This is a genomic window from Streptomyces dysideae, from assembly GCF_001514305.1.
In the GTDB taxonomy this organism is placed as follows: domain Bacteria; phylum Actinomycetota; class Actinomycetes; order Streptomycetales; family Streptomycetaceae; genus Streptomyces; species Streptomyces dysideae.
Map to the genome: position 1 here is coordinate 116,469 of NZ_KQ949096.1, position 51,868 is coordinate 168,336.

The 51,868-nt window shown below is 71.1% G+C and carries 49 protein-coding genes, 1 pseudogene and 1 riboswitch (1 of these 51 running past the window's edge); of the genes and pseudogenes, 29 read left to right on the forward strand and 21 right to left on the reverse strand.

From position 1 onward, the window contains the following. The 3 genes from AQJ91_RS29905 to AQJ91_RS29915 all read right to left on the reverse strand — a co-directional run. On the reverse strand, nucleotides 1–508 hold the start of the coding sequence (locus tag AQJ91_RS29905; RefSeq protein WP_079085268.1) for an ATP-binding protein. 1,169 nt of this gene lie to the left of the window's left edge; the window shows 508 of its 1,677 coding nt (coding positions 1–508); it begins with the start codon at nucleotides 506–508; its stop codon lies beyond the left edge, outside the window. 160 nt (nucleotides 509–668) lie between these two features. Next, nucleotides 669–1,613 (reverse strand): sucrase ferredoxin, encoded by a 945-nt coding sequence (locus AQJ91_RS29910; RefSeq protein WP_067027717.1) that lies wholly within the window; start codon nucleotides 1,611–1,613, stop codon nucleotides 669–671. 53 nt (nucleotides 1,614–1,666) lie between these two features. Continuing rightward, the gene (locus tag AQJ91_RS29915; protein WP_067027719.1) at nucleotides 1,667–2,923 is read right to left on the reverse strand and encodes a citrate synthase; all 1,257 of its coding nucleotides are present in this window, start codon (nucleotides 2,921–2,923) and stop codon (nucleotides 1,667–1,669) included. Between the two features lie 98 nt (nucleotides 2,924–3,021). Here AQJ91_RS29915 and AQJ91_RS29920 point away from each other — a divergent pair, with 98 nt between their 5' ends. Next, nucleotides 3,022–4,182, forward strand: coding sequence for a citrate synthase/methylcitrate synthase (locus tag AQJ91_RS29920; protein WP_067027721.1), 1,161 nt, complete (start codon nucleotides 3,022–3,024; stop codon nucleotides 4,180–4,182). 69 nt (nucleotides 4,183–4,251) lie between these two features. Here AQJ91_RS29920 and AQJ91_RS29925 read toward each other — a convergent pair whose 3' ends face one another. From AQJ91_RS29925 to AQJ91_RS29935, 3 genes are all read right to left on the reverse strand, one after another. Next, a complete protein-coding gene (locus AQJ91_RS29925; protein WP_067027810.1) occupies nucleotides 4,252–4,488 on the reverse strand; it encodes a hypothetical protein in 237 nt (78 codons plus the stop codon). Nucleotides 4,489–4,643: 155 nt separating this feature from the next. Next, complete coding sequence (locus AQJ91_RS29930; RefSeq protein ID WP_067027723.1) at nucleotides 4,644–4,883, reverse strand: hypothetical protein; 240 nt, start codon at nucleotides 4,881–4,883, stop codon at nucleotides 4,644–4,646. A gap of 275 nt (nucleotides 4,884–5,158) precedes the next feature. Further along, on the reverse strand, nucleotides 5,159–5,686 hold the full coding sequence (locus tag AQJ91_RS29935) for a DUF6082 family protein (RefSeq protein ID WP_324618033.1): 528 nt from the start codon (nucleotides 5,684–5,686) through the stop codon (nucleotides 5,159–5,161). 368 nt (nucleotides 5,687–6,054) lie between these two features. Between AQJ91_RS29935 and AQJ91_RS29940 the strand changes: the two genes are divergently transcribed. Further along, on the forward strand, nucleotides 6,055–7,152 hold the full coding sequence (locus tag AQJ91_RS29940) for a CobW family GTP-binding protein (RefSeq protein WP_067027812.1): 1,098 nt from the start codon (nucleotides 6,055–6,057) through the stop codon (nucleotides 7,150–7,152). On the opposite strand, the gene AQJ91_RS29945 is transcribed toward AQJ91_RS29940, so the two are convergent. Next, complete coding sequence (locus tag AQJ91_RS29945) at nucleotides 7,149–9,605, reverse strand: DNA gyrase/topoisomerase IV subunit A (protein WP_067027727.1); 2,457 nt, start codon at nucleotides 9,603–9,605, stop codon at nucleotides 7,149–7,151. The two genes, AQJ91_RS29940 and AQJ91_RS29945, sit on opposite strands and share 4 nt — an antisense overlap. A gap of 268 nt (nucleotides 9,606–9,873) precedes the next feature. Between AQJ91_RS29945 and AQJ91_RS29950 the strand changes: the two genes are divergently transcribed. The 4 genes from AQJ91_RS29950 to AQJ91_RS29965 all read left to right on the forward strand — a co-directional run bounded on the left by AQJ91_RS29950 (nucleotide 9,874) and on the right by AQJ91_RS29965 (nucleotide 14,666). After that, nucleotides 9,874–11,277, forward strand: a complete 1,404-nt coding sequence (locus AQJ91_RS29950; RefSeq protein WP_067027732.1) for a M16 family metallopeptidase — start codon at nucleotides 9,874–9,876, stop codon at nucleotides 11,275–11,277. Next, nucleotides 11,274–12,662 (forward strand): M16 family metallopeptidase, encoded by a 1,389-nt coding sequence (locus tag AQJ91_RS29955; RefSeq protein WP_067027735.1) that lies wholly within the window; start codon nucleotides 11,274–11,276, stop codon nucleotides 12,660–12,662. The genes AQJ91_RS29950 and AQJ91_RS29955 overlap by 4 nt, the downstream gene beginning before the upstream one ends. Before the next feature lie 192 nt (nucleotides 12,663–12,854). Next, nucleotides 12,855–13,016: riboswitch (cyclic di-AMP (ydaO/yuaA leader) on the forward strand. A 13-nt stretch (nucleotides 13,017–13,029) separates the two neighbouring features. After that, on the forward strand, nucleotides 13,030–13,782 hold the full coding sequence (locus AQJ91_RS29960) for a M23 family metallopeptidase (protein WP_067027737.1): 753 nt from the start codon (nucleotides 13,030–13,032) through the stop codon (nucleotides 13,780–13,782). Nucleotides 13,783–13,970: 188 nt separating this feature from the next. After that, nucleotides 13,971–14,666, forward strand: coding sequence for a GntR family transcriptional regulator (locus tag AQJ91_RS29965; RefSeq protein WP_067027739.1), 696 nt, complete (start codon nucleotides 13,971–13,973; stop codon nucleotides 14,664–14,666). A 218-nt stretch (nucleotides 14,667–14,884) separates the two neighbouring features. On the opposite strand, the gene AQJ91_RS29970 is transcribed toward AQJ91_RS29965, so the two are convergent. Next, nucleotides 14,885–15,166, reverse strand: a complete 282-nt coding sequence (locus AQJ91_RS29970) for an HPr family phosphocarrier protein (RefSeq protein WP_067027741.1) — start codon at nucleotides 15,164–15,166, stop codon at nucleotides 14,885–14,887. Nucleotides 15,167–15,343: 177 nt separating this feature from the next. On the opposite strand from AQJ91_RS29970, the gene AQJ91_RS29975 reads away from it, so the two are divergent. The 4 genes from AQJ91_RS29975 (at nucleotide 15,344) to AQJ91_RS29990 (ending at nucleotide 20,796) form a co-directional block, all read left to right on the forward strand. Continuing rightward, nucleotides 15,344–18,241: a bifunctional acetate--CoA ligase family protein/GNAT family N-acetyltransferase gene (locus AQJ91_RS29975; protein ID WP_067027742.1), complete on the forward strand. Its 2,898-nt coding sequence runs from the start codon at nucleotides 15,344–15,346 to the stop codon at nucleotides 18,239–18,241. 71 nt (nucleotides 18,242–18,312) lie between these two features. Continuing rightward, nucleotides 18,313–18,900, forward strand: a complete 588-nt coding sequence (locus AQJ91_RS29980) for a DUF5998 family protein (protein WP_199848056.1) — start codon at nucleotides 18,313–18,315, stop codon at nucleotides 18,898–18,900. Next, entirely contained in the window at nucleotides 18,900–20,102 is a 1,203-nt protein-coding gene (locus AQJ91_RS29985) for an alkaline phosphatase family protein (RefSeq protein ID WP_067027746.1), read from the forward strand. The genes AQJ91_RS29980 and AQJ91_RS29985 overlap by 1 nt, the downstream gene beginning before the upstream one ends. A 43-nt stretch (nucleotides 20,103–20,145) precedes the next feature. Then, on the forward strand, nucleotides 20,146–20,796 hold the full coding sequence (locus AQJ91_RS29990; RefSeq protein ID WP_067027748.1) for a thymidine kinase: 651 nt from the start codon (nucleotides 20,146–20,148) through the stop codon (nucleotides 20,794–20,796). A 283-nt stretch (nucleotides 20,797–21,079) separates the two neighbouring features. Here AQJ91_RS29990 and AQJ91_RS29995 read toward each other — a convergent pair whose 3' ends face one another. After that, complete coding sequence (locus tag AQJ91_RS29995) at nucleotides 21,080–21,604, reverse strand: gamma carbonic anhydrase family protein (protein WP_067027750.1); 525 nt, start codon at nucleotides 21,602–21,604, stop codon at nucleotides 21,080–21,082. A gap of 288 nt (nucleotides 21,605–21,892) precedes the next feature. Here AQJ91_RS29995 and AQJ91_RS30000 point away from each other — a divergent pair, with 288 nt between their 5' ends. Next, complete coding sequence (locus AQJ91_RS30000; protein WP_234383062.1) at nucleotides 21,893–22,726, forward strand: PaaX family transcriptional regulator; 834 nt, start codon at nucleotides 21,893–21,895, stop codon at nucleotides 22,724–22,726. A 59-nt stretch (nucleotides 22,727–22,785) separates the two neighbouring features. Here AQJ91_RS30000 and AQJ91_RS30005 read toward each other — a convergent pair whose 3' ends face one another. From AQJ91_RS30005 to AQJ91_RS30020, 4 genes are all read right to left on the reverse strand, one after another. Next, nucleotides 22,786–23,643: an amidohydrolase family protein gene (locus tag AQJ91_RS30005; protein ID WP_067027752.1), complete on the reverse strand. Its 858-nt coding sequence runs from the start codon at nucleotides 23,641–23,643 to the stop codon at nucleotides 22,786–22,788. A gap of 27 nt (nucleotides 23,644–23,670) precedes the next feature. Beyond that, nucleotides 23,671–24,012: a ferredoxin gene (fdxA, locus tag AQJ91_RS30010; protein WP_067027754.1), complete on the reverse strand. Its 342-nt coding sequence runs from the start codon at nucleotides 24,010–24,012 to the stop codon at nucleotides 23,671–23,673. Between the two features lie 22 nt (nucleotides 24,013–24,034). Continuing rightward, nucleotides 24,035–25,066 (reverse strand): NAD(P)/FAD-dependent oxidoreductase, encoded by a 1,032-nt coding sequence (locus tag AQJ91_RS30015; RefSeq protein WP_067027756.1) that lies wholly within the window; start codon nucleotides 25,064–25,066, stop codon nucleotides 24,035–24,037. A gap of 71 nt (nucleotides 25,067–25,137) precedes the next feature. Then, nucleotides 25,138–25,551, reverse strand: a complete 414-nt coding sequence (locus tag AQJ91_RS30020; RefSeq protein WP_067027758.1) for an AMP-binding enzyme — start codon at nucleotides 25,549–25,551, stop codon at nucleotides 25,138–25,140. A 95-nt stretch (nucleotides 25,552–25,646) separates the two neighbouring features. Between AQJ91_RS30020 and AQJ91_RS30025 the strand changes: the two genes are divergently transcribed. The 4 genes and pseudogenes from AQJ91_RS30025 to AQJ91_RS30040 all read left to right on the forward strand — a co-directional run bounded on the left by AQJ91_RS30025 (nucleotide 25,647) and on the right by AQJ91_RS30040 (nucleotide 30,177). Beyond that, nucleotides 25,647–27,275 carry an AAA family ATPase gene (locus tag AQJ91_RS30025; RefSeq protein ID WP_234383064.1) on the forward strand — a complete coding sequence of 543 codons (1,629 nt, stop codon included), beginning with the start codon at nucleotides 25,647–25,649 and terminating at the stop codon, nucleotides 27,273–27,275. Next, the gene (locus AQJ91_RS30030) at nucleotides 27,275–27,748 is read left to right on the forward strand and encodes a hypothetical protein (protein WP_067027760.1); all 474 of its coding nucleotides are present in this window, start codon (nucleotides 27,275–27,277) and stop codon (nucleotides 27,746–27,748) included. Before AQJ91_RS30025 ends, AQJ91_RS30030 begins: the two co-directional genes overlap by 1 nt. A gap of 387 nt (nucleotides 27,749–28,135) precedes the next feature. Beyond that, nucleotides 28,136–28,367: pseudogene (locus tag AQJ91_RS30035) on the forward strand (thymidine kinase); the annotation flags it as partial. A gap of 124 nt (nucleotides 28,368–28,491) precedes the next feature. Continuing rightward, a complete protein-coding gene (locus AQJ91_RS30040; RefSeq protein ID WP_407696944.1) occupies nucleotides 28,492–30,177 on the forward strand; it encodes an IS200/IS605 family accessory protein TnpB-related protein in 1,686 nt (561 codons plus the stop codon). On the opposite strand, the gene AQJ91_RS30045 is transcribed toward AQJ91_RS30040, so the two are convergent. Next, nucleotides 30,174–30,977, reverse strand: coding sequence for a VOC family protein (locus AQJ91_RS30045; RefSeq protein WP_067027764.1), 804 nt, complete (start codon nucleotides 30,975–30,977; stop codon nucleotides 30,174–30,176). The two genes, AQJ91_RS30040 and AQJ91_RS30045, sit on opposite strands and share 4 nt — an antisense overlap. Before the next feature lie 298 nt (nucleotides 30,978–31,275). Here AQJ91_RS30045 and AQJ91_RS30050 point away from each other — a divergent pair, with 298 nt between their 5' ends. Continuing rightward, entirely contained in the window at nucleotides 31,276–32,127 is an 852-nt protein-coding gene (locus tag AQJ91_RS30050; protein ID WP_107122576.1) for a sulfurtransferase, read from the forward strand. A gap of 433 nt (nucleotides 32,128–32,560) precedes the next feature. Here AQJ91_RS30050 and sepH read toward each other — a convergent pair whose 3' ends face one another. The 3 genes from sepH to AQJ91_RS30065 form a co-directional block, all read right to left on the reverse strand. Further along, entirely contained in the window at nucleotides 32,561–33,595 is a 1,035-nt protein-coding gene (gene sepH / locus AQJ91_RS30055) for a septation protein SepH (protein WP_067027766.1), read from the reverse strand. 432 nt (nucleotides 33,596–34,027) lie between these two features. Beyond that, a complete protein-coding gene (locus tag AQJ91_RS30060; protein WP_067027769.1) occupies nucleotides 34,028–35,347 on the reverse strand; it encodes a D-arabinono-1,4-lactone oxidase in 1,320 nt (439 codons plus the stop codon). Then, nucleotides 35,307–36,533 (reverse strand): MFS transporter, encoded by a 1,227-nt coding sequence (locus AQJ91_RS30065; protein ID WP_067027770.1) that lies wholly within the window; start codon nucleotides 36,531–36,533, stop codon nucleotides 35,307–35,309. The genes AQJ91_RS30060 and AQJ91_RS30065 overlap by 41 nt, the downstream gene beginning before the upstream one ends. A gap of 189 nt (nucleotides 36,534–36,722) precedes the next feature. Between AQJ91_RS30065 and AQJ91_RS30070 the strand changes: the two genes are divergently transcribed. Together AQJ91_RS30070 and AQJ91_RS30075 are read left to right on the forward strand one after the other, a co-directional pair. Then, the gene (locus AQJ91_RS30070; RefSeq protein WP_067027772.1) at nucleotides 36,723–37,865 is read left to right on the forward strand and encodes a ferrochelatase; all 1,143 of its coding nucleotides are present in this window, start codon (nucleotides 36,723–36,725) and stop codon (nucleotides 37,863–37,865) included. Nucleotides 37,866–37,873: 8 nt separating this feature from the next. Further along, nucleotides 37,874–38,689 carry an inositol monophosphatase family protein gene (locus AQJ91_RS30075; protein WP_067027774.1) on the forward strand — a complete coding sequence of 272 codons (816 nt, stop codon included), beginning with the start codon at nucleotides 37,874–37,876 and terminating at the stop codon, nucleotides 38,687–38,689. A 79-nt stretch (nucleotides 38,690–38,768) separates the two neighbouring features. Here AQJ91_RS30075 and AQJ91_RS54635 read toward each other — a convergent pair whose 3' ends face one another. Further along, nucleotides 38,769–38,942, reverse strand: a complete 174-nt coding sequence (locus AQJ91_RS54635) for a hypothetical protein (RefSeq protein WP_199848057.1) — start codon at nucleotides 38,940–38,942, stop codon at nucleotides 38,769–38,771. 415 nt (nucleotides 38,943–39,357) lie between these two features. Here AQJ91_RS54635 and AQJ91_RS30080 point away from each other — a divergent pair, with 415 nt between their 5' ends. The 4 genes from AQJ91_RS30080 (at nucleotide 39,358) to AQJ91_RS30095 (ending at nucleotide 42,880) form a co-directional block, all read left to right on the forward strand. Further along, nucleotides 39,358–40,011 (forward strand): response regulator transcription factor, encoded by a 654-nt coding sequence (locus AQJ91_RS30080; RefSeq protein ID WP_007385219.1) that lies wholly within the window; start codon nucleotides 39,358–39,360, stop codon nucleotides 40,009–40,011. 6 nt (nucleotides 40,012–40,017) lie between these two features. Next, nucleotides 40,018–41,256: a sensor histidine kinase gene (locus tag AQJ91_RS30085; RefSeq protein WP_067027776.1), complete on the forward strand. Its 1,239-nt coding sequence runs from the start codon at nucleotides 40,018–40,020 to the stop codon at nucleotides 41,254–41,256. A gap of 393 nt (nucleotides 41,257–41,649) precedes the next feature. Beyond that, nucleotides 41,650–41,946, forward strand: coding sequence for a DUF4193 domain-containing protein (locus tag AQJ91_RS30090; RefSeq protein ID WP_005481602.1), 297 nt, complete (start codon nucleotides 41,650–41,652; stop codon nucleotides 41,944–41,946). A gap of 13 nt (nucleotides 41,947–41,959) precedes the next feature. Continuing rightward, nucleotides 41,960–42,880, forward strand: coding sequence for a hypothetical protein (locus tag AQJ91_RS30095; protein ID WP_079085270.1), 921 nt, complete (start codon nucleotides 41,960–41,962; stop codon nucleotides 42,878–42,880). A gap of 34 nt (nucleotides 42,881–42,914) precedes the next feature. Here AQJ91_RS30095 and AQJ91_RS30100 read toward each other — a convergent pair whose 3' ends face one another. After that, on the reverse strand, nucleotides 42,915–43,376 hold the full coding sequence (locus AQJ91_RS30100; RefSeq protein ID WP_067027779.1) for a DUF3093 domain-containing protein: 462 nt from the start codon (nucleotides 43,374–43,376) through the stop codon (nucleotides 42,915–42,917). Nucleotides 43,377–43,434: 58 nt separating this feature from the next. Here AQJ91_RS30100 and AQJ91_RS30105 point away from each other — a divergent pair, with 58 nt between their 5' ends. From AQJ91_RS30105 to AQJ91_RS30135, 7 genes are all read left to right on the forward strand, one after another. After that, nucleotides 43,435–44,019: a PaaI family thioesterase gene (locus tag AQJ91_RS30105; RefSeq protein WP_067027781.1), complete on the forward strand. Its 585-nt coding sequence runs from the start codon at nucleotides 43,435–43,437 to the stop codon at nucleotides 44,017–44,019. Then, nucleotides 44,016–44,567 (forward strand): dUTP diphosphatase, encoded by a 552-nt coding sequence (gene dut, locus AQJ91_RS30110; RefSeq protein WP_067027784.1) that lies wholly within the window; start codon nucleotides 44,016–44,018, stop codon nucleotides 44,565–44,567. Before AQJ91_RS30105 ends, dut begins: the two co-directional genes overlap by 4 nt. A gap of 1 nt (nucleotide 44,568) precedes the next feature. Further along, nucleotides 44,569–45,333, forward strand: coding sequence for a DUF3710 domain-containing protein (locus AQJ91_RS30115; RefSeq protein WP_067027786.1), 765 nt, complete (start codon nucleotides 44,569–44,571; stop codon nucleotides 45,331–45,333). Between the two features lie 191 nt (nucleotides 45,334–45,524). Further along, nucleotides 45,525–48,134: a sensor histidine kinase gene (locus AQJ91_RS30120; protein ID WP_067027788.1), complete on the forward strand. Its 2,610-nt coding sequence runs from the start codon at nucleotides 45,525–45,527 to the stop codon at nucleotides 48,132–48,134. Beyond that, entirely contained in the window at nucleotides 48,128–48,844 is a 717-nt protein-coding gene (locus AQJ91_RS30125) for a response regulator (RefSeq protein ID WP_067027790.1), read from the forward strand. Before AQJ91_RS30120 ends, AQJ91_RS30125 begins: the two co-directional genes overlap by 7 nt. Before the next feature lie 46 nt (nucleotides 48,845–48,890). Continuing rightward, complete coding sequence (locus AQJ91_RS30130) at nucleotides 48,891–49,289, forward strand: OB-fold nucleic acid binding domain-containing protein (protein WP_079085271.1); 399 nt, start codon at nucleotides 48,891–48,893, stop codon at nucleotides 49,287–49,289. A gap of 3 nt (nucleotides 49,290–49,292) precedes the next feature. After that, entirely contained in the window at nucleotides 49,293–50,006 is a 714-nt protein-coding gene (locus tag AQJ91_RS30135) for a DUF3159 domain-containing protein (RefSeq protein ID WP_067027792.1), read from the forward strand. Nucleotides 50,007–50,365: 359 nt separating this feature from the next. Here the strand turns inward: AQJ91_RS30135 and AQJ91_RS30140 are convergent, their stop codons facing one another. Then, nucleotides 50,366–51,043, reverse strand: a complete 678-nt coding sequence (locus tag AQJ91_RS30140) for a potassium channel family protein (RefSeq protein WP_067027794.1) — start codon at nucleotides 51,041–51,043, stop codon at nucleotides 50,366–50,368. Beyond that, a complete protein-coding gene (locus AQJ91_RS30145) occupies nucleotides 51,043–51,714 on the reverse strand; it encodes a potassium channel family protein (RefSeq protein ID WP_067027796.1) in 672 nt (223 codons plus the stop codon). The genes AQJ91_RS30140 and AQJ91_RS30145 overlap by 1 nt, the downstream gene beginning before the upstream one ends. Nucleotides 51,715–51,868 lie beyond the last annotated feature (154 nt).

Consider the following 51,868-nt stretch of genomic DNA (forward strand, 5'->3'; position numbering starts at 1 on the left):
CGATGCCCACGGACACCGCGCCGACGATCTTGCCGTCGTCGTCCCGCAGTGGCACCTTGCCGCGCGCGGTGCGTCCCAGGGTGCCGCTGTCGATCTGCATGACCTCATGGCCGGCGAGGGCCTGGCCGGGATCGGTGGAGACGGTTCTGCTGATCTCGCCCGGAGTGGGGTGGGACCAGCGCACGCCCCGCCAGTCCATCACCACGACGTACTCGGCCTTGGTCGCCCTGCGGATCCGCTCCGCCTCCCGCTGGACCGGCCCGTCGGCCGTCGGAGGCGTGTTCACCACGTCCTCGGCGAGCTGCGGCTGCGCCGCCGTGGTCTGCGCGATCGCCAGCGCCCGGCGCATCGCCTGGTCGTCCAGCTGGTTGCTGAGCGGCGCGAGGAACAGGCCGGTCGCGAGCACCGCGACTCCCGCGGCGATCGCCACCTGCATCAGCAGCATCTGCGAGAACATCCGCCGTGGCAGGCCGAGGCGCAGGCGGCGTGCGGGGGGAGTGGGGCTCATACCCATGACGGTACGTGGGCGCGCAAGAACTGCCGCAGGGGGTGTGGCATGGATCTCTTGATCAATGCATCGAGGCTCGCCCGGCGCGTGCTCCGCGCATGGAGAGCTGCCCGATGTCTGCTCTGCGCATGGAGAGCCGCCCGCTGTGTGCCCTGCGGCGTCAGCTCGCCAGCGCCGTGGTCGTCCCGAACTCGCGCACCGCCACCACGTCCATCCGCCCGGGCGAGCCGAGCACCGACGCCCCGCAGCTCTCCGGGCGCGGCGGCAGTGAGGTGCCCTGGGCCACGACGACCCGCCAGCGGCGTCCGTCCACGTGGGTGACGGTCACCTCCCAGCGCGGTGCCGCGCCGTCCGTCCGTACGACGCTGAGCACGTCCGCGGCGTCCTCGGCCGTGGCCTTGCGCACGGCCAGCTCGGCCGCCTGGCCGGGCCGCTCCCAGGCGGAGTTCCCGCGGCAGCCCTCGACGACGATCCGGCCTTCCTGGATGCTGTGCAGGACCTCCTTGACGGCGTGGGCCTCGGCCCGGCCGTACGCGTAGCCGTACGGCAGCACGAGCAGCGTCGGCGAGAAGCGGTGTCCACCCAGATGGGTGACCTCCCAGACGCCCTCGACGCCGGACGTGGCGAGCTCCGCCGCGAGGGGGCGACCGAGGAGCGCGCAGCAGCGGTCCCGCTTGCCGTTGGTGCAGACGAGGGCCAGCGGATCGCCCAGGTGGGGCCCTCCCCCGAGCACCGAGTCGAAGGTGCCGGGGTCGCCCTTGCCGAGGGCGGCGAAGTCGAGATCGAGCAGCTGCCGCGGGTCGCGGGTCGTGGCGCCGTGCAGCCACACGTTTCCCGGCACCGTGTGGGCCACGTAGACCTGGCGCTCGGCGGGTGTGCCGCAGTCCGCGTGCCGCCCAGGGCGGCGGATGAGCGCCACGCGTACGCCCGTGCCCTGCGCGGCCGTCTCCAGGGCGCGGCCCACTGCGGGCTCCAGGTGGCTCGAAGTGAGCGCCTTGGCACCCCAGGGACCGGGCTGTTCCAACAGCAGCCAGGTCGTCGCGGTGGCCGCGGTTCCCGAAATGGGCTCGTCGAGGTCCCGCGAGACGGTTGAGCACGTACTCACAGAGGTGAGCCTAACCTGACTTGATCCGGGGCGGCTTCCGGCCGTGCTGCGCGCTACTCCGGCAGGGGCTGCGGAGGCTTCGGACCGACGTAGTGACCGCTCGGGCGCATACGCAGCGGACGCTCCCCGTACTCCTCCAGGGCGTGCGCGATCCAGCCCGCCGTACGGGCCACGGCGAAGATCGTCTCGCCTGCCGTGGCGGGCATGCCGGAGGACGCCGTGAAGACGGCGAGGGCCAGGTCGACGTTGGCGTGCAGCGGGGTGTGACGGGCGGCGGTGGCCACGATGTCGCGGGCCGCGGCGAGGGCGGGCGCGGAGCGGGGGATCTCCTCCAGGAGGTCGAACAGGACACGCGCGCGTGGGTCCTCGCCGGGGTAGAGGCGGTGGCCGAGCCCCGGGATGCGGCGGCCGGACCGCAGCTCGTCGGCGATCACGGGCGCCGCGTCGCCCTGATCGAGAACGTCGAGGATCAGCTTGTGGGCGAGTCCGCTGGCCGCCCCGTGCAGCGGGCCCTCCAGCACGCCGAGCCCGGCGGAGACGGCCGCGTAGGCGTGCGCACGGGCCGACGCGGCGACCCGCACGGCGAGCGTCGAGGCGGCCAGGTCGTGGTCGACGAGCAGGGCGAGGGCCGTGTCGAGGACGCGCAGTGAGGCGTCGCTGGGGGGCCGCCCGCTGAGCCGCGCCCACAGGCGGCCGGCCAGCGGGCCCTCGTCACTCCCGCTGAGCCGTACCGGCGGCAGGGCGCCGACGAGGGTGGGGATGAGGATGCGCGCGGTGCCGAGCACGGCCTCCTCGGACAGGTCGAAGCGCAACGGGTCGACGGCCGCGGCCGCGACGGCAGCGACCCTCAACCGGTCGGTGGGACCGGTGTGTTCGGGCAGCGCGTCGACGGCGCGACGGGCCGCGGCCAGTGAGGCGTCGGGGGCGGTGAAGGTGATCCGGGGACGCAGCCGGCCGGTCCACAGCCACTCGGCGACCTCTTCGTAGGAGTGGCGCGTGGCCAGTTCGGCCGCGTCGACGCCCCGGAAGTAGTACCGGTCAGTGTCGATCATCGTGACGCGGGTCCGTACGGACAGCTCGGCGCCGGACGCCGAACTCCCGCCGCTCTCCCGCCTGTTGCGCCGGGCGAGCGCCTCCACCTCCTTGGCGTCGAAGGTGCTGCCCCGGCCGCCGGGCGCGCGGTGGCTGCTGAGGTGACCGCGGCTCACGTACGCGTACAGGGTCTCGGGCTTCACGCCCAGGACTTCGGCGGCCTCCTTGGTGGTCAGCCGCCGCCCCGCGGGACCGGGGTCGGGCTCTTGATCGCGCATGGGGATCACCGTATCCGCATCGCTTGATATTGATTGAATCAACATTGACAGGAAATTAGTCAAGCATGGACAGTCGAATCAAGTCCAGGGAGGAAATCATGTCCGTCAACAGGTCCGCAGCCGCACTCGTCGACGTACCGCGGGGACTCGCGGGCGTCGTCGTCACTGACACCGAGATCGGGGGCGTCCGGGGGCTCGAGGGCTTCTACCACTACCGCCAGTACTCGGCCGTCGAACTCGCGCGGACCCGCGGCTTCGAGGACGTCTGGCATCTCCTCGTCCACGGCGCACTGCCGGACGCCGAACGTGCCGTCGGCTTCGCCGCCGAGACCGCCTCGCTGCGACGACTGCCCGACGAGGTGCGCGCGGCCCTGCCCGCCATCGCCGCGGCCAGCGCACGCTCCGGCCCACTGGCCGGCCTGCGCACCGCGCTGTCCCTGCTCGGCGCGGCGCAGGGTTTCCGCCCGGTGTACGACATCGGCACGGACGAGCGCCGCCGGGACACCCTCGCCGCGGCCGCGGCCGTACCGACGCTGCTCACCGCACTGCACCGGCTGGGCAGGGGACTTGAACCCGTGGAACCGCGCGAGGATCTCTCGTACGCGGCGAACTACCTGTACATGCTGACGGGGTCGGAGCCGGACCCGCAGCGGGCCCGTGCGGTCGAGCAATATCTGATCTCAACCATTGATCACGGCTTCAACGCATCAACCTTCACGGCGCGCGTCATCACCTCGACCGGAGCGGATGTGGCCGCGTGCCTCGTCGGAGCCGTGGGAGCCCTGTCGGGTCCGCTGCACGGTGGTGCGCCCAGCCGCGCGCTCGACACGCTGGACGCGATTGGCACCGCCGACCGCATCGACTCCTGGATCCGGGAACGCGTCCTGGCCGGCGACCGCATCATGGGCTTCGGGCACGCGGTCTACCGCACGGAGGACCCCCGTTCGCGGATGCTGCGCGAGATCGCCCAGCGCTTCGGCGGGCCGTGCGTCGACTTCGCCGTCGAGGTCGAGCGGCAGGTCGAGGCGATCCTCGCCGAACTGAAACCCGGCCGCGAACTCCACACGAACGTCGAGTTCTACGCGGGTGTGGTCATGGAACTCTGCGGTCTGCCACGAGAGATGTTCACGCCGACGTTCGCGGCGGCCCGTGTGGTGGGCTGGAGCGCCAACCTCCTGGAGCAGGCGGCAGACCCGAAGATCATCCGGCCGGCGGCGCGGTATGTGGGACCGGCCGCGCCGGTGGCCGTTCCGGTGTGAACCGGCAAGGCGGGTCCGGCACCGCGAGAGGTGCCGGACCCACAGGTACGCCGAAAGGTGCCGGCGGGGTCAGCTGTCGGGAATGTCCCTGCGGGCGCGGAGCAGTGTTTCCCGGGCGATGATCACGATGCGCTCGTAGTCCGCCCGGGCGGCGTCGTCCGGCAGTTCTCTGTCGAGTTCCGCCGTGGCCTCCGTGCCGATGATGGCGAAGTTGCCGTCGCTGAGTTCGAAGATGTCGGAGCAGGTCTGCCCCGACACGCTGCCGCGCGCACGGGGAGGATCACCGATCCGGCGAACGATTGCCACCACTGTCTCGGCCTTTCCGCTGGGACCTTGAAATCATGGTGCTGCCGCCCCTCGCGTCCTGCCGTCGAAGGCGCAGGGTGCGAGGGGCTGTCGAAGGGCAGACGAACACAGGCTGACTGAACGATCGGGCGTGCGGAGCGCGGGATCTCCGCCGGCTATGCGTCGGGAATATCCGACTTGGCGTGGATCAGGGTCTCGCGCGAGATCACGACGATGCGTTCGTAGTCGGCTCTGGAGGCGTCAGTAGGGAGTTCGGCGTCGAGTTCGGCCGTGATGTCCGTGCCGATCACAGCGAACCTTCCGTCGGACAGCTCGAAAATATCGGGGCAATTGGCACCAGTTGCGCTTCCTCGCGCGCTCGGCGGCGTACCAATCCGACGGATGATCTGGCTCACTGTTCTGGTGTTCCTTTGGGTCTCGAGGAGGGATGCGCACTGGTGCTGCGCGGTGCGATGCGGCCCTGTGGGGCTGCGGCCTCGACAACCGGGCGGCGGGGATCGGCGGTTCGGCGGGGGTCGGCCCGTTACGCAAGATGCGCAGTAGTCAACCTTGTTGGCACCTGGGGAAACGCGACTGTTTACAGGTTCGTTATCGCCCAACCGTGTGATCCGCTCGGTGACTGGCGCACAGGGGCGGCGCGCTGCGGCCGGAGTGCGCGGGCGGGCCGGTGCTACTCGCTCGGCGGCTCTCCGACCACCCACCACTCGTCGATGTCCGCCTCCTCCAACTGGACCAGGAGATCGTCAACCATCCGTCCCAGTTTGGCCTCTTCGGAGGTGTCGATCAGCGTGGCACGGTGCGGACGGGTCGCGTACCAGTACTCACGGAAGATCGGGTTCTGCAGCATGCTCCGGGCGAAGCCGAAGAATTCCTCGCGGGTCATGTTGCCCATGCGGTAGTAGCAGAGCGCGTTCGTATAGAGGGCGTTGGCGAAGAGGAACTGCCGCTGCGTCCGGGGCGAGACGGTGCCGTCGTAGGCGTCCAGCACCTCGGCCAGGTCCGGATCGTCCATGGCCTTGCTCAGCAACTCCCAGTGCAGGCGCTGCTGATGGGCGAAGTTGGTCTGGTGCTGCGCCTGTGAGGCGTGTTCCAGATGCTCGATCCGTGCGCGCAGGGACTTGAGTGCGGGCCGCTGCGCGGCCAGAGTGACGGCGGCGCCCGCCGCCAGGCCGACCCCTGCCGAGGCGACGGCCCTCAACCCTCGAAGCCCAATGTTCCGTGTGGCCATGTCAACCCCCGAATCAGGCGGCCGTCCGCCGGTCGTCGGGGTGCGGGTGACGGTAGGGGACCGGCGAGCGGTGGGCGGCGCTTGCCGTCTCCCAGAGTGCCGAGCGGCTCTGATCGGCGGGGGAGGCGGAGAGGAGGCGCACGGAGGGAAGCGAGGGTCGCACACTCCGGCGCCATGCCCAACGTCTGCCCCGCAAGTGCTGCTAACAATCGTTCACTTCGCGGTGATTCTTCCGGCTCGTATCCTGGGCCGGCATTCATTCCTCGTACGTGTGCCAGGCCGTGAGCCGGTGCACGCGTCGGTGTGAGAGAGGTCGCACAGTGAGCCAACCGAGCCCGATTCCGAGCGCAGGTCCGACACCGGGCCCGGGGCCGCGGCAGATCCCGGTCGTCGTGCTCGCCGGTTTCCTCGGCTCCGGCAAGACAACGCTCCTCAACCACCTCCTCCACCGCAGCGGAGGCAGCCGTATCGGGGCCGTCGTCAACGACTTCGGCGCCATCGAGATCGACGCGATGGCCGTGGCGGGCGCGCTGGGCGACTCCACCGTCTCCCTCGGCAACGGCTGTCTGTGCTGTGCCGTCGACGTCAGTGAGCTGGATCTCTATCTCGAGCGGCTCGCCCGGCCCGCCGCCGGCATCGACGTCATCGTCATCGAGGCCAGCGGGCTCGCCGAGCCCCAGGAGCTGGTGCGCATGGTGCTCGCGAGTGAGCAGCCGGGGATCGTGTACGGCGGGCTCGTCGAGGTCGTCGACGCCGCCGAGTTCGACGGCACGCGCGCGAAGCACCCCGAGATCGACCGGCACCTCGCCCTCGCCGACCTCGTCGTGGTCAACAAGCTGGACCGGGCGGCCGACGCCGGGCGCGTGCTCTCCGTCGTCCGCGACCTCACCGACCGCGCCGCCGTCCTCCCCGCCACCTACGGCCGTATCGACCCCGAGTTCCTCTTCGACTGCAGGCCCAGCGAGGAGCGCATCGGGCAGCTGTCCTTCGACGACCTCCATGAGCACACCGCCGACGACGGCGACCACGCCGGTCATCTGCACACCGCCTACGACAGCCTGTCCTTCGTCGCCGAAGTCCCCCTCGACCCGCGCCGGCTGATGACGTTCCTCGACAGCCGGCCCGAGGGGCTGTACCGGATCAAGGGGTACGTCGGCTTCGGGCCGTACGACGTCCGCAACCGTTACGCCGTACACGCCGTCGGGCGGTTCCTCCGCTTCTGCCCGGAGCCCTGGGCGCCCGCCGAGGCCCGACTCACCCAGCTCGTCCTCATCGGCTCCGGCATCGACGCGCCCGCCCTCGCCAAGGAACTCGAGGCGTGCCAGAACGACGCCCCACACGCCGACGAGCACGGCATGTGGGGCGTCCTCCGCTACGTACAGGCCCCCGAAGGGCAGGACTCAGGGGAGCAGGATCCCGAGGATCCTCCGGCCTAGACCGGCCCCGCCACCACCGACACCGTCTTCGCCAGCGACACGCCCGAACCGTCGCGGCGCGGGTCCATCTCGGGCAGCTCGGCCGGTGTGCCGTTCTTCTGCGCGGCGCGGGCCGGGACGGCGCCCGCCCAGGCCAGGGACAGACAGTCCTCGCCCTTCAGGAACCGCTGGCAGCGCACACCGCCGGTGGCCCGGCCCTTGCGCGGGTACTGGTCGAGCGGGGTCAGCTTGGCCGTCGTCTGGACGGAGTCGTCCAGGGTGCCGCGCGAGCCCGCGACCGTGAACACCACCGCGTCCGCAGCCGGGTCGACCGCCGTGAAGGAGATGACCTTGGCGCCCTCGGTGAGCTTGATGCCCGCCATGCCGCCGGCCGGCCGGCCCTGCGGGCGGACCTGCGCGGCCTGGTAGCGCAGCAGCTGCGCGTCGTCCGTGATGAAGACCAGGTCCTCCTCGCCGGTGCGCAGCTCGACCGCGCCGACGATCCGGTCGCCGTCCTTGAGCGTGATGACCTCCAACTCGTCCTTGTTGGACGGGTAGTCGGGCACCACTCGCTTGACCACGCCCTGTTCCGTGCCGAGCGCCAGGCCCGGGGACGACTCGTCGAGCGTGGTCAGACAGACCACCGTCTCGCCGTCGTCCAAGGAGAGGAACTCCGACAGCGGGGCGCCGCCCGAGAGGTTCGGCGCCGCCGCCGTCTCCGGGAGCTGGGGCAGGTCGACGACGTTGATCCGCAGCAGGCGGCCTGCCGAGGTCACCGCGCCCACCTCGCCGCGGGCCGTGGCCGGCACCGCCGATACGATCACGTCGTGTTTGGCGCGCTTGCCGTCCGCGTCCTCCGCGAACGGCTCGCCGTTGGCCGTACGGGCCAGCAGACCGGTCGAGGACAGCAGCACCCGGCACGGATCGTCCGCCACCTGCAGCGGTACGGCGGCGGCCGTGGAGCCCGCCGACTCCAGCAGGACCGTACGCCGCTCGGTGCCGAACTTCTTGGCCACCGCGGCCAGTTCGGAGGAGACCAGCTTGCGCAGCTCCGAGTCCGACTCGAGGATCCGGGTCAGCTCGGCGATCTCCGCGTTCAGCCGGTCCTTCTCCGACTCCAGCTCGATGCGGTCGTACTTGGTGAGGCGGCGCAGCGGGGTGTCCAGGATGTACTGCGTCTGGATCTCCGACAGCGAGAAGCGCTCCATCAGGCGCTCCTTGGCCTGCGCGGAGTTCTCGCTGGACCGGATCAGACGGATGACCTCGTCGATGTCCAGCAGTGCCGTGAGCAGGCCCTCGACCAGGTGGAGGCGGTCGCGGCGCTTGCTGCGGCGGAACTCGCTGCGGCGCCGTACGACCTCGAAGCGGTGGTCGAGGTAGACCTCCAGGAGCTCCTTGAGGCCGAGCGTGAGGGGCTGGCCGTCGACCAGGGCGACGTTGTTGATGCCGAAGGACTCCTCCATCGGCGTCAGCTTGTAGAGCTGCTCCAGGACCGCCTCCGGCACGAAGCCGTTCTTGATCTCGATGACCAGGCGCAGGCCGTGCTCGCGGTCGGTGAGGTCCTTGACGTCGGCGATGCCCTGCAGCCTCTTCGAGCCGACCAGGTCCTTGATCTTGGCGATCACCTTCTCCGGGCCGACCGTGAAGGGCAGCTCGGTGATGACGATGCCCTTGCGGCGGGCCGTCACGTTCTCCACCGACACCGTCGCGCGGATCTTGAAGGTGCCGCGGCCCGTCTCGTAGGCGTCCCGGATGCCGGTGAGGCCGACGATCCGGCCGCCGGTGGGCAGGTCGGGGCCCGGGACGTGCCGCATCAGGGCGTCCAGATCCGCGTTCGGGTAGCGGATCAGGTGGCGGGCGGCCGCGATGACCTCGGCGAGGTTGTGCGGCGGCATGTTGGTGGCCATGCCGACCGCGATGCCCGACGAGCCGTTCACCAGGAGGTTCGGGAAGGCGGCGGGCAGGGCGACGGGCTCCTGCTCCTGGCCGTCGTAGTTCGGCGCGAAGTCGACCGTGTCCTCTTCGATCGACTCCGTCATCAGGCTCGCGGCCTGGGCGGCCCGGCACTCGGTGTACCGCATGGCGGCCGGCGGGTCGTCGTTGCCCAGCGAGCCGAAGTTGCCGTGGCCGTCGACCAGGGGGACCCGCATCGAGAAGGGCTGGGCCATGCGCACCAGGGCGTCGTAGATCGACGCGTCGCCGTGCGGGTGCAACTTACCCATGACCTCGCCGACGACGCGGGCGCACTTCACATAGCCGCGGTCGGGGCGCAGGCCCATCTCGTTCATCTGGTAGACGATGCGACGGTGCACCGGCTTGAGGCCGTCGCGGGCGTCCGGCAGGGCTCGGGAGTAGATGACCGAGTACGCGTACTCGAGGAAGGAGCCCTGCATCTCGTCGACGACGTCGATGTCGAGGATTCTCTCCTCGTACGAGTCGTCGGGCGGCGGGGTCTTCGTGCTGCGGCGGGCCATCGCTGCCGGCTCCTTGCTGAAGCTGTTGACGGGATCTGACGCGGACCATTGTGGACCGCGGCACTGACAACGCGGACCAGGACCCGTGGTCGGCCGCCGGCCCGGCGCACCAGGCGCCTCCCCCGCGGTTGAGCGCAGGCTACGCGATCTCGCTCTGGGCGTACGTCGTCCGGGAACTTCGCCGACCCTCCGCGCGCTTGCATACAGTGGCAGGACCGGCAGGATTTCCGCAGTTTCAACCGAAGATTCCGTGATTGAAGGGACGTACATGCCCATGGGTCACACGGCCACAGCCCAGGCAGGCTCCGGCGGCCTGACAGCGACCGAGCACCGCCTGGCCAACGGCCTGCGCGTGGTGCTCTCCGAGGACCGCTTGACCCCGGTCGCGGCGGTGTGCCTCTGGTACGACGTCGGCTCGCGCCACGAAGTCAAGGGGCGTACCGGCCTGGCTCACCTTTTCGAGCACCTGATGTTCCAGGGCTCCGCCCAGGTCAAGGGCAACGGCCACTTCGAACTCGTCCAGGGCGCGGGCGGCTCGCTCAACGGCACGACCAGCTTCGAGCGGACCAACTACTTCGAGACCATGCCCACCCACCAGCTGGAGCTCGCCCTCTGGCTGGAGGCCGACCGCATGGGCTCCCTGCTCGCCGCCCTCGACGACGAGTCGATGGAGAACCAGCGGGACGTGGTGAAGAACGAGCGCCGGCAGCGCTACGACAACGTCCCCTACGGCACGGCGTTCGAGAAGCTGACCGCCCTTGCCTACCCGCAGGGCCACCCCTACCACCACACGCCGATCGGCTCGATGGCAGACCTGGACGCGGCCACGCTGGAGGACGCGCGCGCGTTCTTCCGCACGTACTACGCGCCGAACAACGCCGTCCTGTCGGTCGTCGGCGACATCGACCCGGATCAGACCCTCGCCTGGATCGAGAAGTACTTCGGCTCCATCCCCGGCCACGACGGCAAGGCCGCCCCGCGCGACGGCTCGCTGCCCGACGTCATCGGCGAGCAGCTGCGCGAGGTCGTCGAGGAGGAGGTCCCGGCCCGCGCCCTGATGGCCGCCTACCGGCTCCCGCACGACGGCACACGCGCGTGCGACGCGGCCGACCTGGCGCTCACGGTCCTGGGCGGCGGCGAGTCGTCCCGGCTCTACAACCGGCTCGTACGCCGCGACCGTACGGCCGTGGCGGCCGGGTTCGGCCTGCTGCGGCTGGCCGGCGCGCCCTCCCTGGGCTGGCTGGACGTGAAGACCTCCGGCGACGTCGAGGTGCCGGTCATCGAGGCCGCCATCGACGAGGAGCTCGCCCGGTTCGCCGAGGAGGGCCCCACCGCCGAGGAGATGGAGCGCGCCCAGGCCCAGTTGGAGCGCGAGTGGCTGGACCGGCTCGGCACGGTCGCCGGCCGCGCCGACGAACTGTGCCGCTACGCCGTCCTGTTCGGCGACCCGCAGCTCGCCCTGACCGCCGTACAGCGCGTGCTGGAGGTCACGGCCGAGGAGGTCCAGGAGGTCGCCAAGGCCCGCCTGCGCCCCGACAACCGCGCCGTGCTCGTCTACGAGCCGGTCTCCCTCGAGGCCGCGAAGCACACCGAGGACGCGGATCCGCCCGAAGACCCGGAGGCCGAGGCCACCGTGGAAGCCACCGACGAGAACGAGGAGGCGGCCAAGTGACCGAGCTCGCCACCATGGAGTTCCACCCCCAGCCCCAGGCGGGCGAGTCCCGGCCGTGGGCCTTCCCGGCCCCCGAGCGCGGCACCCAGGACAACGGCCTGACCGTCCTGCGCTGCCATCGCCCCGGCCAACAGGTCGTCGCCGTCGAGGTTCTCCTGGACGCGCCCCTGGAGGCCGAACCGGCCGGCTTCGACGGCGTCGCCACGATCATGGCGCGGGCCTTCTCCGAGGGCACCGACAAGCACTCCGCCGAGGACTTCGCCGCCGAGCTGGAGCGCTGCGGCGCCACCCTCGACGCGCACGCCGACCACCCCGGCGTACGGCTGAGCCTCGAGGTCCCGGCCTCCCGCCTTGCCAAGGCGCTCGCCCTGCTCGCCGACGCCCTCAGGGCACCCGCGTTCGCCGACAGCGAGGTCGAGCGGCTGGTCCGCAACCGCCTTGACGAGATCCCGCACGAGCTGGCCAGCCCGTCCCGCCGGGCCGCCAAGGAGCTCTCCAAGGAGCTGTTCCCGGCGAGCGCGCGCATGTCACGTCCGCGCCAGGGCACCGAGGAGACGGTCGCCAAGATCGACTCGGCGGCCGTACGGACCTTCTACGAGAAGCACGTCCGGCCCGCCACGGCCACCGCCGTGGTCGTCGGCGACCTCACCGGCATCGACCTGGACGCGCTGCTCGGCGACACCCTCGGCGCCTGGACCGGCTCCCTGGCCCAGCCCCGTCCGGTGCCCCCGGTGACCGCCGACGACACCGGCCGGGTCGTCATCGTGGACCGCCCCGGTGCCGTCCAGACGCAGCTGCTGATCGGCCGGGTCGGTGCGGACCGGCACGACCGCGTGTGGCCCGCCCAGGTGCTCGGCACGTACTGCCTCGGCGGCACCCTCACCTCCCGCCTGGACCGGGTCCTGCGCGAGGAGAAGGGCTACACCTACGGTGTGCGGGCGTTCGGCCAGGTCCTGCGCTCCGCACCGGACGGCACGGGCGCCGCGATGCTCGCCATCAGCGGCTCCGTCGACACCCCCAACACCGGTCCCGCCCTGCTGGACCTGTGGACGGTGCTGCGCACCCTCGCCGCGGAGGGGCTCACCGACGAGGAGCGCGACGTCGCCGTGCAGAACCTCGTAGGGGTGGCGCCGCTGAAGTACGAGACCGCCGCGGCCGTGGCGAGCACCCTGGCCGACCAGGTCGAGCAGCACCTGCCCGACGACTACCAGGCCACGCTGTACCGCCAGCTCGCCGCGACCGGCACCGTGGAGGCCACCGCGGCGGCCGTCAGCGCCTTCCCGGTGAACCGTCTGGTGACCGTCCTCGTCGGTGACGCGGCGCAGATCAAGGAGCCCGTCGAGACCCTCGGCATCGGCGAAGTCACCGTCGTGGCGGCCGAGTAGCGGCACGCGCGCGTAGAGGCCCTGGTGACCGGAGCGTCACCAGGGCCCCCCTTATGTCCGGATTGGGGGAGAGGTTGCCTGTCTGCCCTGTGGCATGCGCTACAAAAGCCGCGATCCGTTTGGGGATTGAAAGATGTCCCGCTTAGCGTCTTCCGGGCTGTCCGTCAGGCACTGCGCCGCAGCCGCGGCACCGGACAGCCATCGCCGAGTCCCCGTACGGCGCGAGCCAGGGGAGCCGGGGACCCACACGTCCCTGGGGTGAATCGGACGCCCGCGCGCACCGCGAGGGGGTCCGTAGGAGACCTTCCTGCTCCGAACCCGTCAGCTAACCCGGTAGGCGAGAAGGAAGGAAAGGACCAGCCACTCCATGGCGTTCACCCGCGCCACCGGGAAGCACCGCCGTCCCAGCCGGATGCATCGCACCACCGTCCGTGCGGCGGGCGTCGCCACGCTCGCCACCACCGGCGTCATCGGCACCCTCGCCGCCCCGGCGCTCGCCGCCGAACCCGCCGCCGAGCAGAGCGGCCTCATCCCCGTCCTCTCCATCGGAGACTCGGTCGCCGACCAGATCGACGCCCAGGCAGCCGCTCAGGAGCAGGCGGCCGCCCAGAACAAGGCCGAGGAGGCCGCCCGCAAGAAGGCGGCCGAGGAGGCCAAGAAGGAGCGCGAGGCCAAGGAGCGCGCCGCCCGCGAGGCCGAGCGCAAGCGCCTCCTCGCCTACGTCGCCCCGATCTCCGGCTCGTACGTCTCGACGAGCTACAAGGCCGGCGGCGCCGTCTGGTCCTCCGGCAGCCACACCGGCATCGACTTCCACGCCGCCAGCGGCACCTCCGTCCACGCGGTCGGCTCCGGCACGGTCGTCGAGGCCGGCTGGGCCGGGGCGTACGGCAACCAGATCGTGATCAGGATGAACGACGGCACGTACACCCAGTACGGCCACCTGTCGTCCATCGGCGTCTCGGTGGGTCAGACCGTCACCCCGGGCCGGCAGATCGGCCTCTCCGGCGCCACCGGCAACGTCACCGGCGCGCACCTGCACTTCGAGGCCCGCACGACGGCGGAGTACGGCTCGGACATCGACCCCCTCGCCTACCTCCGCTCGCACGGCGTGAACGTCTGACGGCAGACGGCCCTCCGTCCCGAAGCCCCGGCTCCCCGAGCCGGGGCTTTCGGCGTTTCCGGTGCCCGGCTGTCCAAAAAATATCCATGGATTCCGGCCTGCCATCGGAAATTCCGGTTCTTTGCAATAGAGTCACTGAACACACGTCAGGCGTCGACGTTTCACGGGGATTAAAGCGGAGGTCGGTCATGCGTATTCCGGCGCACTCGGTATGCACCGCGATCCGGGACGACATCGTCGCCGGTGTCTACGAGCGCGGCAGCCGGCTCACCGAGGAACTGCTGGCGCGTCGCTACGGCGTCTCGCGCGTCCCCGTCCGGGAGGCCCTGCGCACCCTGGAGGCCGAGGGCTTCGTGGTGACCCGGCGGCACGCGGGCGCGTGCGTCGCGGAACCCACCGAGCAGGAGGCCTCCGACCTGCTGGAGATGCGCACCCTGCTGGAGCCGCTCGGCGCCTTCCGGGCCGCCCAGCGGCGCACCGAGGCCCATCTGAAGGTCCTGCGCGGCCTGGTCCGGCTGGGCCAGGAGCGGGCCAGGCGGGGCAACAGCGAGGACCTGCGCTCCCTGGGCGGCTGGTTCCACGAGACCCTCGCCCAGGCCTCTGGCAGCCAGGCGCTGACGTCGACGCTGACCCAGCTGCGCCACAAGATCGCCTGGATGTACGCCGTGGAGGCGCCGGTCAACCCCGCGGAGTCCTGGGCGGAGCACGGCGCCATCGTGGACGCCGTGGCGCGCGGCGACGGCGAGCGCGCGCGGACGATCACCACGCTGCACACCGAGCGCTCGACCGCCGTGCACCGGCTGCGGTTCGCCAACGGCACGGAGCGGGCCGACCGTGTGAGGAACTCGCAACATCCCGTAAACATGTCGGGCCTGCGGCATTAACACGAGCGCCGTATACAAAGAGGTAAGAATTCCAGGGGGGATTATTTCTGCTGCCCGCAAAAGAGAAATATGAAGGGCTCGCCCGATAATTCGGACGAGCCCTTCGGTGGTGCGGGAGACGTCTTTGAAGCGACGAAAGCCGCAACCATCAATTGAGGAACCCCGATGGCGCGCAACCACGTCCGCGAGAGCGGCGCCGGCTTAGGCGCAAGGGGGGGTCAGACGGTCTCGGGAAGCTCCTCGAGACCCTCGGAGACCAGCTTCGCCAGACGGTCGAGGGCGATGTCCGCACCCTCGGCCTCGGAGACGAGGACGATCTCCTCGCCGCCCTGGGCGCCCAGACCCAGAACGGCCAGCATGGAGGCCGCGTTGACGGGGTTGCCCCCGGCCTTGGCGATCGTCACCGGGACGCCTGTGGCCGTGGCGGCTCGGACGAAGATGGAGGCGGGGCGGGCGTGGAGGCCCTCGGCCCAGCCGACGTTGACGCGGCGCTCAGCCATGTGATGCTGCCCTTCAGTTTCTCAGGGTTGTCTAGACCAGTGTTCCATACGTGAAGCGTGCCCGGAACGGTCCTGTGTCCCGTCCCGTGTGGTCGTCGGGCCGCGGCCTCGGCCCGACTTCCGTCCTCCAGAGACTGCCTCGCGCCGTTGTCGGACGCGAGCCGTACTCTGGGCCCCATGCAGAGCGCCTCGGACCGGCACGAGTACCCCGCCCACTGGGAGGCCGACGTGGTGCTGCGCGACGGCGGCACCGCGCGCATCCGCCCCATCACCGTTGATGACGCCGAGCGCCTGGTCAGCTTCTACGAGCAGGTCTCGGACGAGTCGAAGTACTACCGCTTCTTCGCGCCCTACCCACGCCTGTCCGCCAAGGACGTCCACCGCTTCACGCACCACGACTTTGTGGACCGGGTGGGACTCGCGGCCACCATCGGCGGCGAGTTCATCGCCACCGTACGCTATGACCGCATTGGCGCCGACGGCATGCCCGCCTCCGCACCTGCCGACGAGGCCGAGGTCGCCTTCCTCGTCCAGGACGCCCACCAGGGGCGCGGCGTCGCCTCCGCCCTCCTCGAGCACATCGGCGCGGTCGCCCGCGAGCGCGGCATCCGCCGCTTCGCCGCCGAGGTACTGCCCGCCAACACCAAGATGATCAAGGTGTTCACGGACGCCGGGTACACCCAGAAACGCAGCTTCGAGGACGGCGTCGTACGCCTGGAGTTCGACCTGGAGCCGACGGACCGCTCGCTCGCCGTGCAGTACGCGCGCGAACAGCGCGCCGAGGCGCGCTCCGTGCAACGGCTGCTGGTGCCCGGCTCCGTCGCCGTCATCGGCACCGGCCGCACACGCGGCGGCGTCGGCCGCGACGTCCTCGGCAACATCAGGGACGCCGGGTTCACGGGCCGGCTGTACGCCGTGAACAAGGCGCTCCCGGAGGAGTCGAAGGAGCTCGACGGGGTGCCCGCGTACCGCTCGGTGCGGGACATCGAGGGGCCCGTCGACCTCGCGGTCGTCGCCGTGCCGGCCGATCACGTCCCCGAGGTCGTCACGGAGTGCGGCGAGCACGGTGTGCAGGGCCTGGTCGTGCTCTCCGCCGGGTACGCCGAGAGCGGCCCCGACGGGCGGGAGCGCCAGCGCGAACTCGTGCGGCACGCGCGCGCGTACGGGATGCGGATCATCGGGCCGAACGCGTTCGGCGTCATCAACACGTCCGCCGACGTGCGTCTCAACGCCTCCCTCGCCCCGCAGATGCCCCGTCCGGGGCGCATCGGCCTGTTCGCCCAGTCCGGCGCCATCGGCATCGCACTGCTGTCCCGGCTGCACCGGCGCGGGGGAGGGGTTACCGGGGTCACGGGAGTGTCGACCTTCGTCTCGTCCGGCAACCGCGCCGACGTGTCCGGCAACGACGTCCTCCAGTACTGGTACGACGACCCGGACACCGACGTCGTACTGATGTACCTGGAGTCGATCGGCAACCCGCGCAAGTTCACCCGCCTCGCCCGGCGCACGGCGGCGGCGAAGCCGCTGGTCGTCGTGCAGGGGGCGCGGCACGGCGGGGCCGCGCCGCAGGGGCACGCGGTACGGGCGACGCGGCTGCCGCACGCCACGGTGTCCGCGCTGCTGCGGCAGGCCGGGGTGATCCGGGTGGACACGATCACCGAGCTGGTGGACGCGGGGCTGCTGCTGGCCCGGCAGCCGCTGCCGTCCGGGCCGCGGGTGGCGATCCTGGGGAACTCCGAGTCGCTGGGGCTGCTGACGTACGACGCGTGCCTCTCCGAGGGGCTGCGACCGCTGCCGCCGCTGGATCTGACGACCGCGGCCTCGGCGGCGGATTTCCATCGGGCGCTGTCCGAGGCGTTGGCCGACGACACGTGCGATGCGGTGGTCGTGACGGCGATACCGGCGATCGGGGAGGTGTCCCCGGGGGACGCGGAGCTGGCGGAGGCACTGCGGTCCGCGGCTGCCGCGGCTCCTGCGAAGCCGGTGCTGGTGGTGCACGTGGAGCTCGGGGGGCTTGCGGAGGCGTTGTCGGCGGCGGCGAGCACTGCACCACGGGCCGGTTCGACGGCACTCGGCGGCGGGGGCGGTGCCCACCTTCCCCCACTCTCGGCTTCGCTCGAGCGGGGGGACCCCCCTCGCTCTGCGGAACGTCTGCCTACCGCAGTACCAGCGGGACCGGTGACCGCCTCTGTAGTCACCGATAGAAACTGCTCCCGCCTCATCCCCGCCTACCCCGCTGCCGAGCGGGCCGTCCGGGCCCTCTCCGAAGCGGTCAAGTACGCGCAGTGGCGGCGTGACGCCGCCGAGCCCGGCAAGGTGCCCGAGTACGAGGACATCGACGAGAAGGGCTCCGCCCGGCTGATCGGCGGGCTGCTCGCGCGCGGGCAGGGCCTCACTCTCGGGACCGAGGAGACATACGAGCTGCTCGGGAAGTACGGCGTCCAGGTGCACCGCGCCCTGCCCGCACCGTCCCCGGACGCCGCCGCCGAGGCCGCCCGCACCCTCGGCTACCCCGTCGCCCTCAAGGCCACCGCCCCGCACCTCAGGCACCGCGCCGACCTGGGCGGCGTACGGCTGGATCTCGCGGACGAGGAGCAACTGCGGCGGGCGTACGCCGAGTTGACGGAACTGTTCGGGAAGCCGGAAGAGCTGCGGCCGGTCGTGCAGGGGATGGCCCCGCGCGGGGTCGACACCGTCGTACGGGCCGTCATCGACCCCGCGGCCGGCGCCGTGCTGTCCTTCGGGCTAGCCGGGGCCGCCTCGCAGCTGCTCGGGGACACGGCGCACCGGCTGATTCCGGTCACCGACCGGGAGGCCACCTCGCTCGTGCGCTCGATCCGGACCGCACCGCTCCTCTTCGGCTGGCGCGGCTCCACACCCGTCGACACCCCCGCGCTGGAGGAGCTGCTGCTGCGGGTGTCGCGGCTGGTCGACGACCACCCGGAGGTCGTCGCGGTGACGCTGGAGCCGGTCGTGGTCGCCCCGCGCGGCCTGAGCGTCCTCGGCGCCTCCGTGCGGCTCGCGCCGCCGCCCGCCCGTGACGACCTCGGCCCGAGGACGCTGCCCGCGTACTGAGACGCACCGAGACCAATGGAGACGGCCCTGAGCGTGCCTCGCAGTCAGTGGTCCACCGTAGGATGGGCGTCATGGCCAAGACCAGTACGACGACCCAGGGGCTGCGTGCGGCGATCGAGCGCAGCGGCTACTACCCGGCCCTCGTGGCCGAGGCGGTGGAGGCCGCCGTGGGCGGCGAGCCCATGCGGTCGTACCTGGTCCACCAGGAGACGACGTTCGACCAGAACGAGGTGCGGCGGCACGTGACGGTGCTCGTCCTCACCGGCAACCGCTTCATCGTCAGCCACACCGACGAGCAGGCCGCGGACACCACCTCCCCGACGCCGTACGCCACGACGTCCACGGAGTCCGTGAAGCTCGGCCGGATCTCGTCGGTCGTGCTGAGCCGCGTGGTCGCCAACCCGGAGCAGTACACGCCGGGCACCCTGCCCCGCGAGGTCGTGCTGACCATCGGCTGGGGCGCCGTCTCCCGCATCGACCTGGAGCCGGCCGCCTGTGGCGACCCCAACTGCGAGGCCGACCACGGCTACACGGGCAACTCCACGGCGGACGACCTCAGCCTGCGGGTCAGCGAGGCCGGCGACGGCCCGGAGACAGTGCGGCAGGCGCTCGCCTTCGCGCAGGCCCTCTCCGAGGCGACCGCGGACATCACGCGCTGATGTCCCACCCGTCGCCCTCCACCGCCTGGGACCCCTACCCGGAACCCCTCGCCGTCGACTCCGCGCCCCTCCCCGAATACGGCAGCGGCTCGCTCGCCGACCTGCTGCCCACGCTCGCCGCGGGCATGGCCGTACCAGGCCTGACCGCCACGATCCCCGAGCTCACCGCCGCCGACCGGAACTGCGTGTTCCTGATCGACGGCCTCGGCTGGGAGCAGCTGAGGGCGCACCCCGAGGAGGCCCCCTTCATGGCCTCCCTGCTCGCGTCCTCGCGCGGCGGCACGGGGCGCCCGATCACCGCCGGCTACCCGGCGACCACCGCGACCTCCCTCGCCTCCGTCGGCACCGGCCTGCCGCCGGGCGCGCACGGCCTGCCCGGCTATACCGTGCGCAATCCCGACACCGGCGAGCTGATGAACCAGCTGCGCTGGCAGCCGTGGACACAGCCGCGTGTGTGGCAGCCGTATCCCACGGTCTTCCAGCTGGCCCACGAGTCGGGCGTGCACGCGGCGCAGGTGTCGTCCCCCACCTTCGAGAACACCCCGCTGACCAAGGTCGCGCTCAGCGGTGGAAAGTTCCTCGGGCGGCTGTCCGGCGAGGACCGTATGGACCTCGCGGCGGAGCAACTGGCCGCCGGCGACCGCTCCCTGGTCTACACGTACTACGCCGAACTCGACGGCGCCGGCCACCGCTACGGCGTCGACTCCGACACCTGGCGCGGCCAGCTCATGCACGTCGACCGCATGGTCCAGCGTCTCGCCGAGCAACTGCCGCCGCGCAGCGCGCTCTACGTCACCGCCGACCACGGCATGATCGACGTCCCCTTCGACGAGCAGCACCGCATCGACTTCGACGAGGACTGGGAACTGCGCGCCGGGGTCGCCCTGCTGGGCGGCGAGGGCCGGGCGCGGCACGTCTACGCGGTGCCGGGCGCCGCGAACGACGTCCTGACCTGCTGGCGCGAGGTGCTCGGCGAGCAGTTCTGGGTGGCCTCGCGGGACGAGGCGATCGCGGCGGGCTGGTTCGGGCCCCGGGTCGACGAACGGGTGTACGGCCGGATCGGCGACGTGGTCGCGGCCGCGCGGGACGACGTCCTGATCATCGCCTCCGAGCGGGAGCCGAAGGAGTCGGCGATGGTCGGCAACCACGGTTCGATGACCCCCGCCGAGCAGCTGGTCCCGCTCCTCGAAGTACGCTCCTGAAGCCCCGCTCTGTCCTCTCTTGCCGAAAGGTGCTCAACTTGCCATGCCCGAGCTGGTGTTCTTCTCCGGAACGATGGACTGCGGGAAGTCGACTTTGGCGCTTCAAATCGAACACAATCGAACGGCGCGTGGTCTGCAGGGGCTGATCTTCACGCGTGATGATCGTGCGGGTGAGGGCAAGTTGTCGTCGCGTCTGGGGCTGGTGACCGACGCGGTGGAGGCCGGGCCGGGGCTGGATCTGTACGGGTATGTGGTGGAGCAGTTGTCTCGGGGCGGCCGGGTCGACTACGTGATCGTGGACGAGGCCCAGTTCCTGCTGACCGGGCAGATCGACCAACTGGCCCGGATCGTGGACGACTTGGAGCTGGACGTCTTCGCGTTCGGTATCACCACTGACTTCCGGACGAGGCTCTTCCCTGGCTCCCAGCGTCTGATCGAACTTGCCGATCGCCTGGAGACTTTGCAGGTCGAGGCGATGTGCTGGTGCGGTGCTCGGGCCACGCACAATGCACGCACCGTGGGGGGAGAGATGGTCGTCGAGGGCGAGCAGGTCGTCGTGGGCGACGTGGCTCAGTCGGCGGCGGAGGTCGGGTACGAGGTGCTCTGCCGACGTCATCACCGCAGGCGGATGACGAGCGCCGCGGCGCGGGCAGCGGCGCTGTCGCCGGACGTGCTGCCGGTCACCGCCACTTGACCTTTGGCCGGCGAGGAGCGAGTCGACCTGCTTGTCGGCCACGCTGGCCGTGGGGGAGGCCTGCCCAACGACTTGATCAGGCCGACGCGCTGAGGCCGGGCCGCCCGCCTCTCGCGCGTGGCGCAGCCCGGCTGCAGCGTCGACGGCTCGCTCCGAGAGCCGGGCCACCTCGGCGCCGGTCGCCGCGTCCAGCGGGGCGCGCCCCTCGTCGGGTGCTTCATACCAGTCATGGGCGAGGTAGCCGTGCAGTTTCGCGGCCACGGCGGGCCCACCTTTCGTGCTCTCAGCGCTCGATGCGCCGGAGATCACGCAGATAGCGCGCGCCGGCGTCCCGGTAGGTGCGTACGGCGTACTCCACCCAGGACGGATCGACCGGTGTCCCGCGCAGCCGTACCGGGGCGCCGAGCGCCATGGTCTTGGGCGGGACCTCGAAGTCCTCGGGGACCAGTGCGGCGGCGCCGACCACCGCACCCTCGCGCACGGTGGCCCGGTTCAGGACGATGGAACCGGACCCGATCAGGCAGTGGCGCTCCACGGTGCAGCCCTCCAGGTGCGCGTTGTGGCCGACCACGCACTCGGGTCCGATCGCGGTCGGCCACTGCTCGGTCGTGTGCAGCACGGTTCCGTCCTGGATGCTGGTGCGGGCGCCGACCTCGATACGACCGCCGAGGTCTCCGCGCAGGACCGCCCCGGGCCAGACGCTGGCCTCCGCGCCGATCGACACGCGCCCGATCACGACGGCGTCCGGGTGGACGAAGGCGCTGGGATCGATGTCCGGCTCGTCGGGTCCGAGGGCGTAGACCGGCATGGCTGCCACCTCGCTCGTTCTGGTCGGCCGACCCGCCGACGCGGGCAACACTCTACTGATATTTTCCGTAACGACAAGATATTGTGTAAGGAGGGGTGGGCCCCCTGAGAGAGGCGTGGCTCCGGACCGTAATGCCGGAGCACCCTGGATACGCTGATGACGTTGGTGTCACGCGACGGCGTGATACGTCGGATCGGCCGGCAGCAAGGGAAGTGAAGGACCATGGTGAATCGTGCGTCGCGCGGACCGGGCCGTGCCGGCCGGGCCGCAGCGGGGAGCGCACGGCCGGTGGTCAGCCGGCGCCGTGAGGTCGGTGACGTCAGCGCGCGGTCGCTGCTGACGACCATGCTCGGCGAGTACGTACTGCCCAAGGGCACCCCGGTGTGGACCTCCGCGCTGGTGGACGCGCTGGCGATGTTCGGTGTCGAGGAGAAGTCGGCCCGCCAGTCGCTCGCCCGGACCGCGGCAGAGGGCTGGCTGGCCTCCGAGCGGATGGGACGCCGCGTCCGCTGGGCGCTCACCCCGCCGGGGCGGCGGCTGCTGACCGAGGGCGCGCAGCGCATCTACGACTTCGGCAGCGGGGAGCGCTCCTGGGACGGCACCTGGCTGGTGGTGCTGGTCTCGGTGCCGGAGGCCAAGCGGGATCTGCGGCACCGGGTGCGTACCCGGCTCACCTGGGCCGGCTTCGGCTCCCCGGAGCCCGGGGTGTGGATCACGCCTCACGCCGACCGCGAGGCGGAGGCGCTCGGCGTCCTGAAGGAACTCGGGCTCGCCGACGACGCGATGTCCTTCTCCGCGACGTACGGTGCCGTGGGCAGCGAGGCGGCCATGGTGGCCCGCGCCTGGGACCTCAGTGAGGTGGAGGACCGCTACGAGGCGTTCATCGACGAGTTCACCGGCCTGCGCCCCGCCGACGGCGCCGCCGTCCTGCACGCGCAGACCATGCTGGTGCACGAATGGCGCCGCTTCCCCTTCCTCGATCCGCGGCTTCCGTCGAAGCTGCTGCCCGCCAACTGGAGCGGCGCCAAGGCGGCCGAACTCTTCCACAGCAGGCACGCCGAGTGGAATCCGGTGGCGCTGCGGCGCTGGGAGGAGCTGGCCGAGGGGCACGGCGAGAAGTGAGATCGCGCGGGCGCACCGTACCGAACCACCCGGCTTACCGCTGACCCATCGTCATGTCCTTACACTCCGAGGCCCGGGAAGACCTTGGCCGCGTTGCCGGACAGCACGGCACGCACGGTGTCCGCCGGCAGGCCCAGCGCACGCAGCGCGGCGATGTTGCGGGAGGCGCCGGGCACTCCCGGCCAGTCGGTGCCGAAGATCCACCGGGTGGCCAGCCTCGCCAGGCCGAACCGGGCGTAGTACTCGGGCAGTTTCCGCGGGGGCAGTCCGGCGAGGTCCAGCCAGACGTTGGGCCTGGCCAGGGCGAGGAACGCCGCGGTGTCGTACCACCAGCCCCGCCCGCCGTGGGCGAAGACGAACTGCACGTCCGGGAAGTCCTCCACGGCGTCGAGCAGGAGCTGCGGATCACCGTACCGGGCACGGGCGCCCGGGAAGCTGGAGGTGCCCGAGTGCACGACGACCGGGACGCCGCGCTCGGCGCAGAGCGCGTACAGCGGGTAGAACTCCTTGTCGGCCGGATCGAATCCGCCGTGCACGGGGTGCAGTTTGAGCGCGACCGCGCCCAGGTCCAGCTGGCGTTCGGCCTCCGCCACCAGCGGGTGGTGAAGGTGCGGGTTGACGTTTGCCACCAGGCGGAAGCGGACCGGGTTGTACGCGACGATCGGCAGTAGGTCCTCGATCGGCTGGATCCCGGTGGCGCGCGGACTGTACTCGCAGAACAGCAGCGCACGGTCCACGCCCTCGGACTCCAGCAGGGCGTCCAGCCGCTCGGGAACGGGATCGCCCCGCTCGTCGTAGGCGTCGCGCCACGGGTGGTCGCCGGAGAACGTGTCCGCCCACTCGAACCAGGCCGGTTTGAGTGTGGACAGCCTCGGGGCGTGGACGTGCGCGTCCACCACGATCTCGCCGTCGATCACTGCGTCTCCTCGGGATGCGCCGATGGGTCAGCCGCGCGGGTCGTACCCGGCGACGAGTTCGGTGTCCGCGCCGACCGGGCCGTGGCCGGCGGCGCCGCCCGGCAGGCCGATCGGCTCGTCGCGGCCCGGCAGGGATTCGGTGAAGAACCGCTTGTTGTCGGCGACGAAGTCCTTCAGCTCCGGCGGCACCCGGCGGTCCTGGGAGATCGCCTGGACCGGGCATGCGGGCTCACAGTTGCCACAGTCGATGCATTCCATCGGGTTGATGTAGAGCTTGCGGTCGCCTTCGTAGATGCAGTCGACGGGGCACTCCTCCATACAGGAGCGGTCCATGACGTCGATGCACGGCTCGGCTATGACGTAGGGCATGGGCTTTCGGTCCTCTTCGGTGCTACGCGACGGCGGGGGCCGCCGTGGATACGTCGGTGGAGTGGCCGGGGAACACCGGCTGCTCGGGGTCGATGTGGTGCGCGGCGTTGTTGACGGCGGTCGCCGCCTCCCCGAAGCCGACCGCGATCAGCCGCACCTTGCCGGGGTAGTCGTTGATGTCCCCGGCCGCGTAGACCCCCGGGAGAGAGGTCCGCATGGCCGAATCGACCGGGATGTGGCGCCGGTGGGCGATGTCGATGCCCCAGCCGAGCAGCGGGCCGAGGTTGGCGGTGAAGCCGAGGGCCGCGATGATCCCCCGGCAGGGCAGGCGGTGCGTCTGCCCGTCGCGCCGGGTGATCTCCACGGCCTCGATGTCCCCGCCGTCGCCGATGACCTCCGACAGCTCGGCTTCGGTGAGGATCTCCACGCCCGCGGCCCGTACGGCGGCCACGGTGGCCGGGTGCGCGCGGAAGGTGTCGCGGCGGTGGACCAGGGTCACGGAGGCGGCCAGCGGGTGCAGGGTGAGTGCCCAGTCGAAGGCACTGTCACCGCCCCCGACGATCACCATGTCCCGGCCCGCGTAGTCGTCCGGCCTGCGCACGAAGTACGCCGGCCCGGCTCCCTCGTACGCGGCGGCGGCCGGCAGAGGGCGGGGCGTGAAGGTGCCGATGCCGCCGGTGATGAGCACGGCCCTGGCCCGCACCCGCGCCCCTTGGTGCGTAGTCACGGTGAAGGTGCCGGGCCTGCCGTCGGCCCCGCGGATCCGCTCCATCGTCTCGGCCCGGTGTCCGAGCAGATAGCACGGGTCGTACGGTGCGGCCTGCTCCAGGAGCCGGTCCACGAGTTCGCGCCCCCGCACCGCCGGGAATCCGGCGATATCGAAGAGCTGCTTCTCCGGGTACATGGCGTTGATCTGGCCACCGGGCTCGGGCAGCGAGTCCAGCACGGTCACCGACAGACCGCGGAAACCGGCGTAGTAGGCAGCGAACAGGCCGGTGGGGCCGGCTCCCACGATGAGCAGATCCGTGCTGTGATCCGCGGGGCACGGGGACATGCACGTCCTCCTTGATGCAGGGGGAAGAGAGTGACTTGCCGAGTGGCAGTCGCCGAGTGGCAGGGAGAACGTCAGCTTGATGTCGTCGGCGACGAGGGTGCCTCCGCCCAGGAACCGTCGCGGACCATGGCGCGCAGCACGTTGCGGCGGATCTTGCCGGTGGGCGTACGGGGCAGCTCGGGCAGCCCGATCACCCCGCGCGGGCGTTTGAAGGCAGCCAGGCCCTCCCGGCACCAGGCGACGAGGGCGTCCGGATCGACCTCACGCCCGGGCCTGGGCACCACGCAGGCGACCGGTTTGTCCAGGCCGTCCGCGTCCGGTACGCCGACCACGGCGACCTCGGCCACGTCCGGATGGGAGAGGAGGCGCTCCTCCACCTCGGCGGGCGCGACCCAGATGCCGCCCGCCTTGAGCAGGTCGTTGGTGCGGCCCATGCACGTGTAGGTGCCATCGGCGTTGCGGATGTAGGTGTCGCCGGTGCGCACCCAGTCGCCTTGCCGAGAAGGAGAAGAAGCCGCTTCTCCACGCGGCCCTGGAGAACGTCGGGTACGACGACCGGGCGCTCAAGGCCCTCCTGGCGATGGAGGAGAAGGGCGGCCCCGACCACGCCGTGCTTGACGCCCTGATCGCCGGTGTGCCCACGGCCGACGAGGGCCGGCTGCGGGAGGCACGGCTGGAGGCCGCCGCGGAGGGCCCCGACCTCGACCGGGTCGGTGCCGCCGTCGACGCACTGCGGCACGCCCTCGCCGACGTCGACGACCTGAAGGGGACCGCGGCCGCCGACGCCCACAGCAGGGCCCAGCTGCTCCAGGCGGCCCTGAGGCACAGCGACCGCCACGCCGACGACACGGCTTGCCCGGTCTGCGGTACGGAACAGGTCCTGGACCGGGAGTGGGCCTCGCGCGCCGAGACGCAGATCGCCGCGCTGCTGCGCCAGGCCGAAGCGGTGCGCGAGGCCGAGGCCGGCCTGCGGACCGCGACGCGGACCCTGCACGACCTGATCCTCCCGCCGCGGGAGGTCCCGGCCGTGCTCACCGACCCGTGGCGGAGCTGGAGCGCCTGCCGGCGGATCACCGACCCCGCCGAACTCGCCGAGCGCGCGCTCAAGGCCGCGGTGACCCTGGCGGACGCGTGCGAGGTCGTGGCCAGGAAGGCGCGTGAGGAACTGGCGGCCAAGGACGAATGCTGGCGTGCGGTCGTCGAGCTGCTGGCGGAGTGGACGAAGCTCTCCCGGCAGGCCGAGGCCGCCAAGCCGCGCAGAACGGAGATCGGCGCCGCCCTCACCTGGATCAAGAAGGTGACGACCGAGATCCGCGACCTCCGGGTCGACGCCTTCGCCGACCACACGCAGCGGATCTGGGAGAAGCTCCGCCGCCAGAGCAGCGTCGACCTGAAGAACGTCAGCCTGCACGGCAGCGAGCGGGCCAACGTGCGCAAGCTGATCATGGATGTCACCGTCGACGACACCGAGGCCCCGGCCCTGAGCGTCATGAGCCAGGGCGAACTGCACTCGCTCGCCCTCTCCCTGTTCCTGCCCCGTGCCGCCACGGCCGACAGCCCCTTCGGCTTCGTCGTCATCGACGACCCCGTGCAGTCCATGGACCCGGCGAAGGTCGACGGCCTGGCCCAGGTGCTCGACGAACTCGGCCGCGCCCGGCAGGTCGTCGTCTTCACCCACGACACCCGGCTCCCGCACGCCTTCCGCAGCCAGGGCCTGCCCGTGACCGTGCTGAAGGTGGAGCGCGGCGAGAAGTCCGCGGTGAACGTCACCTCCGAGACCGACCCGGTCAAGGTGGCCATCGACGACGCCATGGCACTCGCCAAGACCGCCAACTGCCCCGACGCGGCACTGCGCAACGTCCTGCCGTCCCTGTGCCGCGAGGCCCTGACCAAGGCGATCGTCGAAGCGGCCTGGATCCGCCGGAGCCGCACCGGACAGCCCGCCGACCGTCTGCAGGCCGCCATCGACGAGACCGAACGCCTCATCCCGCTCGCGTCCTTCGCCCTCTTCGACGACGGTCTCGTCCACCCCGACGACGACGTCAGGAGCCGTCTGCGCGCCCTGTACGGAGGCGAGAGCACGATCCTGATCAGCCAGTGCCAGCGCGGTGCCCACCCCGAAGGGTTCCTCCCGCCCGACCCGGTCGCCTTCGTCAGGAAGGTCGAGGCCCTCGCCAACCGGATCCGCAAGCCGGAGGTGAACGCCTGATGCCCGCCACCCGCACGAGCGTCGGCACCGTCGCCGGACTCCTCGCGACCGCCGACAACCTCCTCACCGCGGGCCTGGGTGGCCCGCTGACCCCGGCCGGACGGGCCCGTGGCGCGGCCTACGCCCTGCGGATCGCCCTGGAAGCGACCGTCGACGCGGTTCTCACCGCCGAGGAAGCCGGACTCCGCCAGGTCACCATGCGAGCGAAACTGCTCTGCTTGCGCCACCACGCCGGCCCCGACCTGGCCCATCGCGTCAACGCCCTGTGGAGCGGGCTCAGCACGGGCTGCAAGTACCACCACGACGAGATCGGACCGAGCCACGCTCAGGTACGCGCCTGGCAGACAGCCGTCGAGACGCTCGTCACGGAGCTCGCCGCGCCGGGGACGGACCTGAACTTCCCTCAGCAGACGGGCACGCAGCGTCCGCAGGCTGAGGTGACGATGGCGGCTTACGACGGTGAGCACACGTAAGGGCCGGCAGCAACGGGCTTTGGCCCGCCGGAACTGCCGCGACGGCCGATAGGGTTTCGCGCTGATGCACCACGTCAGAAAGCTTTGCTGACCCCCTTCTTGGTCAGGACCAAGGCACTGTTGAGGAGGACTTTGGCCAAGCAGACCAAGGAAGATGCCGCTCCGTCGCGAGACTTCGCCGAGGAGATGGCCTCCCGGGCCTACGCGTTGCTGGCGGATCCCCGGACCTGGGAGCAGCCGAACGGACTCGTGCGGGAATGGGCCCAGCACGTGGCCGAGCATCCGGCCATTCCCGCCGAACTTCGAGAAGCGCGGCACGACAGCATCCCGTGCCGCAAGCACTTGGCGGCGACACCCGGAGCAGGCTGCCCCGCGGCATCTACCTCCGGCTCCCAGCGCCTGGAGGAACTCGCCGACCGCGTCGAGGTCCTCCAGGTCGAGGCCCTGTGCTGGTGCGGCTCCCGCGCCACGCACAACGCCCTCGATATGCGGCGAGATGGTGGTCGCGGGCGCCCAGGTGGTGGTCGGCGACGTGAACCAGGTGGGCGCCATCGGCTACGAGGTGCTGTGCCGCCGCCACCATCGCCGCCGGATGACCGCGGCCACGGCAGGGGCGTAGTGAGTGCTGGGCTGGGTTTCAGCCTGGTCGAACGGGCGCCGGTCCTCTCTGTATGCGGCGTGCTCTGGGCCGGTCGCGAGAGGGAACGAGAGTTCTTGGGTCGAATGAGTGACCTTTGCGGAGGATGCTCGTTGACTGCCGTGACGGGGATCTTCGGCCGGGCGGGGGTGAACGGGTGGGCGTGCTGCGGGAGTTGGCAGCGTCGTTCGTGGTGCCCGGTCCGTCGGGGGTGGCCGTCCGGGACCGGCTGCGGGTGAGCGAGTCGGATGCGGCGGTGCTGGCCGAGGTCGGTGTCTTCCTGGGGTCGCTGGCGGTGGGTGATCTCGCGGAGCGGTCCCGGCAGGGGCTGGAGCATGATGCGGCCTCGTGGGCGGTGCGCAAGCGGGCGCTGACGGGGAAGTCGTCGGCGCGCTGGGCGGGCAGTATCACCAAGGCCACCCACGACCAGTGGGCGCTGGCAAGGCGCGGACAGGTGACGCATCTTGAGTGGCTGCGCGCTCAGATCGCCGCGGTCGAGGCGCGGCTGACCAGGCCGCTGGGTGCCAAGGCCAACAAACGCGAAGGGCTGGCGCGCGGCTATGCCTCGCATGGTGAATGGCATGCCAAGTCCCGCCGCCTGCAGACCCTGAAGGCGCGGCTGGCGGTGGTGGAGGCGGACTGGAGCGCGGGCCGGGTGCACGTGGTACGTGGCGGCAAGCGCCTCGCGAACACTCGCCACCACGTGGAGGCGGCCGGGCTGAGCGAGCAGCAGTGGCGGGAGCGGTGGCAGGCGGAGCGGATGTTCCTGGCCGCCGACGGGGAGTCCGGCAAACGCTTCGGCAACGAAACCCTCCGCATCACCGACACCGGGCAGTTCTCCATCAAGCTCCCGGCCCCGCTGGCCCACCTGGCCAACGCGCCGCACGGCCGGTACGTCCTGGACGCGACGGTAGCGTTCAAGCACCGTGGGCAGGAGTGGCTCGATCGGATCACGGCGAACTGGGCGGTGGCCTACCGCATCCACCACGACACCGCGCGCGGCCGCTGGTATGTCACCGCCTCCTGGCAGCGCGCAACCGCCCCGGTCCTGCCGCTGGAGGCGGCGCTGGCCCGGGGCGTGGTGGGGGTGGACATGAACGACGACCACCTGGCCGCCTGGCGCTTGGATGGGCACGGCAATCCGGTCGGCGAGCCGCAGCGCTTCTTCTACGACCTGACCGGCACCGCGGAGCACCGGGACGCACAGCTGCGGCACGCGCTGACCCGCCTGCTGCACTACACCCAGCGGTGCGGGGCGGTCGCGATCGCCATCGAGGACCTCGACTTCACCGTTGGCACAAGCCGGGAGAAGCACGGTCGCAACAAGCGCTTCCGCCGGCTTCTATCCCGTTTTCCCACCGCGAAACTCCGCGCCCGGCTGGTGTCGATGGCCGCCGAGCAGGACGTCGCCATCGTCGCGGTCGACCCGGCCTACACCTCCCGGTGGGGTGCCCAGCACTGGCAGAAACCGCTGACCCCCCCGACTCGCAAGATTTCCCGGCACGATGCGGCGAGCATCGCGGTCGGGCGACGCGCCCTCGGGTATCCGATCCGGCGACGGACGGCACCGCCCCCGCATCACCAGAGTGATGGTGCGGGGCATCGGACCGTCCAGGCCCGACCGGACACCCGATGGCGTGAGGAAACCCGCCGCCACCTGCCCGGACCGCGCACCGGATGCGCGCCGCCCGGTGGTGGATCGAAAGCGGGGGACCAGTGTGCCCAACACCGTTCGGGGCACGCGGCTGGGCATGGGTTCTGGCAACAGGACTCACTCCCGCTCATTCTTTAGGAACGGTTCTGGATCAGGGCGAAGAGGGCCCCTTCCAGGTCCGTCACCGTGGACACCCGGCCGTGGGCGGTGTCGTGCGGGGGCTTGCGGATGTGGCCGCCCAGGTCGGCGACGCGGGCGGTCGTCTCGTCGAGGTCGGCCACTTCGAAGTACGTCATCCAGTGCGGGCCCCGGTCGCGGGGCAAGGAGTGGCCGACGCCGTGGATGCCGGCCACCGGGCGGCCCTTGATGTGCAGGGTCACGTAGTCGAAGTCGGCGGAGACGACGGGCTCTTCGTCGTAGGCGAACACCGTCTCGTAGAACTTGGCGACGCTCGCGGACTCGAAGGTCAGCAGCTCGTTCCAGGCGGGAGTGCCGGGTACGTCCGTGATGGCCGTGCCGAGGTGTGCCGCCGCCTGCCAGATGCCGAAGACCGCGCCGGACGGGTCCGAGCAGATCGCCAGCCGGCCGGCCTCGGCGGCGTCCAGCGGGCCCACCCCGACCGTGCCGCCGCACGACCGCACCGTCTCGGCGGTCAGATCCACGTCGTCCGAGGCGAGATAGGGCGTCCAGGCGATCGGAAGGTGCCGGTCGGGCGGCAGCTGGCCGATGCCGGCCACCTCCTGGCCGTCGAGGAGGGCCCGTACGTAGGGGTCGAGTTGCTGGAGGCCCGGCTGGAACTCCCAGCCGAACAGGGCCCGGTAGAAGTCCTGGGTCGCGGCCATCCCGTGCACCATCAGGCTCACCCAGCAGGGCGTGCCGGGTGCGTGCCGAGCGTGCGCTTCGCCGTTCAGGCCGGCCGACCCCCGTGCCTCGGTCATCGTCACTCTCTCCTCAGCCCCCTCGCGGTGGCCGTGTCGCTTCCGCTCTCCGGACCCCGTGCCGCATGCTCGCACCACCCGCGGGGCGGCGCGCTGCGGGCGCGCCGCCGCACGGTTGCCGGTGACCGGAGAATGCCCGGTGTGCGGGTTCCCGTCCGTTTCCGTGCGATTGCCGACGGATGTTGATCGGCTGTACAGCATGTGCCCGATCCCGTACGCCTCGTGATCGAGCCTGTCCGGCCGAGCAGAGTAGCCGGACATGGATGATGCGGCCACCCCGTGCGCGAGGATGGTGGCCATGAACGCCATCATCTCCGCAACCGAACTCGCGAGCGAGCTGGCCGGTCAGAATCCGCCAGTGCTGCTCGACGTCCGCTGGCAGCTGACCATGGCCAAGGCGGCCGGGGAGCCGCCGTTCGACGGCCGGGCCGAGTACGCGGCCGGGCACATCCCCGGTGCCGTCTACGTGGACCTGGACCGGGAACTGGCCTCCGCGCCGGGCACCCGCGGCCGGCATCCGCTGCCTGATCTCGCGGTCTTCGGGGCGGCGATGCGACGGGCGGGCGTGTCGGCTGGGACGCCGGTGGTCGTGTACGACGGCGGACAGGGCTGGGGGGCCGCCCGTGCGTGGTGGCTGCTGCGCTGGACAGGTCACCCGGACGTGCGGGTCCTCGACGGTGGGTTGCCGGTCTGGGAGGGGGAGTTGCCAGTGGACGTCCCCGAGCCCGCGGAGGGCGACTTCGAGCCGAAGCCGGGGGCGGTGGAGATGCTCGACGGGGACGGGGCCGCCGCGCTTGCCCGGTCCGGGGTGTTGCTGGACGCGCGGGCGGGGGAGCGGTACCGGGGTGAGGTGGAGCCGATCGATCCGGTGGGCGGGCACATTCCCGGGGCGGTGTCCGCGCCGACGAACGACAACGTGGGGGCGGACGGGCGGTTCCTTCCGGCGGAGGAACTGGGTGCGCGGTTCAAGGCGCTTGGTGCTGTGGAGGGGGCCGACGTCGGCGTTTACTGCGGCTCTGGTGTGTCCGGGGCGCATGAGGTGCTGGCGTTGGCGGTCGCGGGCATTCCGGCCGCGCTGTACGTCGGTTCGTGGTCCGAGTGGTCGTCGGATCCGTCGCGGCCTGTGGCTGTGGGGCCGGATCCTCAGTAGCCCGGCGGCGTGAGGGCTGGGGGAGGGCGGGTCGCGCGGCCCGGCCCTATCGGGGTGCCGCCTCTCCTTGGGACGGGCGCCGCCCCAAGCGGCACGACTGCCCGCAGGCTGCGTGGCTTGGTCGGCCGAGGTCGCGTGACCCCGGTTGTCCGCAGGCTGCGTGGCGCGCTGCCCGCAGGCTCGGCGGCCGGCTAGCTGCGTGGCTTGGCTGACGGAGGTCGCGCGGCCCTGTTTTCCACAGGCTACTTGGCCTGGTTGGCCCAGCCTCCGCGGCTCGCAGGCTACGTGGCTTGGCCGACCGAGGCCGTGTGGCCCGGCGCGCGGCGGGCTACGGGCTCAGCCGGCCGCAGGCCGCCTACGTATGAGGGCCCGCTGCCGGTATCGGCGTGCGGGCCCTCATCCTCCTACGGCTGTCTCAACAGCCGTACGGCCGTTACTCCTGCTTCTTCCTTCGCGTCCCGAACACGATCTCGTCCCAGCTCGGGACCGCTGCCCGGCGGCCGGGGCGGACGCCGTCGGCCTCGGCCTGGCGGTCGGTCGAACCGATGAGGCGGTCGCGGTGGCTGCCGACGGAGCGGGGCATGAGGACGTCCGCGTAGGCGGAACCGGCCGAGGCGGCGGGGGCCGGGGGCTCCTCTGCCTCCGGTTCGGCCGGGGGCTCCTCCGGGTCGGGCTCCGCCGGGCGCTCCGGGACCACCAGGTCGCCCCGGAAGCTCGGTACCGCCTCCAACAGGCTGGTCAGCGAGTCCCGTTCCTCCGCGGTCTCCTCCACCGGCTCGGGTGCCGGCGCCGGCAGGCTCGGCCGCTCCCGGTCGGGGGCGCGGTCCAGCGGGCGGTCGCGCGGCAGCCGCGCGATGCGCGGTACGAAGGGAAAGCTGGGCTCCGGCGCGGCGAGGTCCTCGGACTCGCCGATCAGCGAGCGCGCCTCCTCGTCGACGGCCTGCACGAGCCGCCGGGGCGGGTCGTACGTCCAGCTCGCCGCGTGCGGTTCGCCCGCGACCCGGTAGACCAGCAGGACCTCCCAGGTGCCGTCGTCGCGGCGCCACGAGTCCCACTGGACGGTGTCCTTCTCGGCGCCGCGCAGCAGCAGTCGTTCGTGGACGGCCTCGCCGAGCTGCGGCCCCGCGTTCTCTCCGGGGCGGCGGACGGGAGTCTTGCGGGCCCGCTCGGCCATGAAGGCGCGCTCGGCCAGTACAGGGCCCTCGAAACGGCGTACCCGATCCACGGGGATGCCGGCGAGCTGCGCGACCTCTTCGGCCGTCGCACCTGCGCGTATACGCGCCTGGATGTCACGGGGGCGGAGATGGCTCTCCACCTCGATCTCGATCTGGCCGAGGCGGGGCCGGTCGCCGCGAACGGCGGCACGCAGCCGTTCGTCGATCGGAAGCGTGTACTCCGTAGAGTCGGCAGCTTTCAGCACCAGCCGTGTGCCGTCATTCGAGACGGCCACGACACGCAGTTCGGGCATGGGGACCTCCCGGGTGGTGCCTGCCGACGTCACGTGCGTCGCTGCTTCCGCTAGTCGAGTGTGGCCTGCCCGGGTGCAGCCTGCCACAACCTTGCCGAGTTGCCCGGCGTGTCGGGCACGGGCCCTGGATCGCCGTTATGGCACGGTTACCTATTCGCAACGCTAAGTGACCAACTCCGTCACCCTGTGCAACTGGCCCCCTCCCGGCGGTCCTTGAAGGCCACGGAACGCCCTGGCGGGAGACCTGACCCAGGGCTCGCAACAGTACTCCATTTGGGCCACGTGCGTGGATTGGCGCGCCGCCCAACTTCTGGCAACGGGCGGGACTCGGCCGCTCGTTGCCCGGCTTTCGGATCTTGAACGTGGCGTACATCACGCAACCAGCAGAAACGGAACTAATGGTTCGGCGCCGGAGAAGTGAACTCCGCGCCGCTACGCCCCCAGCACCCTGCGCAAGTAGTCGTTCTGGAACCGTCGGTCGGGATCGAGCCGGTCCCGCAGGGCGGTGAACTCGCCGAAGCGCGGGTAGACCTGGGCGAAGTACTCGGCGTCCCGGGTGTGCACCTTGCCCCAGTGCGGTCGGCCCTCGTGCGCGGTGAAGATGCGCTCGGCGGCTGTGAAGTACCGCTGGTACGGCGTGCCCTTGAACATGTGGACGGCGATGTACGCGCTGTCCCGGCCGGAGGCGGTGGACAGCGTGATGTCGTCGGCGGGGGCGGTGCGTACCTCGACGGGGAAGCTGACCCTGAGGTCCGAACGGTCGACCATCGCCTTGAGTTCGCGCAGCACCTCTACGGCGGCGGCGCGCGGAACCGCGTATTCCATCTCCACGAACCGCACCCGGCGCGGTGATGTGAAGACCTTGTAGGGAATGTCGGTGTAGGTCCGCGCGGACAGCGCCTTGCTGGAGATCTGCGCGATCGCCGGGACCGCGGCGGGCGCCGCGCGGCCGACCAACTGGGCCACCTGGAAGACGCCGTTGGAGAGGAACTCGTCCTCGATCCAGCCCTGGAGCTGCGGTACCGGCTTCTCGGGTCCGGCGCTGCGGTTGTTGCGCTTGGTGTTGGTGCTGCCGGTGTGCGGGAACCAGTAGAACTCGAAGTGCTCGTTCTCGGCCCAGAGTTCGTCGAAGTCCGCCAGGACCTTGTCGAACGGCATGGGCTCTTCGCGCGCCGTGAGGAGGAAGACCGGCTCCACGGCGAAGGTGATCGCCGTGACGACGCCCAGCGCACCGAGGCCTATCCGGGCGGCCGCGAACACCTCCGGATTCTCCTTCTCGGAGCACGTCAGGACCGTGCCGTCGGCGGTGACCAGCTCGAGTCCCCTGATCTGGGCGGCGATCGAGCCCGATTCGCGGCCCGTGCCGTGGGTGCCGGTGCTGGTGGCGCCGGAGACCGTCTGCTCCATGATGTCGCCCATGTTCGTGAGCGACAGGCCCTCGCGGACCAGGGCCATGTTGAGCCTCTTGAGCGGGGTGCCGGCCTCGACCGTGACCGTCATGGCATCACGGTCAATATTGCGGATGCCGGTCAACAGTTGAGGGCGGATCAACACACCGTCGGTGGCGGCGATGGACGTGAAGGAGTGCCCGGTGCCGACGGCCTTCACCTTCAGGCCGTCCTCGGCCGCCCTGCGTATCGCCGCGGAGAGCTCCTCCACCGAGGCGGGAGTGACCTCCCGCGCGGGGCGGGCGGCGACATTGCCGCCCCAGTTACGCCACGTACCGTTCTTCACGCTCGCTGTGCTGCTCAACGACGCCTCCCCGACGCGGAGCCGGCCTGCTGAGCCGGCGGTACCCGAGGAAACCGACCGCGACCGCGACGGCCCCGGACACCGCCGGGACCCCGTACCCGGCGTCCGCACCGGCAGCGTCGATCACCCAGCCGGCCGCGGAGGAGCCGAGCGCGACTCCGACCGCGAGCCCGGTGCTCACCCAGGTCATGCCCTCGGTCAGTTGCGCGCGTGGTACGTGCTGTTCGATCAGCGACATGGTGGTGATCATCGTGGGAGCGACGGTCATGCCCGCAACGAACAGCGCCACGGCCAGAAACGGCAAGTTTCCGACCAGTAGGAGGGGGATCATACTCACGGCCATCGCGCATATGCCCAGCAGCCAGCGAGGTTCGGGCGCCCCCTTGAAGCGCACCAGGCCGAAGACGAGTCCCGCCGCGCAGGAACCCGCCGCGTACAGCGCCAGCACCACGCTCGCGGCGCCCTTGTGGCCCTGCTCGTCGGCGAAGGCCACGGTGACCACGTCGACCGCCCCGGTCGCCACGAAGGTGGCCACGAGAACCTGCAGCCCGGGGGCGCTGAGGGCGGATCCGCCGCCCCGGTGCGCGCGCGGGTGCGGCGCGGGCTCGGTGGCGCGCTGCGCGGTCAGCCAGAAGACGCCGACGGCCAGGAAGCAGGCCGCGAGCAGTGGACCGGCCTCCGGGAACCACACCGTGGACAGGCCGATGGAGATGATCGGCCCGAAGATGAAGCAGACCTCGTCCACCACGGACTCGAAGGAGTACGCGGTGTGCAGCTGCGGGGTGCCCTGGTACAGGGCGGCCCAGCGGGCGCGGATCATCGCGCCGACGCTGGGCACACAGCCGACGCCGGCGGCGCACACGTAGAGCGTCCAGTCCGGCCAGCCGTAGTGCGCGGCGAACAGCAGCCCGGCCGCCGCGCTGAGCGAGATCAGCGTCGCCGGGCGCAGCACCCGCCGCTGCCCGTGCCGGTCGACCAGCCGGGAGACCTGGGGGCCCGCCACCGCGGCGGCCAGCGCCATGGTGGCCGACAGGGCGCCCGCGAGTCCGTACCGCCCGGTCAGCTGGGACACCATCGTCACCACGCCGATGCCCATCATCGACAGCGGCATCCGGCCGAGGAGGCCCGCGGCGGAGAAACCCTTGCTGCCGGGGGCGGCGAACAGGGCGCGGTAGGGGCTGGGCACGGGGTCTCCGGCGGGTCTGCGGCGGGTGAACGGGTGTGGCTGGTGGCCGAGGCCATCTTCGTAAGGTGCTAATGCCGCCGATACAGCTTACGAGTTAGGTGACCCTAACGCACCTTGCGGGGTGGGCCGGATCCGTTGTGGACACCCCGCCGTTGTCCGGCTGTCAGTACCGGGTGGCACGATCTACTCATGTCAGACGCGCTCGAAGTCACCCCCCACGACGCCACTCCGTACGACGCCCTGCTCCTGCTCTCGTTCGGCGGCCCGGAGGGCCCGGACGACGTGATTCCGTTCCTGGAGAACGTGACGCGCGGCCGCGGCATCCCCAGGGAACGCCTGAAGGAAGTGGGCGAGCACTACTACCTGTTCGGCGGGGTCAGCCCGATCAACGACCAGAACCGCGCCCTCCTGGACGCCCTGCGCAAGGACTTCGCCGGCCACGGCCTGGACCTGCCGATCTACTGGGGCAACCGCAACTGGGCGCCCTATCTGACGGACACCCTGCGTGAGATGGTCGCCGACGGGCGCCGCCGCATCCTCGTCCTGGCCACCAGCGCCTACGCCTCGTACTCGGGTTGCCGCCAGTACCGGGAGAACCTCGCCGACTCCCTCGCGGCCCTGCAGGCGGAGGGCCTGGAGCTGCCGAAGGTCGACAAGCTGCGGCACTACTTCAACCACCCGGGCTTCCTGGAGCCCATGATCGACGGCGTGCTCGACTCCCTTGCCGACCTCCCCGAGGACGTCCGGGACGGCGCCCACATCGCCTTCTCGACCCACTCGATCCCCAACGCCTCCGCGGACACCTCCGGCCCGGTCGAGGAGCACGGCGACGGCGGCGCGTACGTGAAGCAGCACCTGGAGGTCGCGCAGCTGATCGCCGACGCCGTCCGCGAGCGCACCGGCGCCGACCACCCCTGGCAGCTCGTCTACCAGTCCCGCTCCGGCGCCCCGCACATCCCGTGGCTCGAGCCCGACATCTGCGACCACCTGGAGGAGCGGCGCGAATCCGGCGTCCCGGCGGTCGTCATCGCGCCCATCGGCTTCGTCTCCGACCACATGGAGGTCCTCTACGACCTCGACACGGAGGCCAGGGCCAAGGCCGAGGAGCTCGGTCTGCCGATGCGCCGCTCGGCCACCGTCGGCGCCGACCCGCGATTCGCCGCCGCGGTCCGCGACCTGGTCCTGGAGCGCGCCGCCGTCGAGCGCGCGGACGAGGTCACGCCCTGCGCCCTGGGCGGGCTCGGCGCGAGCCACAACCTCTGCCCGGTCGGCTGCTGCCCGGCCCGCGCGCCCAAGCCCGCCGCCGCGGGCGCCGACAGCCCCTACGCGTGAGGAGCCCCGTGACCGACGCCCTGCACACGGACCTGCTCGACCTGGCCCAGGAGGCCGCCCGCCGCGCCGGCGAGCTGCTGCGGGACGGCCGCCCGGCCGACCTCGCGGTGGCCGCCACCAAATCCAGCCCGATCGACGTCGTCACCGAGATGGACATCGCGGCGGAGAAGCTGATCACGGACCTGATCTCCGAGCAGCGCCCGGACGACGGCTTCCTCGGCGAGGAGGGCGCCGCCACCGAGGGCACGAGCGGCGTCCGCTGGGTGATCGACCCGCTCGACGGCACGGTCAACTACCTGTACGGACTGCCGACCTGGTCCGTCTCCATCGCGGCCGAGCAGGACGGCGAGACCGTGGTCGGGGTCGTCGCGGCGCCGATGCGGGGCGAGACGTACCACGCGGTCCGCGGGCGCGGTGCCTGGGCGACGGGGGCCTGGGACGGCGAGCGCAGGCTCGCCTGCCGGCCCACGGCACCCCTGGACCAGGCCCTGGTGTCCACCGGCTTCAACTACGTGACCGAGGTCCGCACCCACCAGGCCGACGTCGCCCGGAAGCTGATCCCGCTGCTGCGCGACATCCGCCGGGGCGGCTCGGCCGCGGTCGACCTCTGCGACCTGGCCGCCGGCCGGCTCGACGGCTACTACGAGCGCGGCCTGAACGCCTGGGACCTCGCCGCCGGCGACCTGATCGCCCGGGAAGCGGGCGCCCTGACCGGTGGACGCCCCGGAGAGCGCCCGTCACGTGATCTGGCGGTCGCCGGTACTCCGGGCGTCTTCGAGCCCCTCCAGCGGCTCCTGGAGGACTTCGGCGCCTGGCACGACTGACGGCAGTGCCTCGCACGACAACGCAGCGGGCCCCCGGCGCTGGATTCGCCGGGGGCCCGCTGTCGTGCTCACGAGCTTGTCAGACGCTTGACGCGCCGACCTCCACACCGTGTTCGGCGGCGAGGCGGCGCAGGTCGTCGAGTTCGGCCTGCTCCACCTCGACGAGGAAGTCGTCGCCCTCGTCGCGAGCCCGCGTCAGGTCGGACTCGGTCGCCCTTATGCGCTGCAGAAGTCCTGCGGTGAATGCGTCCATGCTGCGCCCCCTCGTCCTGGGTCGTGGGTCGGTGGCACGGGGGTGTGCCGTTCGGAAGGGGCGATCACGTCTCTGACGGGTGCCCAGCGCTGCCCGTGCTGGGCGGCGACGGTGCCGGACACCCACGCCCACTCTGCGGAAAGCGGATCCCGGCGTACCGCATGGTGCTGCGGCACGTGCAGAGCGTGATCGCGGGGTGTAAAGCCGTCCTCCCCCCGCTCCCTTCCACGGAAACCTCAACCCAACGAGAAAATCTCGCATTCCCGGGTCTCACACCCGGCCTTCATGGCCCGCTCACCCGCCTTACAGCCGACTTATGGCCGAAAAGGGCAGGATGGAGGCCAACACACCCAGCGAACCCCTGCCCGTGCGCGAGACAAGCGCTACGCGGGTGGACACAGGAAGGACAAGCGACGTGCGCGTACTCGTCGTCGAGGACGAGCAACTGCTCGCCGATGCGGTGGCCACCGGACTGCGCCGGGAGGCCATGGCCGTCGACGTCGTGTACGACGGTGCGGCCGCCCTGGAGCGCATCGGCGTCAACGACTACGACGTGGTCGTCCTCGACCGCGACCTCCCGCTCGTGCACGGCGACGACGTCTGCCGCAAGATCGTCGAGCTCGGCATGCCCACGCGCGTGCTGATGCTCACGGCGTCGGGCGACGTCAGCGACCGTGTCGAGGGCCTGGAGATCGGCGCCGACGACTATCTGCCCAAGCCGTTCGCCTTCAGCGAGCTGACCGCACGCGTGCGTGCCCTCGGCCGCCGTACGAGCGTGCCGCTGCCGCCCGTGCTGGAGCGCGCCGGGATCAAGCTCGACCCCAACCGCCGCGAGGTCTTCCGCGACGGCAAGGAGGTCCAGCTCGCGCCCAAGGAGTTCGCCGTCCTGGAAGTGCTGATGCGCAGCGAGGGCGCGGTCGTCTCCGCGGAACAACTGCTGGAGAAGGCCTGGGACGAGAACACCGACCCGTTCACGAACGTGGTCCGGGTGACCGTGATGACCCTGCGCCGCAAGCTCGGCGAGCCCCCGGTCATCGTGACCGTGCCCGGCTCCGGCTACCGGATCTGACACCCGATGGCCACCACTCCCGCGCCCCCCGCGGCGCCCCCCAAGCCCACCTGGGACCCGAGGAAGCCGGAGCCCCCCTTCCCGTGGCTGCGTCCGACCATCCGGATAAGGCTCACCCTGCTGTACGGCGGCATGTTCCTGATCGCCGGCATCCTGCTGCTGTCGATCATCTACCTGCTGGCGGCGCAGGCCCTGCGCGAGGGCAGCGGCCAGTCCTTCCAGGTGACCGGGAACAACATCGACATCACCAGCCCCAGCTGCCCGAAGCTGGACACGGCGCCCTACAGCGAGATCAACTCGGTACTCAAAGAGTGCGACGCCGCCCAGCGCCGGCACGCCCTGGACGACCTGCTCAGCCGCTCCCTGCTGGCCCTCCTCGGCCTCGCGATCATCGCCTTCGCCTTCGGGTACGCCATGGCCGGCCGCGTCCTGTCGCCGCTCGGCCGGATCACCCGCACCGCGCGCGCCGTGGCGGGCTCGGACCTGTCCCGCCGTATCGAGCTGGACGGCCCGGACGACGAGCTCAAGGAGCTGGCCGACACCTTCGACGAGATGCTGGAGCGGCTGCAGCGGGCCTTCACCGCCCAGCAGCGCTTCGTCGGCAACGCCTCGCACGAGCTGAGAACACCGCTGGCGATCAACCGCACCCTGCTCGAAGTGCACCTCTCCGACCCGAACGCGCCGGTGGAGCTGCAGCAGCTCGGCAAGACGCTGCTGGCCACCAACGAGCGTAGCGAGCAGCTCGTCGAGGGCCTGCTGCTGCTCGCCCGCAGCGACAACCAGATCGTCGAGCGCAAGCCGGTGGACCTCGCCGAGGTCGCCGAGCAGGCCGTCGACCAGGTGCACGCGGAGGCCGAGGCCAAGGGCGTGGTGATCCGGGGTGAGCAGAAGCCCGCGGTCGTCCAGGGCAACGGCGTCCTGCTGGAGCGGATCGCCCTGAACCTCGTCCAGAACGCCGTGCGGTACAACGTCCCCGAGGACGGCTGGGTCGAGGTCACCACCGAGGTCCAGCACGGACAGGCGGTCCTGGTCGTGTCGAACACCGGGCCGGTCGTCCCGGCGTACGAGATCGACAACCTCTTCGAGCCCTTCAGGCGGCTGCGTACCGAACGCACCGGCAGCGACAAGGGTGTAGGACTGGGGCTGTCCATCGTGCGGTCCGTGGCACGGGCGCACGGTGGTCATATCTCGGCACAGCCGCGCGAAGGAGGCGGGCTCGTGATGCGGGTCACCCTGCCTATCTGAGACCATGTGTCGCCACACAACGGGATGTTCGCTTTGCGCGGAATTTCCTGGGCACTCGCCGAGCAGTACCGTGTGTGATCGATCACAAGGGCGAATTTCCAGCCATCTACTCTCCGTGATCATGCGGCTGTCGGAAAGCCGGGAAAATCCGGGTTTTCGGGGGTCCTGATCACGGGAAGTACACGGTGAGACGCCTTTGAAGTGCGGCATTAGGACCGTGTACGGTCCCGTTCGCCATCCAAGCCGATCACTCTTGAGGAGTCCGGTTGGGTGTCGATTGAGTAACAGACCTTGATGTGAGGCAAAATCTCCGCCTCGGGTCGGGCACAAGTCCGGCCTCTCACGCGTTACGTGCGCTGGAGACACCGCAGACACCCAGAGGGGGAGAGCGACATGGCAACGGATTACGACACCCCACGCAAGACCGACGACGACGTCGACTCGGACAGCCTTGAAGAACTGAAGGCTCGACGTAACGACAAGTCGACTTCCGCAGTGGACGTCGACGAATTCGAGGCCGCCGAAGGCCTCGAACTGCCCGGAGCCGACCTCTCCAATGAGGAGCTGGCCGTTCGGGTGCTGCCCAAGCAGCAGGACGAGTTCACCTGCATGAGCTGCTTCCTGGTGCACCACCGCAGCCAGCTGGCCCGCGAGAAGAACGGCCAGCCGATCTGCCGCGACTGCGACTGAGGAGGGGTCGGCCGTGACTGGCTCGACCCCTCCCTGGAAGCGCCGTTCCCGCCCGCCGGGAGCGGACCAAGGGCCGTCCGACGGCCCTCACGCGCGTGAGGACGAGCGGGGCTCATCCAGTACGGGAGCCTCGCTCGAACCAGCGGCCGGCCGGGTCGACCTCCCGGCGCAGGCCGGCGCTCCCGCGCCCGCCGCCCGGCGGCGGGTGGCGGTGATCCGGGACAGGACAAGGGAAGGTGTCCGTAAGGGCGGCAGCCGCGCCAGGGCAGGACTGGCGTACCTCGCCGACCGGATCATCGACAACGCCCCGCGGATCCCCGTACGGGACCTCGAGACGCTCCGCAGGCAGTTCCCGGGCCTGGGGCCGGAGCAGCTCGCGGACAAGCTCGTGGCGGGCGCGGCGAACGCGACGTCCACGGTCGGAGCGGGGGTCGGGGCGGCGGCGATGCTGCCCGTGCCGCCCGCGATGCCGGCGGAACTGGCCGCGGAGATCACCGGCGTGGCGGCGATCGAGCTGAAGCTGATCGCGGAACTCCACGAGGTCTACGGCGTGCGGCCGCCGGGGAATCTGAAGCAGCGCAGCACCGCGTACCTGGACTCCTGGTCGGGGGAGCGCGGGATCGACGTGACGAAGCCGTCGACGATGAGCGCGGCGTTCAACGGCCATATGAAGCGCGAGCTGCGCCAGCAGATCATGAAGCGGACGGTGCGGAACCTGCCGAACCTGATGCCCTTCATGGTGGGCGCGGCCGTGGGCGCGGTCATGAACCGCCGGGACACGAAGAAGCTCGCGGCCCGGATCAGGCAGGACCTGCGCAAGACGCAGGTGCCGTGGGACGCCCTGTCCGGCCTGCCGCCGCTGGAGCCGCCTGCGGACCCCCTGAAGCTGGGGGACATCGCGAAGGGCCCGGGGCGCAGAGAACTCGAAGGCTGAGCACGCCGACCGGTCGACGGATCAGCCAGGTGTGCTACGGCGTCGGCTCGGCCGCCTGCAGGGCCGCCGCCAGCCGCTCCGGCTCCCGCGTCGACAGGTACAGATACGGCGTCGGGTCCTCCGGGTCCGTGACCTCCACACGCAGGGCCGTGGGGATGTAGGCGCGCAGCAGCAGGAAGGCTCGGGTGTCCGCCTTGTACGTGCGCCAGGCCCGGGCCTCCTCGGGGTCCAGGATCTCCGCCTCGCCCAGGGCGGCGAGCGGGATCCTCGCCTCGCCCGCGATCAGGAAGTCGCCCACCACACGGATGCGGACCGAGCCGTACGAGCTGGCCACGACGGCCGCCGCGGCGGTGCCGCCGGCCAGGCCGGCCAGCATCGGGAGCGTGCCGAAGGGCAGGAGGATCAGGGCCAGGGAGACCCCGACCAGGAACGAGATCAGCCACCAGGAGCGGGGGGCGGTCAGGCGTTCTTCGTAGGGGGCGGCGGAGAGCTGCATGAAGCCAAGCTTGGCACGGTGGCGGTGGGCGACGGGCGGGCGGGTAAGGTCTGCGGCTGTGAGTGGTACTTCCGCAGCTCTTCAGCCTCCGGCCGACGCCGTGAAACCGGCGCGGCATCCTGATGCTCCCGCGCCCGGTGAGCTTCTCGGTGCGCACTACGGCCAGTGCTTCGGGTGCGGCGGTGAGCAGGCCCACGGGCTGCATCTGGAGGCGCGGGCCGGTGACGGGGTCTCCCTCACCGCCGAGTTCACCGTGCAGTCCGCCCACCAGGGGGCACCGGGCCTGGCGCACGGCGGGGTGCTCGCCAGCGCCCTCGACGAGACGCTCGGCTCGCTGAACTGGCTGCTGCGGACGATCGCCGTGACCGGGCGGCTGGAGACCGACTTCATGCGGCCCGTGCCGGTGGGCACCGTGCTGCATCTGGCGGCCGAGGTCACGGCGGTGGCGGGACGGAAGATCTACTCCACCGCCACCGGGCGGATCGGCGGCCCCGACGGGCCCGTCGCCGTCCGGGCCGACGCCCTCTTCATCGAGGTGAAGGTCGACCACTTCATCGACAACGGCCGCCCGGAGGAGATCCGGGAGGCCATGAACGACCCGGACCAGGCCCGGCGTGCCCGTGCCTTCGAGGTGAACCCGTGAGCCGTGACCCCGTGAACGTGCTGATCCGGCGCGTCGACCCCGACGTACCGCTTCCGTCGTACGCGCACCCCGGTGACGCCGGCGCGGATCTGCGGACCACCGAGGACTGCGAACTGAAGCCGGGCGAGAGGGCCGTACTGCCGACAGGGGTGTCTGTGGCGCTCCCGGAGGGGTACGCGGCCTTCGTGCACCCTCGATCCGGGCTCGCCGCCCGCTGCGGTGTCGCCCTCGTGAATGCCCCGGGGACGGTGGATGCCGGGTACCGTGGGGAGATCAAGGTGATCGTGGTGAATCTCGACCCGCGCGAGTCCGTGCGGTTCGAGCGCTTCGACCGGATTGCTCAACTGGTCGTCCAGCAGGTCGAGAGGGTCCGCTTCCAGGAGGTCGCGGAGCTTCCCGATTCGGCGCGGGCCGAGGGGGGCTTCGGGTCCACCGGCGGGCATGCCGCGGTGGGAGTCGCAAGCGGCACAAGCGGTCAGGCCGCCACCGGCGGCACAACGGGTGGGAATCGATACGCTTCGGTCGTATCCGACCGGGAAGGACAGTGACGTGTTCGGACGTCGCAAGAAGAAGGGTGCCGCCGAGGACGCGGCCGGCGAGGCCGAGCAGGTCGTCGACAGTGTCGACACTGAGGCGGACGAGGAAGACGGCAAGCGCGAGCGGGTGCGGCTCGAGCCGGAACCGCGGCCCGACGGGCCCTGGGACAGCACCGAGGTGCGCGATCCGGCCGAGGGCCGGGTGGACCTCGGCGGTCTGCTCGTGCCGGGCGTCGACGGCATGGAACTGCGCGTCGAGGTAGCGGGCGACGCGATCGTCGCGGCGACCGTCGTGCTGCGCGACAGTGCCATCCAGCTGCAGGCCTTCGCCGCCCCCAAGCGCGAGGGCATCTGGGGCGAGGTGCGCGAGGAGATCGGCTCCGGCATCACCCAGCAGGGCGGCATCATCGACGAGGTCGAGGGCTCGCTGGGCTGGGAGCTGCGGGCCCAGGTGCCGGTACAGCTGCCGGACGGCACGGGCGGTTTCCAGGTCGTGCGGTTCGTCGGCGTGGACGGTCCTCGCTGGTTCCTGCGCGGTGTGATCTCGGGCCAGGGCGCGGTACAGCCGCAGGCGGCCGGGCTGCTCGAGCAGATCTTCCGCGACACGGTCGTGGTCCGCGGCGACGGCCCGATGGCCCCCCGCGACCCGATCGTCCTGAAGCTGCCGAACGACGCCCAGATGGTCCCCGAGGGCGTCCAGCAGGAGGAGGCCGGATCCCGCTTCTCCGGCGGCATGGGCCAGCTGCAGCGCGGTCCGGAGATCACCGAGGTCCGGTAGGCAGCGAACGCGAGCAGGGCCGTGTCCCCGAGGAGGGGGTACGGCCCTTTTCTCGTGCCCCGGCATGGCCACGGGACCGTCAGGGTTGCGTCAAAGACCGGCCCTGAGCTGTGCCCGGACCCTTTTGTCGCGATTATTGGTCGTAAGGTCGACGCTGCGTAGGCAGCAGTGACCGGGAAGACAATGGGGCCATGGGACGCGGCAAGCTTCGGATCTACCTCGGCGCGGCACCGGGCGTCGGCAAGACATACGCCATGCTCTCCGAGGCGCACCGCCGTAGCGAACGCGGCACCGACTGCGTGGTGGCCTTCGTCGAGCACCACAAGCGGCCGCGCACCGAGGTGATGCTGCACGGTCTCGAGGAACTCGCCCGCAGGGAACTGGAGTACCGCGGCACGACGTTCACCGAGATGGACGTCGCCGCCGTCATCGCCCGCCGCCCCCAGGTGGCCCTCGTCGACGAACTCGCCCACACCAACATCCCCGGCTCCCGCAACGCCAAGCGCTGGCAGGACGTCGAGGAACTGCTCGCCGCCGGGATCGACGTCGTGTCGACCGTCAACATCCAGCACCTGGAGTCGCTGGGCGACGTCGTCGAGTCGATAACGGGCGTGCGCCAGCAGGAGACCGTGCCGGACGAGGTGGTGCGGCGGGCCGACCAGATCGAGCTGGTCGACATGTCGCCCCAGGCGCTGCGCCGCCGTATGGCCCACGGCAACATCTACCAGCCCGACAAGGTCGACGCGGCCCTGTCCAACTACTTCCGGCCCGGCAACCTCACGGCGCTCCGGGAACTGGCGCTGCTGTGGGTGGCCGACCGGGTCGACGAGTACCTGAACGAGTACCGCAGCGAGCACCAGGTGTCGAAGATCTGGGGCTCGCGGGAGCGGATCGTGGTCGGTCTGACCGGCGGTCCCGAGGGCCGTACGCTGATCCGCCGCGCCGCCCGCCTCGCGGAGAAGGGCGCCGGCGGTGAGGTCCTCGCCGTCTACATAGCCCGCAGCGACGGGCTGACGTCCGCCTCGCCCAAGGAACTCGCCCTCCAGCGCACCCTCGTCGAGGACCTCGGCGGCACCTTCCACCATGTCGTCGGCGACGACATCCCGGCCGCCCTGCTGGACTTCGCGCGCGGCGTCAACGCCACCCAGATCGTCCTCGGGTCCTCACGCCGCAAGAGCTGGCAGTACGTCTTCGGACCCGGCGTCGGCACCACCGTGGCCCGGGAGTCAGGTCCTGACCTCGACGTGCACATCGTCACGCACGACGAGGTCGCCAAGGGGCGTGGCCTGCCCGTGGCCCGGGGAGCGCGGCTCGGCCGATCCCGGATCATCTGGGGCTGGCTCCTGGGGGTCGGCGGCCCGGCGGTGCTGACGCTGCTGCTCACCCACGTCGACGCCAATCTCGGCCTCGCCAACAACATGCTGCTGTTCCTGTCGTGCACGGTGGCCGCGGCCCTGATCGGCGGACTGCTCCCGGCACTGGCCTCGGCCACGGTGGGGTCGGCCCTGCTCAACTGGTTCTTCACCGAGCCGTACCGCACCTGGATCATCGCCGACGCCAGGAACATCGTCGCCATCGCCGTGTTCTTCGCGGTCGCCGTCTCGGTCGCCTCCGTCGTCGACCTCGCCGCCCGCCGCACCCACCAGGCCGCCCGGCTGCGCGCCGAGTCGGAGATCCTGTCCTTCCTCGCGGGCAACGTGCTGCGCGGCGAGACCAGCCTGGAGGAACTGCTGGAGCGGGTCCGCGAGACCTTCGGCATGGAGTCGGCGGCCATGCTGGAACGGGAGAGCGACGTCGATCCCTGGACCTGCGCCGGCCGCGTCGGCACCGGCGGACCCGTGGCGCGGCCCGAGGACGCGGACGTCGACATGCCCGTCGGGGACCACATGGCGCTCGCGATGACCGGCCGGGTGCTGCCCGCCGAGGACCGCCGGGTGCTCGCCGCCTTCGCCGCCCAGGCCGCCGTCGTCCTGGACCGCCGACGGCTCCGGGAGGAGGCCGGCCAGGCCAAGGAGCTGGCCGAGGGCAACCGCATCCGTACGGCGCTGCTGGCCGCCGTCAGCCATGATCTGCGGACCCCGCTGGCCGGGATCAAGGCGGCGGTGTCCTCGCTGCGGTCCGAGGACGTGGCGTGGTCCGAGGAGGACCAGGCCGAGCTGCTGGAGGGCATCGAGGAGGGCGCCGACCGGCTCGACCACCTGGTCGGCAACCTCCTCGACATGTCCCGGCTGCAGACCGGCACGGTCACCCCGCTGTTCCGCGAGATCGACCTCGACGAGGTGGTGCCGATGGCGCTCGGCGGGGTGCCCGAGGACAGCGTGGAGCTGGACATCCCGGAGACGCTGCCCATGGTCGCCGTCGACCCCGGGCTGCTGGAACGGTCGGTGGCCAACCTGGTCGAGAACGCCGTCAAGTACAGCCCCGACGGCCGGACCGTCCTGGTCGCCGCCAGCGCCATGGCCGACCGCGTCGAGGTACGGGTCGTCGACCGGGGGCCGGGCGTGCCCGACGAGGCCAAGGAGCGCATCTTCGCCCCCTTCCAGCGGTACGGTGACGCCCCGCGCGGTGCCGGCGTGGGGCTCGGCCTCGCCGTCGCACGCGGCTTCGCCGAGGCCATGGGCGGCACACTGAACGCCGAGGACACACCGGGCGGGGGGCTCACCATGGTGCTCACCCTGCGGGCGGCGGGACCGGGCGCCGGCGAGGTTCCCGGTGCCCGGGAGCCGCTTCACACCGGGGAGCCAGAGGGCTCCGGGGAACTTCTGCACGCCGTACGACCGGAAAGGCAGGCCACATGCTGAGCCCGACTGGGGGGACCCCCCAGACCCCCACGAGGGTGCTGGTGATCGACGACGAGCCGCAGATCGTGCGCGCCCTCGTGATCAACCTCAAGGCCCGCAGGTACGAGGTCGACGCGGCCCACGACGGCGCCACCGCTCTCGAACTCGCGGCCGCCCGCCATCCCGACGTGGTGGTGCTCGACCTGGGTCTGCCCGACATGGACGGTGTCGAGGTGATCCGGGGCCTGCGCGGCTGGAGCCGGGTGCCGATCCTGGTGCTGTCCGCCCGGCACACCTCCGACGAGAAGGTCGAGGCGCTGGACGCGGGCGCCGACGACTACGTCACCAAGCCGTTCGGCATGGACGAACTGCTGGCCCGGCTCCGCGCCGCCGTCCGCCGCGCCGAGCCCACCGGGGCCGGCGAGGACGACGTGATGGTGGAGACCGAGGAGTTCACCGTCGACCTGGCCGCCAAGAAGGTCAACCGGGGCGGGAAGGACGTACGGCTGACACCCACCGAGTGGCATCTGCTGGAGGTGCTGGTCCGCAGCACGGGGCGGCTCGTCAGCCAGAAGCAGCTGCTCCAGGAGGTGTGGGGGCCGTCGTACGGGACGGAGACGAACTATCTGCGCGTGTACATGGCGCAGCTGCGACGGAAGCTGGAGGCCGATCCGTCACATCCGCGGCACTTCATCACCGAGCCGGGGATGGGATACCGGTTCGAGCCCTAGTGCCGGGGGTTACCTCGCTGTCGGTGGGCCCCGGTACGCTTCAGACATGAGTGCTGTTCCTCGTTCCGAAAAGCCGGTGGGCCGGTTCCGGCGCATGCTTGACCGGCTTTCCTCGTCGCAGGAGGACCTGGAGTCCGAGGAGCTGCGCGAGGACGCCGAGACGGCCGGATGTACGCGGATCTGTGACTGTCACGACCGACAGATAGTGACGGTTACTGGTACCTTGCGCACGGTCACCCTGCGACCGCGTGCGGGCGTCCCGGCCCTGGAGGCCGAACTGTTCGACGGCTCCGCCGCCCTGGACGTGGTGTGGCTCGGCAGGCGCTCCATAGTCGGGATAGAACCGGGGCGCAGGCTGATCGCATCGGGCCGGATCTCGATGAGCCAGGGCCGCCGGGTGCTGTTCAATCCGAAGTACGAACTGAGACCCCTTGGACGGGAGTAGCCGGTGACGTCGCTCGACAAGCCGACGGAAGACACTGAGCAGGATTCCCGGGCGGTGACCGAGGCCGCGCTCTTCGAGGCCTTCGGTGGCATGCGCGGCATGATCGAGACAGTGCTGCCCGGCCTGCTCTTCGTCACCATCTACACGATCAACAAGGACCTCCACCTGTCGGCTATCGCCGCGCTCGGTGTGTCCCTGCTGCTGGTCGTGGTGCGCCTGGCGATGAGAGACACCGTCAAGCACGCCTTCAGCGGTGTCTTCGGCGTCGCCTTCGGTGTCGTCTTCGCGATGATGACCGGCAACGCGAAGGACTTCTACCTGCCCGGCATGATCTACACGCTGGGGCTGGGGCTCGCGTACATCATCACCACCCTGTGCGGTGTCCCGCTGATCGGTCTGATCCTCGGCCCGGTCTTCAAGGAGAACCTCTCCTGGCGCAAGCGCAACCCGGGGCGCAAGAAGGCGTACGCGAAGGCCAGTTGGGCCTGGGGTCTGATCCTGCTCGCCAAGTGCGCGATCCTCTTCCCGCTGTACTGGTGGGCCGACACGACGCAGCTGGGCTGGGTGCTGGTCGCCCTGAAGATCCCGCCGTTCCTGCTTGCCGTGTGGCTGACGTGGGTCTTCCTGGCGAAGGCGCCCGCGCCGATTGACGTGTTCGCGGAGATGGAGGCGGCGGAGAAGGCGGAGCGGGAGGCTGCGGCTCCGTCTGTGGACTAGGGGGTGTTTCGAAAGTCCCGCACAGCACCCACGGCGCCCGGCACGCTCCCCCACTGCCTTAAGGGCGTGGGAGGTGCCCCCACGCGCCGCACCGGCCAAAAGCCCAAGTACGTCCAGTACGAGGGCTTTCGTCCGGCGCGCCGAGAGCACGCACCGGACACCGCGGGCACCGCACAGGACTTTCGAAACACCCCCTAGGCGCCCAGCGTCGGTGCGGGCCTCGCTGGGGGGCTCCGCCCCGAGACCCCCGGCCTATGCCCACCCACCACCCGACTCGGTGGGACAAGAGGTGACGTGCAAGAGAAGGGGGCGCCCCGAGTTCTCGGGACGCCCCCTTCACGTCGTAATCCCCGGCGTGATCAACCCGCCGCGTCTTCCTTCCGTACCGACAGCAGGTCCTCCAGCTGTTCCTCGCGGGCCGGTGCGGCCACGAACAGCAGTTCGTCGCCCGCCTCCAGGGAGTCCTCGCGGGACGGTGTGAGGACGCGGGTGCCGCGGATGATGGTGACCAGGGACGTGTCCTCGGGCCACTCCACATCGCCGACCTGGGTGCCGGCCAGGGCCGACTCCTCGGGCAGGGTCAGCTCGACCAGGTTGGCGTCGCCGTGGCTGAAGCGGAGCAGGCGGACCAGGTCGCCGACGCTCACCGCCTCCTCGACCAGCGCTGACATCAGACGCGGCGTGGAGACGGCGACGTCCACGCCCCAGGCCTCGTTGAACAGCCACTCGTTCTTGGGGTTGTTCACCCGGGCGACGACGCGCGGAACGCCGTACTCCGTCTTCGCCAGCAGGGACACGACCAGGTTGACCTTGTCGTCGCCCGTCGCGGCGATCACCACGTTGCAGCGCTGTAGTGCCGCCTCGTCCAGGGACGTGATCTCGCAGGCGTCGGCCAGCAGCCACTCCGCCAGCGGGACGCGCTCGACCGAGATCGCGGTCGGCGCCTTGTCGACGAGCAGGACCTCGTGGCCGTTCTCCAGCAGTTCGCCCGCGATCGAGCGGCCGACCGCACCGGCACCGGCAATGGCGACCCTCATCAGTGACCGCCCTCCTCTTCGGGACCCTTGGCGAACGCCGCCTCGACCTTGTCGACCTCGTCGGTGCGCATCATCACGTGCACCAGGTCGCCCTCCTGCAGCACCGTCTGCGAGCTGGGCAGGATCGCCTCGCCGAGCCGGGTCAGGAACGCCACACGGACGCCCGTCTCCTCCTGCAGCTTGCTGATCTTGTGGCCCACCCAGGCCGCGGAAGCGTGCACCTCGGCGAGCTGGACACCGCCGGTGGGATCACGCCACAGCGGCTCAGCGCCCGAGGGCAGCAGCCGGCGCAGCATCTGGTCCGCCGTCCAGCGGACCGTGGCCACGGTGGGGATGCCCAGGCGCTGGTACACCTCGGCACGGCGGGGGTCGTAGATACGGGCCGCGACGTTCTCCACGCCGAACATCTCGCGGGCCACGCGCGCGGAGATGATGTTCGAGTTGTCACCGCTGGAGACGGCGGCGAAGGCGCCGGCCTCCTCGATGCCCGCCTCGCGAAGGGTGTCCTGGTCGAAGCCGATTCCGGTGACCCGACGGCCACCGAACCCGGGGCCCAACCGTCGGAAGGCGGTGGGGTCCTGGTCGATCACGGCGACCGTGTGCCCCTGCTGCTCCAGGGTCTGGGCGAGAGCGGAGCCCACTCTCCCGCAGCCCATGATGACGATGTGCACCGAACCTCTACCCCGCAGTCCTGGTCATCCCGATGACCTGCGAAAACACCCTGATCACTCTTCTCTCTCAGTCTGCCGGGCCATGATGGGCAACGCCCTCGGGCGTGGCCAGAACACGAGCTTATGCCGCAACCCCGGCCCTGCCCTCATCCGC

Excerpts from the sequence above, each read along its gene's own strand:
- AQJ91_RS30090 (WP_005481602.1), top strand. The coding sequence starts at position 41,650 with ATGGCAACGGATTACGACACCCCACGCAAGACCGACGACGACGTCGAC.
- AQJ91_RS30030 (WP_067027760.1), top strand. The coding sequence starts at position 27,275 with ATGCCCGCCACCCGCACGAGCGTCGGCACCGTCGCCGGACTCCTCGCG.
- AQJ91_RS29995 (WP_067027750.1), bottom strand. The coding sequence starts at position 21,604 with ATGCCGGTCTACGCCCTCGGACCCGACGAGCCGGACATCGATCCCAGC.
- AQJ91_RS30120 (WP_067027788.1), top strand. The coding sequence starts at position 45,525 with ATGGGACGCGGCAAGCTTCGGATCTACCTCGGCGCGGCACCGGGCGTC.
- fdxA (WP_067027754.1), bottom strand. The coding sequence starts at position 24,012 with ATGCCCTACGTCATAGCCGAGCCGTGCATCGACGTCATGGACCGCTCC.
- AQJ91_RS29970 (WP_067027741.1), bottom strand. The coding sequence starts at position 15,166 with ATGGCTGAGCGCCGCGTCAACGTCGGCTGGGCCGAGGGCCTCCACGCC.
- AQJ91_RS30100 (WP_067027779.1), bottom strand. The coding sequence starts at position 43,376 with ATGCAGCTCTCCGCCGCCCCCTACGAAGAACGCCTGACCGCCCCCCGC.
- AQJ91_RS29985 (WP_067027746.1), top strand. The coding sequence starts at position 18,900 with ATGTCCCACCCGTCGCCCTCCACCGCCTGGGACCCCTACCCGGAACCC.
- AQJ91_RS29920 (WP_067027721.1), top strand. The coding sequence starts at position 3,022 with ATGTCCGTCAACAGGTCCGCAGCCGCACTCGTCGACGTACCGCGGGGA.
- AQJ91_RS29945 (WP_067027727.1), bottom strand. The coding sequence starts at position 9,605 with ATGGCCCGCCGCAGCACGAAGACCCCGCCGCCCGACGACTCGTACGAG.
- AQJ91_RS29960 (WP_067027737.1), top strand. The coding sequence starts at position 13,030 with ATGGCGTTCACCCGCGCCACCGGGAAGCACCGCCGTCCCAGCCGGATG.
- AQJ91_RS29980 (WP_199848056.1), top strand. The coding sequence starts at position 18,313 with ATGGCCAAGACCAGTACGACGACCCAGGGGCTGCGTGCGGCGATCGAG.
- AQJ91_RS30085 (WP_067027776.1), top strand. The coding sequence starts at position 40,018 with ATGGCCACCACTCCCGCGCCCCCCGCGGCGCCCCCCAAGCCCACCTGG.
- AQJ91_RS29990 (WP_067027748.1), top strand. The coding sequence starts at position 20,146 with ATGCCCGAGCTGGTGTTCTTCTCCGGAACGATGGACTGCGGGAAGTCG.
- AQJ91_RS30070 (WP_067027772.1), top strand. The coding sequence starts at position 36,723 with ATGTCAGACGCGCTCGAAGTCACCCCCCACGACGCCACTCCGTACGAC.
- AQJ91_RS29965 (WP_067027739.1), top strand. The coding sequence starts at position 13,971 with ATGCGTATTCCGGCGCACTCGGTATGCACCGCGATCCGGGACGACATC.
- AQJ91_RS30025 (WP_234383064.1), top strand. The coding sequence starts at position 25,647 with ATGGAGGAGAAGGGCGGCCCCGACCACGCCGTGCTTGACGCCCTGATC.
- AQJ91_RS29975 (WP_067027742.1), top strand. The coding sequence starts at position 15,344 with ATGCAGAGCGCCTCGGACCGGCACGAGTACCCCGCCCACTGGGAGGCC.
- AQJ91_RS54635 (WP_199848057.1), bottom strand. The coding sequence starts at position 38,942 with ATGGACGCATTCACCGCAGGACTTCTGCAGCGCATAAGGGCGACCGAG.
- AQJ91_RS29915 (WP_067027719.1), bottom strand. The coding sequence starts at position 2,923 with ATGCGCGATCAAGAGCCCGACCCCGGTCCCGCGGGGCGGCGGCTGACC.
- AQJ91_RS30015 (WP_067027756.1), bottom strand. The coding sequence starts at position 25,066 with ATGTCCCCGTGCCCCGCGGATCACAGCACGGATCTGCTCATCGTGGGA.
- AQJ91_RS30140 (WP_067027794.1), bottom strand. The coding sequence starts at position 51,043 with ATGAGGGTCGCCATTGCCGGTGCCGGTGCGGTCGGCCGCTCGATCGCG.
- AQJ91_RS30125 (WP_067027790.1), top strand. The coding sequence starts at position 48,128 with ATGCTGAGCCCGACTGGGGGGACCCCCCAGACCCCCACGAGGGTGCTG.
- sepH (WP_067027766.1), bottom strand. The coding sequence starts at position 33,595 with ATGCCCGAACTGCGTGTCGTGGCCGTCTCGAATGACGGCACACGGCTG.
- AQJ91_RS30040 (WP_407696944.1), top strand. The coding sequence starts at position 28,492 with ATGCTCGTTGACTGCCGTGACGGGGATCTTCGGCCGGGCGGGGGTGAA.
- AQJ91_RS29950 (WP_067027732.1), top strand. The coding sequence starts at position 9,874 with ATGCCCATGGGTCACACGGCCACAGCCCAGGCAGGCTCCGGCGGCCTG.
- AQJ91_RS30130 (WP_079085271.1), top strand. The coding sequence starts at position 48,891 with ATGAGTGCTGTTCCTCGTTCCGAAAAGCCGGTGGGCCGGTTCCGGCGC.
- AQJ91_RS30045 (WP_067027764.1), bottom strand. The coding sequence starts at position 30,977 with ATGACCGAGGCACGGGGGTCGGCCGGCCTGAACGGCGAAGCGCACGCT.
- AQJ91_RS30050 (WP_107122576.1), top strand. The coding sequence starts at position 31,276 with ATGAACGCCATCATCTCCGCAACCGAACTCGCGAGCGAGCTGGCCGGT.